This window comes from Deinococcus sp. AB2017081 (assembly GCF_034440735.1).
Classification (GTDB): domain Bacteria; phylum Deinococcota; class Deinococci; order Deinococcales; family Deinococcaceae; genus Deinococcus; species Deinococcus rufus.
In genome coordinates this window covers 3267501-3324510 of the sequence record NZ_CP140098.1, presented here as the reverse complement: position 1 = coordinate 3324510, position 57010 = coordinate 3267501, and the positions used below count along the sequence as shown (strand labels likewise).

At 69.3% G+C, this 57010-nt stretch carries 52 protein-coding genes, 1 tRNA gene and 1 pseudogene (2 of these 54 only partly in view); 39 read left to right on the top strand and 15 right to left on the bottom strand.

Features of this window, described 5'->3' with window-relative positions; genetic code table 11:
- Positions 1–145, top strand: the 3' end of a protein-coding gene (locus U2P90_RS16250; protein ID WP_322472939.1) for a beta strand repeat-containing protein. It extends 1751 nt beyond the left edge of the window; the window shows 145 of its 1896 coding nt (coding positions 1752–1896); its start codon lies beyond the left edge, outside the window; the stop codon is at positions 143–145.
- 145 nt (positions 146–290) lie between these two features.
- Positions 291–1565, top strand: a complete 1275-nt coding sequence (locus U2P90_RS16245) for a hypothetical protein (RefSeq protein ID WP_322472938.1) — start codon at positions 291–293, stop codon at positions 1563–1565.
- Positions 1566–1583: 18 nt separating this feature from the next.
- Here U2P90_RS16245 and U2P90_RS16240 read toward each other — a convergent pair whose 3' ends face one another.
- Entirely contained in the window at positions 1584–2540 is a 957-nt protein-coding gene (locus tag U2P90_RS16240) for an ABC transporter substrate-binding protein (RefSeq protein ID WP_322472937.1), read from the bottom strand.
- Positions 2541–2686: 146 nt separating this feature from the next.
- On the opposite strand from U2P90_RS16240, the gene U2P90_RS16235 reads away from it, so the two are divergent.
- Complete coding sequence (locus U2P90_RS16235) at positions 2687–3544, top strand: hypothetical protein (protein ID WP_322472936.1); 858 nt, start codon at positions 2687–2689, stop codon at positions 3542–3544.
- An 833-nt stretch (positions 3545–4377) separates the two neighbouring features.
- Here U2P90_RS16235 and U2P90_RS16230 read toward each other — a convergent pair.
- Together U2P90_RS16230 and U2P90_RS16225 are read right to left on the bottom strand one after the other, a co-directional pair.
- The gene (locus tag U2P90_RS16230; protein ID WP_322472935.1) at positions 4378–6414 is read right to left on the bottom strand and encodes a bifunctional diguanylate cyclase/phosphodiesterase; all 2037 of its coding nucleotides are present in this window, start codon (positions 6412–6414) and stop codon (positions 4378–4380) included.
- A gap of 55 nt (positions 6415–6469) precedes the next feature.
- Positions 6470–8440 (bottom strand): S9 family peptidase, encoded by a 1971-nt coding sequence (locus U2P90_RS16225; protein WP_322472934.1) that lies wholly within the window; start codon positions 8438–8440, stop codon positions 6470–6472.
- Between the two features lie 293 nt (positions 8441–8733).
- Between U2P90_RS16225 and U2P90_RS16220 the strand changes: the two genes are divergently transcribed.
- Positions 8734–8925, top strand: coding sequence for a hypothetical protein (locus U2P90_RS16220; protein WP_295818582.1), 192 nt, complete (start codon positions 8734–8736; stop codon positions 8923–8925).
- A 106-nt stretch (positions 8926–9031) separates the two neighbouring features.
- Positions 9032–10150 carry a M20 family metallopeptidase gene (locus tag U2P90_RS16215; protein ID WP_380102382.1) on the top strand — a complete coding sequence of 373 codons (1119 nt, stop codon included), beginning with the start codon at positions 9032–9034 and terminating at the stop codon, positions 10148–10150.
- Between the two features lie 13 nt (positions 10151–10163).
- Here the strand turns inward: U2P90_RS16215 and U2P90_RS16210 are convergent, their stop codons facing one another.
- The 4 genes from U2P90_RS16210 to U2P90_RS16195 all read right to left on the bottom strand — a co-directional run bounded on the left by U2P90_RS16210 (position 10164) and on the right by U2P90_RS16195 (position 14050).
- Complete coding sequence (locus U2P90_RS16210; RefSeq protein ID WP_322472932.1) at positions 10164–10655, bottom strand: DUF4385 domain-containing protein; 492 nt, start codon at positions 10653–10655, stop codon at positions 10164–10166.
- Between the two features lie 183 nt (positions 10656–10838).
- Positions 10839–11471 (bottom strand): Dps family protein, encoded by a 633-nt coding sequence (locus tag U2P90_RS16205; RefSeq protein WP_322472931.1) that lies wholly within the window; start codon positions 11469–11471, stop codon positions 10839–10841.
- A 48-nt stretch (positions 11472–11519) separates the two neighbouring features.
- On the bottom strand, positions 11520–12422 hold the full coding sequence (locus tag U2P90_RS16200) for an MBL fold metallo-hydrolase (protein WP_322472930.1): 903 nt from the start codon (positions 12420–12422) through the stop codon (positions 11520–11522).
- 89 nt (positions 12423–12511) lie between these two features.
- Positions 12512–14050 (bottom strand): M20/M25/M40 family metallo-hydrolase, encoded by a 1539-nt coding sequence (locus U2P90_RS16195; RefSeq protein ID WP_322472929.1) that lies wholly within the window; start codon positions 14048–14050, stop codon positions 12512–12514.
- 474 nt (positions 14051–14524) lie between these two features.
- On the opposite strand from U2P90_RS16195, the gene U2P90_RS16190 reads away from it, so the two are divergent.
- Both U2P90_RS16190 and U2P90_RS16185 read left to right on the top strand, forming a co-directional pair.
- Complete coding sequence (locus U2P90_RS16190) at positions 14525–16714, top strand: APC family permease (protein WP_322472928.1); 2190 nt, start codon at positions 14525–14527, stop codon at positions 16712–16714.
- A 64-nt stretch (positions 16715–16778) separates the two neighbouring features.
- Complete coding sequence (locus U2P90_RS16185; protein ID WP_322472927.1) at positions 16779–18005, top strand: MFS transporter; 1227 nt, start codon at positions 16779–16781, stop codon at positions 18003–18005.
- 55 nt (positions 18006–18060) lie between these two features.
- On the opposite strand, the gene U2P90_RS16180 is transcribed toward U2P90_RS16185, so the two are convergent.
- From U2P90_RS16180 to U2P90_RS16170, 3 genes are all read right to left on the bottom strand, one after another.
- Positions 18061–19440, bottom strand: coding sequence for a S41 family peptidase (locus tag U2P90_RS16180; RefSeq protein WP_322472926.1), 1380 nt, complete (start codon positions 19438–19440; stop codon positions 18061–18063).
- Positions 19441–19540: 100 nt separating this feature from the next.
- Complete coding sequence (locus U2P90_RS16175) at positions 19541–20626, bottom strand: M20/M25/M40 family metallo-hydrolase (RefSeq protein WP_295818599.1); 1086 nt, start codon at positions 20624–20626, stop codon at positions 19541–19543.
- 131 nt (positions 20627–20757) lie between these two features.
- Positions 20758–21189: a hypothetical protein gene (locus U2P90_RS16170; RefSeq protein WP_322472925.1), complete on the bottom strand. Its 432-nt coding sequence runs from the start codon at positions 21187–21189 to the stop codon at positions 20758–20760.
- A gap of 206 nt (positions 21190–21395) precedes the next feature.
- Here U2P90_RS16170 and U2P90_RS16165 point away from each other — a divergent pair.
- From U2P90_RS16165 to purL, 7 genes and pseudogenes are all read left to right on the top strand, one after another.
- A pseudogene (locus tag U2P90_RS16165) lies at positions 21396–22811 on the top strand (DR2241 family protein); the annotation flags it as partial.
- Positions 22812–23129: 318 nt separating this feature from the next.
- Positions 23130–23888, top strand: coding sequence for a phosphoribosylaminoimidazolesuccinocarboxamide synthase (gene purC, locus U2P90_RS16160; protein ID WP_322472924.1), 759 nt, complete (start codon positions 23130–23132; stop codon positions 23886–23888).
- Positions 23889–23945: 57 nt separating this feature from the next.
- Positions 23946–24197, top strand: coding sequence for a phosphoribosylformylglycinamidine synthase subunit PurS (gene purS / locus U2P90_RS16155; RefSeq protein ID WP_322472923.1), 252 nt, complete (start codon positions 23946–23948; stop codon positions 24195–24197).
- A complete protein-coding gene (locus U2P90_RS16150) occupies positions 24194–24565 on the top strand; it encodes a cupin domain-containing protein (RefSeq protein WP_322472922.1) in 372 nt (123 codons plus the stop codon). Before purS ends, U2P90_RS16150 begins: the two co-directional genes overlap by 4 nt.
- On the top strand, positions 24562–25233 hold the full coding sequence (purQ, locus tag U2P90_RS16145) for a phosphoribosylformylglycinamidine synthase subunit PurQ (RefSeq protein ID WP_322472921.1): 672 nt from the start codon (positions 24562–24564) through the stop codon (positions 25231–25233). Before U2P90_RS16150 ends, purQ begins: the two co-directional genes overlap by 4 nt.
- The gene (locus tag U2P90_RS16140; protein WP_322472920.1) at positions 25230–25706 is read left to right on the top strand and encodes a DinB family protein; all 477 of its coding nucleotides are present in this window, start codon (positions 25230–25232) and stop codon (positions 25704–25706) included. The genes purQ and U2P90_RS16140 overlap by 4 nt, the downstream gene beginning before the upstream one ends.
- Before the next feature lie 55 nt (positions 25707–25761).
- Positions 25762–28002: a phosphoribosylformylglycinamidine synthase subunit PurL gene (purL, locus tag U2P90_RS16135; RefSeq protein ID WP_322472919.1), complete on the top strand. Its 2241-nt coding sequence runs from the start codon at positions 25762–25764 to the stop codon at positions 28000–28002.
- 103 nt (positions 28003–28105) lie between these two features.
- Here purL and U2P90_RS16130 read toward each other — a convergent pair whose 3' ends face one another.
- Positions 28106–28447: an endonuclease domain-containing protein gene (locus U2P90_RS16130; protein WP_322472918.1), complete on the bottom strand. Its 342-nt coding sequence runs from the start codon at positions 28445–28447 to the stop codon at positions 28106–28108.
- 88 nt (positions 28448–28535) lie between these two features.
- Between U2P90_RS16130 and purF the strand changes: the two genes are divergently transcribed.
- From purF to U2P90_RS16090, 8 genes are all read left to right on the top strand, one after another.
- Positions 28536–29954 (top strand): amidophosphoribosyltransferase, encoded by a 1419-nt coding sequence (purF, locus tag U2P90_RS16125; protein ID WP_322472917.1) that lies wholly within the window; start codon positions 28536–28538, stop codon positions 29952–29954.
- A gap of 146 nt (positions 29955–30100) precedes the next feature.
- Positions 30101–30643: a hypothetical protein gene (locus tag U2P90_RS16120; protein WP_322472916.1), complete on the top strand. Its 543-nt coding sequence runs from the start codon at positions 30101–30103 to the stop codon at positions 30641–30643.
- Between the two features lie 336 nt (positions 30644–30979).
- Positions 30980–31138 carry a YwbE family protein gene (locus tag U2P90_RS16115; RefSeq protein WP_322472915.1) on the top strand — a complete coding sequence of 53 codons (159 nt, stop codon included), beginning with the start codon at positions 30980–30982 and terminating at the stop codon, positions 31136–31138.
- A gap of 201 nt (positions 31139–31339) precedes the next feature.
- Positions 31340–31807 carry a YbjN domain-containing protein gene (locus tag U2P90_RS16110; protein ID WP_322472914.1) on the top strand — a complete coding sequence of 156 codons (468 nt, stop codon included), beginning with the start codon at positions 31340–31342 and terminating at the stop codon, positions 31805–31807.
- Positions 31808–32004: 197 nt separating this feature from the next.
- Entirely contained in the window at positions 32005–32196 is a 192-nt protein-coding gene (locus U2P90_RS16105) for a hypothetical protein (protein ID WP_295822307.1), read from the top strand.
- 554 nt (positions 32197–32750) lie between these two features.
- Positions 32751–34307, top strand: a complete 1557-nt coding sequence (locus tag U2P90_RS16100) for an HD-GYP domain-containing protein (protein ID WP_295822305.1) — start codon at positions 32751–32753, stop codon at positions 34305–34307.
- A 196-nt stretch (positions 34308–34503) separates the two neighbouring features.
- The gene (locus U2P90_RS16095) at positions 34504–35286 is read left to right on the top strand and encodes a hypothetical protein (RefSeq protein WP_322472913.1); all 783 of its coding nucleotides are present in this window, start codon (positions 34504–34506) and stop codon (positions 35284–35286) included.
- 104 nt (positions 35287–35390) lie between these two features.
- The gene (locus tag U2P90_RS16090) at positions 35391–35735 is read left to right on the top strand and encodes a hypothetical protein (protein WP_322472912.1); all 345 of its coding nucleotides are present in this window, start codon (positions 35391–35393) and stop codon (positions 35733–35735) included.
- 16 nt (positions 35736–35751) lie between these two features.
- Here U2P90_RS16090 and U2P90_RS16085 read toward each other — a convergent pair whose 3' ends face one another.
- Both U2P90_RS16085 and U2P90_RS16080 read right to left on the bottom strand, forming a co-directional pair.
- A complete protein-coding gene (locus U2P90_RS16085) occupies positions 35752–35991 on the bottom strand; it encodes a hypothetical protein (protein ID WP_322472911.1) in 240 nt (79 codons plus the stop codon).
- A gap of 153 nt (positions 35992–36144) precedes the next feature.
- The gene (locus U2P90_RS16080; RefSeq protein ID WP_322472910.1) at positions 36145–37026 is read right to left on the bottom strand and encodes an SMP-30/gluconolactonase/LRE family protein; all 882 of its coding nucleotides are present in this window, start codon (positions 37024–37026) and stop codon (positions 36145–36147) included.
- Positions 37027–37180: 154 nt separating this feature from the next.
- On the opposite strand from U2P90_RS16080, the gene U2P90_RS16075 reads away from it, so the two are divergent.
- The 4 genes from U2P90_RS16075 (at position 37181) to U2P90_RS16060 (ending at position 42944) form a co-directional block, all read left to right on the top strand.
- Positions 37181–40033 (top strand): 2-oxoglutarate dehydrogenase E1 component, encoded by a 2853-nt coding sequence (locus U2P90_RS16075; protein WP_322472909.1) that lies wholly within the window; start codon positions 37181–37183, stop codon positions 40031–40033.
- Positions 40034–40113: 80 nt separating this feature from the next.
- Positions 40114–41007: a ribokinase gene (locus U2P90_RS16070; protein ID WP_322472908.1), complete on the top strand. Its 894-nt coding sequence runs from the start codon at positions 40114–40116 to the stop codon at positions 41005–41007.
- Positions 41008–41097: 90 nt separating this feature from the next.
- Positions 41098–42351: a 2-oxoglutarate dehydrogenase complex dihydrolipoyllysine-residue succinyltransferase gene (gene odhB / locus U2P90_RS16065; protein WP_295822007.1), complete on the top strand. Its 1254-nt coding sequence runs from the start codon at positions 41098–41100 to the stop codon at positions 42349–42351.
- 107 nt (positions 42352–42458) lie between these two features.
- Positions 42459–42944, top strand: a complete 486-nt coding sequence (locus tag U2P90_RS16060) for a hypothetical protein (protein WP_295822005.1) — start codon at positions 42459–42461, stop codon at positions 42942–42944.
- Positions 42945–43054: 110 nt separating this feature from the next.
- Here U2P90_RS16060 and U2P90_RS16055 read toward each other — a convergent pair.
- Positions 43055–43144, bottom strand: a tRNA-Ser gene (locus U2P90_RS16055).
- A 331-nt stretch (positions 43145–43475) separates the two neighbouring features.
- On the opposite strand from U2P90_RS16055, the gene rpsL reads away from it, so the two are divergent.
- The 4 genes from rpsL (at position 43476) to U2P90_RS16035 (ending at position 47423) form a co-directional block, all read left to right on the top strand.
- Positions 43476–43880: a 30S ribosomal protein S12 gene (gene rpsL, locus U2P90_RS16050; RefSeq protein WP_103312519.1), complete on the top strand. Its 405-nt coding sequence runs from the start codon at positions 43476–43478 to the stop codon at positions 43878–43880.
- Between the two features lie 134 nt (positions 43881–44014).
- On the top strand, positions 44015–44485 hold the full coding sequence (gene rpsG / locus U2P90_RS16045) for a 30S ribosomal protein S7 (RefSeq protein ID WP_295822003.1): 471 nt from the start codon (positions 44015–44017) through the stop codon (positions 44483–44485).
- A gap of 219 nt (positions 44486–44704) precedes the next feature.
- Positions 44705–46798 carry an elongation factor G gene (gene fusA, locus U2P90_RS16040; RefSeq protein WP_322472907.1) on the top strand — a complete coding sequence of 698 codons (2094 nt, stop codon included), beginning with the start codon at positions 44705–44707 and terminating at the stop codon, positions 46796–46798.
- 181 nt (positions 46799–46979) lie between these two features.
- Positions 46980–47423, top strand: a complete 444-nt coding sequence (locus U2P90_RS16035; RefSeq protein WP_322472906.1) for a hypothetical protein — start codon at positions 46980–46982, stop codon at positions 47421–47423.
- 70 nt (positions 47424–47493) lie between these two features.
- On the opposite strand, the gene glmS is transcribed toward U2P90_RS16035, so the two are convergent.
- Positions 47494–49314, bottom strand: coding sequence for a glutamine--fructose-6-phosphate transaminase (isomerizing) (gene glmS / locus U2P90_RS16030; RefSeq protein WP_322472905.1), 1821 nt, complete (start codon positions 49312–49314; stop codon positions 47494–47496).
- 454 nt (positions 49315–49768) lie between these two features.
- On the opposite strand from glmS, the gene U2P90_RS16025 reads away from it, so the two are divergent.
- From U2P90_RS16025 to U2P90_RS15985, 9 genes are all read left to right on the top strand, one after another.
- Entirely contained in the window at positions 49769–50011 is a 243-nt protein-coding gene (locus tag U2P90_RS16025) for an FmdB family zinc ribbon protein (RefSeq protein WP_322472904.1), read from the top strand.
- Complete coding sequence (locus U2P90_RS16020; RefSeq protein WP_322472903.1) at positions 50008–51108, top strand: S1C family serine protease; 1101 nt, start codon at positions 50008–50010, stop codon at positions 51106–51108. Before U2P90_RS16025 ends, U2P90_RS16020 begins: the two co-directional genes overlap by 4 nt.
- A 415-nt stretch (positions 51109–51523) precedes the next feature.
- A complete protein-coding gene (locus U2P90_RS16015; protein WP_322472902.1) occupies positions 51524–52438 on the top strand; it encodes an SPFH domain-containing protein in 915 nt (304 codons plus the stop codon).
- Positions 52439–52445: 7 nt separating this feature from the next.
- Positions 52446–52649, top strand: a complete 204-nt coding sequence (locus tag U2P90_RS16010) for a hypothetical protein (protein WP_322472901.1) — start codon at positions 52446–52448, stop codon at positions 52647–52649.
- A gap of 131 nt (positions 52650–52780) precedes the next feature.
- Complete coding sequence (locus tag U2P90_RS16005; RefSeq protein WP_322472900.1) at positions 52781–53392, top strand: deoxynucleoside kinase; 612 nt, start codon at positions 52781–52783, stop codon at positions 53390–53392.
- Positions 53393–53444: 52 nt separating this feature from the next.
- Positions 53445–54068 (top strand): deoxynucleoside kinase, encoded by a 624-nt coding sequence (locus U2P90_RS16000; protein WP_322472899.1) that lies wholly within the window; start codon positions 53445–53447, stop codon positions 54066–54068.
- Between the two features lie 207 nt (positions 54069–54275).
- On the top strand, positions 54276–55055 hold the full coding sequence (locus U2P90_RS15995) for a hypothetical protein (protein ID WP_322472898.1): 780 nt from the start codon (positions 54276–54278) through the stop codon (positions 55053–55055).
- A 7-nt stretch (positions 55056–55062) separates the two neighbouring features.
- Positions 55063–56034 carry a glycosyltransferase family A protein gene (locus U2P90_RS15990; protein ID WP_322472897.1) on the top strand — a complete coding sequence of 324 codons (972 nt, stop codon included), beginning with the start codon at positions 55063–55065 and terminating at the stop codon, positions 56032–56034.
- Positions 56035–56086: 52 nt separating this feature from the next.
- Positions 56087–57010: the 5' portion of a UDP-N-acetylmuramoyl-L-alanyl-D-glutamate--2,6-diaminopimelate ligase gene (locus tag U2P90_RS15985; RefSeq protein ID WP_322472896.1), read on the top strand. The gene runs 543 nt beyond the window's last position; only the first 924 of its 1467 coding nucleotides appear in the window; its start codon is at positions 56087–56089; its stop codon lies off the right edge, out of view.

Here is a 57010-nt window from a genome sequence, read left to right as displayed (position 1 = left end):
GCTGACCATCCAGAGCGGGAGCGTGACCGGCAACACGACGACCCGCAACGGGGGTGGCGTGTTCAACACCACCAAGGCCGCCTACGCCCAGCCCGGCGGCAGCGTGAGCGGCAACACCCCGGACAACGTGTTCACCTCGCAGTAAGGCCAGCCAGGGTGGCCGGGTTCCGGGGCTCACGCTCTGGCCCGGCCGCCCGCGTGGGCAGATGCGGTATGCCGGCGGCGCGATGTCGCGTAGAAAAGAAGGGAAGTGGCGGGCCGGAACGTCCGGTCACGCCAGGGAGGGATGCATGGCACAGCGGCGGTTCGGCGGGCGGCACATGGCAGCAGGATGGGCACTGGCCCTGAGCGGGGGGCTCTCGGGGTGCGGGGTGGTGGAGAACCTGACGACCACGCCCGTGACTGTGGCCGCCGTGTCCGCGCAGCATCTTGCGCCGGGCGCGTCCGTGAGTGTGCCGATCGACGTGACGCTGGCCGGGCGGGCCGGGGGGCAGGACGTACAGCTCAGCGTGCAGAGCGCGGACGCGGCGCTCGTCACGGCGACGCTGGAGGGCCGCACGCTGACGCTGCGGGCGGCGGCGGGGGCACTGCCGCAGGGCCTCGTGCCGGTCACGGTGACGGCGCAGGTGGGTGAGGACACGGCCACGCGGCGCATCGGCGTCGAGATCGGGTCGCGGATCTCGGCGGAGTTCGCGCGGTTCAACGCAGTGCGGGCCCAGGCGGGCCTGAGGGCGGTGGTCTTCGACGACGAGGCCAGCATGAACTGCTGGCTGCACGGCCGCTACAGCGTGCTCAACGGCGCGGCCGGGCACAACGAGGACGCCTCCCTGCCGTACGCGACACCGCAGGGCCTCAACTGCGCGGCGAACAGCAACCTGTCGTGGAATACGCTGCCCGTCGCGAAGCTGGCCGGCAGCACCTCCGCGACCGACACGCTGTTCAGCGTGCCCTTCCACGCCGCGGGCATGCTGCACTCCGGGCAGACGCATGTGGGGATCGGGTCATATGCGCGGCCCTATCCGAATGACGCGCGGTACGTGCAGACCGGCAGCGGCATCACGTCCATCCGGCCGGAGGGCGCCGGGGCCGGTGCTCCCGTCACCTTCCCCGGCAACGGGCAGGAGACGGACATGGCGCAGTATCCGGGCGGCGAGTGGCCGAATCCGCTGACGTCCTGCGCCGGTTTCGATCCGCGCAGCACGGGCCTGCCGCTGGTGGTGGCGTCGCGGATCTTTGGAGACACGACCGCGACCGACGCGACCCTGAGCGTCGAGGGCGGCGGTTCCGTGGAGGTGTGCGCGTACGGCAGCACCCAGTATGTGAACACCACGGACGCCCCGGGGAACTATGTGGGGGGGCCGCGCAGCGCCCAGGACATCGGGCGCAGCATCCTCAAGGGATACGGCGCGGTGTTCGTGATTCCGCGTGCGCCGCTTGTGGCCGGCAAGACCTACCGCGTCAGCGTGACCGTGAATGGCACGCCGGTGACATGGTCGTTCCGGACGGCAGCCACGCTGCGCCCACAGACTCTGGCCCGGCCCGGTGTGCCGCTGCGCGTGCAGTGACGGCCGGCGCGGTGAGGCCTACTTCAGCGTCTTGCTGATGTAGGCGTTCGTGTAGAAGTCCGTGGCCCTGACGCCTGCCTTCAGGCTGCCCTGCGTGACCAGGGCCGCCACGGCCTTCGTCCACGCGGCCGGATTGCTGGAGCCCAGCCCGCTCTGCTGCGTCCACGCGCTGGTCATCAGGGGGGTGCTGGCCTTCAGGATCTCCAGCGTGCCGCCCTGGGCGCCAAACACCGGCCTGGCCACGGTGAAGGCGCGGGCGGGATCGGCCACCGTGAACTTCAGGCCGCGCTGCGAGGCCCGCACGACCTTTCCCGGCAGGTCGCCCGCGAGGCTCCGGGCGCTGCCGATCAGGCCGGCGCCGACCATGGGATACGCGCTGCTGATGTCCAGCGTGTAGACCTTCTTGCCGCTGACCCGGGCCAGGTTCAGGACGTCGTTGTTCACGTAGCCCACGGCGGCGTCCACGCGCCCGGCCTGCACGGCCTCGACCTGCGTGAAGCCGACCGTGGCGAGTTTCAGGTCGCGGCCGTCGTTCAGGCCGGCGTCGTCCAGCAGCGCCCGCACGGCGTTGTACGAGCTGCCGAAGGGGCCGGGAATGCCGATGGTCTTGCCCTTCAGGGCGGCGGCGCTGGCCAGCGGGCTCAGGCTGAAGACCGTGACCGGGCTTTTCTGGTACATGGTCATCACGTACTTCACGTCCGCGCCCTGGGTCTTGGCGAAGATCGCGTCCTCGGGATCGCCCACCACGAAGTCCAGCTTGCCCTGCAGGAGCAGCGGCATGAGTTCGTTGACGAAGCCGTGCTGGAACTTCACGTTCAGGCCCTCGGCCCGGAAGTAGCCCAGCGTATCGGCCACGTAGAAGGGCGTGAACTGCACGTTCGGGAAGTACCCCAGGCCGATGGTGACGGTGCGGTTCTGGGCCGACGCGCCGCTCACGGCGGCGAGCAGCAGGGTCACGAGGGCGGCGCGTGTCATACCGGCGAGTATACGGGCGGTGCATGACGCGTCCTTGACCGGCCGGCCGGAACAGACGCCCAAAACGCCGGGATGATAGACTCGGGGGCACGCCCGCGTGCCGTGGCCCTGCGGGGCCGGCCGAGCGGAGCAAAGGAGTACACCAGATGACCCAGAACGACGACACGCGCCAGACCGAGCAGACGCCGGAAGAACTGCGCGAGATCATTCCCCAGCTTCAGGGCGAGCCCGACGAGGACGCCGTGCTGGATGCACAGGAAGCCCAGGACGAGGGCGAGATGGCGGCTGCCGCACCGGCCGGCGCAGACGACGAAGAGGGCGAGGACGAGTACATCGACGCCGACGACCTGCTGGGTCTGCTGGGTGAACTCAAGGAGATGCTGGAGGCCCAGGGCAAGGAAATCCGTGGCCTGCGCCGCGAGATGCGCGAACTGCGCGAGTCGCAGGGCCAGGCCGGTGCCCGTCCCCGCGAGGATCGTGGCGGCCAGGGTGGCGGCTTCCGTCCCCGTGAAGACCGTGGCGGCTACCAGGGCGGCGGCGACCGTGGCGGTCAGGGTGGCGGCTTCCGTCCCCGCGAAGACCGTGGCGGCTACCAGGGCGGCGGCGACCGTGGCGGTCAGGGCGGCGGCTTCCGTCCCCGTGAAGACCGGGGCGGCTACCAGGGCGGCGGTGACCGTGGCGGTCAGGGTGGCGGCTTCCGTCCCCGCGAAGACCGTGGCGGCTACCAGGGCGGCGGCGACCGTGGCGGTCAGGGCGGCGGCTTCCGTCCCCGTGAAGACCGGGGCGGCTACCAGGGTGGCGGCGACCGTGGCGGTCAGGGCGGCGGCTTCCGTCCCCGCGAAGACCGTGGCGGCCAGGGCGGCGGCTTCCGCCCCCGCGAGGACCGGGGCAGCTTCGGTGACCGCGAGTTCCGTCCGCGTGACGCCACGCCGGACGCCGCCGAGCGTCCCCGCGCCCGCGCGGATCGGGGCTGGAGCAATACCCCCCGTCGCGACGACGAGTAAGCCCCGACCGGCCTGAGGCCGGCAGCCCCCCACCGCAGTGGCATGCTCCACGCGGTGGGGGGTTCGCTGTTGCGACGGGCCCACTGGACGCAGGGGGACATCCCGCCGGGTCTCCAGCGCGGTGACGGCGGTTCGGGAGTCCTCAGGTCGGTCAGATCATGGCGCTGCTCCGGCTCCTCCGCGACCCCAGCCCCCGGGATGGCGACGTGGCGAGGGTCTGCTGCGCAGCGCCCGTCCGGGCATCACCGGGAGGCACTGTCATCGGGATCCCGGGTGCCCTGACCGGGTGGCCCGCACCGGCCCGTGCATAGACTCCGTCCTGTTCGGCCTGCCCCGCGGCAGGAGGGAGCCTCGTCCCGGATCCCTGGAGACAGACCGCGATGTCTGTCCCGTACTCCTGGGGGTTCGGGGTGTGCGGCACGCTCCTGCCGCCGGCTCGGTCGTTACGCCGGTGATGGTCAGGTCACGGCGCAGCGCTTCCTGGAGCACCACCGGGCAGGCCGCGCCCGTCTGATCGCAGGGGCCGCGACGGGCCCACAGCTCTCCAGCAGGCTGGTCGCCTTCGTGGTGCACGAGGACGCTGGGGGCGGGAAGCTTGGAGTGCAGTGCCCTGGTGTCGTGCCTCAGTGCCGGCAGGACCTCGGGAACCACCCCGTGCTGTGGCGGCTGGAACCGGGTGCGGATGATCAGGGTCGGTCGATCCGGCACCTGTTCGGTGCGGACGGCCGTGCGGTTCTCCTGCAGAGAGCGGTACAGGCGGGTGGGAGCGTGCCCACGGTGTTCGACCTCGGCCTTCACGCGGTGTACGTGATGGCGCGGGCGTCCGGATCCGTTCACGGATGCAGGCTGTGCTGCGGCGCTCCGCCCTCCGGGGTGCTGTGGCCGGTTCCGGTCACCAGGCCGCTCAGGGGGGTGACCTCGAAGCCGGGAGCGGGGCGGCCCAGCAGGTATCCCTGCGCGAAGCGGGCGCCGAGATGCCACGCGTGCTGGAGGACCCGCGTGGTCTCCAGGCCCTCCACGATGACCTTGACGCCGGTCGTGCGGGCATAGGCCATGATGGCGGACAGGACGGCATTGGCCGTCACGTCGTCGGGAGCGGCGGCCACCACGCTGCGGTCGATCTTCACGAAGTCCACGGGCAGGCAGCGCAGCATCTCCAGGCCGGCGTTCCCGGCCCCCAGGTCGTCCAGCGCGATCTGGAAGCCGGCGGCGCGCAGGCTGCCCACCTGTTGCAGTACGGCCGCCATGTTGCCGGTGCTGCGCTCGGTGATCTCGATGACCACGCGCTGCGGCGCCAGACCGACCGCACCGACCTCGTCCAGCAGCAGGGTCGCCAGTGAGATGTCCTGATCCAGCGTCTGGGGCGAGACGTTCAGGAACAGCAGGGCGCCGTCGGGCAGGCCATGGGCGCGTGCCAGCGCAGTGCGGATACACAGGTGATCCAGGGCGGCGCTGCGGTTCACGCGGGCGGCGACATCGAACAGTTCCTGGGTGTCGCGGAAGCCCGCCTCGGCCGCCGGGCGGGCGAGCGCCTCGAAGGCCAGGGGGATGCTGGTGTGACCCGGCACGCACAGCTGCCAGATGGGCTGAAAGGCCACGTTCATGTGGCCCCCCTGAATCAGGTGGCGCAGCGCGTCGACCTGTTCCAGTCCCAGCACACTGCTGCGGCCCGCGACCTGCTGGAAACTCACCTGCCGGTTGCGGCCCCGGCGCTTGGCCTCGCGCAGCGCCTGGTCGGCCTGCTGGTGCAGGTCGTCCGTGGCGATGGCGGTCGTGCCGGGGATGGTCGTGGTCAGTCCGGCACTGATCGTGGGCAGGTTCGCGGCGGCCAGCTGCCCACGCAGGTCGTCGATGACGCGGGCCGCGTGCTCAGAGGTTACGGGCAGCAGCAGGGCGAACTCGTCGCCCCCCACGCGGTACGCCCGGCCCTGGAAGGCCATGCCCAGCAGGTGGCCGACACTGGACAGCACCTGATCGCCGTGCAGATGTCCGCCCCGGTCGTTGACGACCTTGAATTCGTCGAGATCCAGGCGCGCCAGGGTCAGCGGGGTGCCGTCGAGGGCTCCCAGGCGCAGGGCGGCTCCGAGTCCTTCCTGGAACGCGCGGTGGTTGCCGAGCCGGGTCAGGGGATCCGTGATCGACTCGGCCCGCAGCCGGTTCAGGGCCGTCTCGTGCGCATCGTCCAGCACCCGCTGCTTGCGCAGCAGCACGCGCCACAGGACGACCAGGATGCCCAGTCCGGCCACGAACACCACCGGGGCCAGCACCGCCAGGGCGTCCAGCAGGCGGTTGAGGTGGGCCAGCTGGGCGCTGGCCTGCTGGCGATGGGCACGGGCCTCGGCATCGATCCGCTGTTCGAGCTGGGCGAAGACCGGCAGCACCATCACACGGTCAATGTTGCTGACGTGCTGCTGGTCACGGGTCCTGACCGCCGGGAACAGGGAGGACCGGATGGCCGTCATGTACTGCTCGTGCAGCTCCATGAGGGCCGTCACGCGCGTCTGCTCGGCGGGGGCGCTGTTGTCGTGGGCGGCCCGCAGCACCATCGTGACGTTGCTGGCGGCCTTGGCGTGCTGCGCCTCGGTCGCGGCCGAGGGTTGCAGGCGGTAGCGGCGTTCCAGGGATTTCTCGGTGCCGACCCAGTAGCGGACTTTCTGGTACAGGTCGCTCTGGCGCACGGTGCGGGTGGCATCGTGGGTCAGGAAGCGGGTCTGCACCACCGCCAGCACGGCGAACAGGGCCAGCGCCAGGAAGGTGAGCATCAGGGCGGCAATAACCGTCGTCCGGCCCTGCGTCCAGCGACCATCCCACGTCCAGCCGACAGGATGACCGCACGGCAAGGAGGGTGCGGTGCCGGCCCGGAACTGCATGATGCCGAGCGTACCAGGCCAGCTCTTACCCGATCCTCACGGGTGCCGTCCGGGATCAGCTGGCGTCGGGGACGGGGCCCAGCCAGCGGCCCAGCCATTCGAGCGTTTCCTGCAGGCGGCGCACCCGCCGGTCCGGCCGGCCCGAGCGGGACAGCTCGTGATCCTCGCCGGGGAAGCGCACGAAGCGCGTGGGAACCCCGAGCTGGATGAGCGCCGCATACCACTGCTCGGCCTGCTCGACCGGGCAGCGGTGATCCAGGGCCGAGTGAACGATCAGGGTGGGCGTGCGGACGTTCTCGACGTACTGCAGCGGGCTCATGTCCCACAGCGCCGCCGTGTCGGCGCGGCGCGTGACGCTCAGACCCAGCTCGTCCTCCCAGAAGCGCAGCCCGATGTCCGAGGTACCGGCAAAGCTGATCAGGTTGCAGATGCTCCGGTCGGTGATGGCGGCCTGGAATCGTGGCGTGTGCGCCGTGATCCAGTTGGTCATGAACCCGCCGTAACTGCCGCCCATGACCGCAGTACGCGCCGGGTCAAGGGCGGCGTGCTGCGCCAGGCAGGTGTCGAAGAAGGCCAGCAGGTCGTCCATGTCCACACTGCCCCAGCGGCCGTGGATGGCATCGACCCAGGCCTGTCCGTAGCCGATCGAGCCACGCGGATTGCTGTAGCACACGCCGTAGCCCTGTGCGGCCAGCAGCTGGAACTCGTGCGTGAAGGCGTGGCCGTAGTCGGTGTGTGGCCCCCCGTGGATGGTCAGCACGGCGGGCACCGGGCCGTCGCCGTCCGGCAGCAGCACCCAGCCCTCGCCGTCGCCCAGGGGGGTGGAGAAGGTCACGGGCAGGGGGCGGCGGGCCGCGAAGGGCAGCCGGGCGTTCAGGTCGGTCACGGGGACACCGTTCAGCTCGACCTCCGGGAACACGTGCGCCTGCTCGCGCAGCAGCGCCACGCCCCCGCCGGGCACCGCGGTGAACGCGGCGATCACACCGTCCGGGCGATGGTCGTGCGCAGTGACGGTTCCCTCGGCGCTGTTCGGAGCCAGGGACGCGAGGAACAGGCCGCAGCTGCCGCGCACCGTCGAACTGAACAGCAGCGTGCGGTCGTCGAGCCACACCGGACGGTCCGGCATGGCCCCCACGTGGCAGTCGCCGCCCACTGCGTTGCCGACCGGGTGGTCGTGGCCACCGTCCAGACGGATCACGCGGTCATCCGCGCCGAGGACGTACACGTGGGTGTGCTCGGTGTTGCCCTGGCCCTCGGGCCGTCCCACCACGGCGAAGCGCTCGCCGTCGGGGTGGGGTACCACGGCCGTGATCGCGGAGTTCCAGCGCGTGAGCTGCGTCGGCGCTCCCTGCAGCGGCAGCCCGAAGACCTCCTGCTCCCAGTGGGCGGCGTTCAGATCGGTCACGGCACTCACGAAGAGCACCCCCGAACTGTCGGGACGCCACGCATACGCGGTCACGGCCACAGCCGGCACGTGCCACTCGTCCAGATGATCCTCCAGCACGTCGTACCGCCACAGCCGCGCCGGCCGCTCGGGCAGCCAGTCCTGGCCGTTGAACCGGTACCGCGGCGTGGTGATCACGCGGGGCTCACCGCGCTCGTCCCGGCGATCCTGGTCGTCGCCGCTGCTCAGGAAGCTCAGGTACCGCCCGTCCGGACTCCACTGCACGTCCTGCACGGGGTGCTGCAGGTGGGTCAGCCGACGCGCCTCGCCGCCGCTCACGGGCAGCAGGTGCAGCTGTCCCCGGAAACCGCCGCTGTCGCGCACGAAGGCCAGCTGCGTGCCGTCCGGTGACCAGCGCGGCGCACTGTCACGCCCCTCGCCCGCCGTGAAGGGCCGCGCCATCTGGCCGTGTTCCGCCACCCAGATGTGCGACTTGTAGCGGGGGCGCGCGAACTGCTCGTCGGGGGCCCGCACGTCCTCCTCCTCGATCCGCGACAGCACGAAGGCCACACGGCGACCATCCGGGCTGAGGCGGGGATCCGAGGGAAAGGCCAGGGCCAGCAGGCTGTGCGGCGTGGGCATGACGCCATCAGGCGCGGACGCCGCAGGGTGGAGGGTGGGCACGTGGGCAGTCAAGCATGACGCGGTTCTGACTTCATGATGTCTGTCTCAAGGTCAGGTGACAGTCGGCCCATCCCCCGACCAGACCACGGCCAGTACCATGACTGTACCTGTACTGGTTGCCCCGCGTGGGGTGGATGTCCTTCGTTCCGGCGGAGGGCATGTCCGTCTCTCTCCACCGTGTGCCGGGAGCCGGTTCGGTGCTCCATCCATCCTGCCCCCCACATCTTTTCGCCGACACTGGAGGTCCGCGTATGCACGAACTGTCCTGCACCTGGGTTCCCGGTACCACCAACGTCGTCCGCCTGCGGTTCAACGGACGCACCATCGAGATGACCAGCACCCGCCTGAGCCGGATCTTCGGGCCCAAGGTGCTGGGTGACCTGTACCTGCGTGGCCGCGCCGTCCTGCGTGCCGACGCCGTCCAGCTGGCCCAGCTGACCTGACCTCCCCGAGACCGGACGGCCGGGGGCCGGAACGTGCGTCGTTCCGGCCCCCGGCCGTTGCCATATGTCGCCGCTCCGCAGGGGGCCGGACAGACGGCGCAGTAGCATGTCGCGCATGTCGTCTGATCTGCCCGACCTGAGCGCCATGCTGGCCGACCTGCACACGCTGGTCAGTCTGGAATCCCCGTCCAGCGATCCGGTCGCCGTGAACCGCGTGATGGATGTGGTCGAGGGCTGGGCGCGTGACCTGGGGGCGGTGACCCGCGCCCTGCCCGGCGGCACGCGCTCCATGACGCTGGGGGTGGACGGCAGCGGCGTGGCCCGGCCCCTGCTGATCCTGATGCACGCCGATACCGTGTGGCCCACCGGCACGCTGGAGCGCATGCCCTGGCGTCAGGATGGCGACCGGCTGTATGGCCCCGGCACCTATGACATGAAGGGCGGCATCGTGGGCACCGTCCATGCCCTGCGGGCGCTGCGCGGGCAGTGGCCCGACGGCGGGATCCACCTCCTGCTGTCCCCGGACGAGGAGATCGGCAGCGACAGCAGCCGTCCGCACATCGAGGCCGCGGCCCGTGCCGCCCGTGCGTGCCTGGTCGTGGAGCCCCCGGTCGCGGACTCACACGCCCTGAAGACCGGGCGCAAGGGCACCGGCGGGTACTGGCTGACCCTGCGGGGCATCGCCAGTCACGCCGGGAACCGTCCCGCCGATGGAGCCAGCGCCATCACGGCCGCCGCCGAGGCGGTGCTGGCGGTGCAGGCGCTGGCCCGTCCGGATATCGGCACCACCGTCAGCGCCGGGGTCATCCACGGGGGCAGTGCCATGAATGTGATCCCCGAGACCTGCACGGTGGAATTCGACCTCCGGGTCTCCACCCTGGCCGAGGGGCAGCGCGTGGACGCCGCCGTACAGGCGTGGCGGCCCGCCGACCCCCGCGTGACCGTGGACGTGCGCGGCGGTATGAACCGTCCGCCCTTCGAGCAGGGGGCCGACACGCTGGCGCTGTACGCCCGTGCCCGCGAACTCGCCGGCACCCTGGGCTTCGACGTGGGCCACGAGAGCGTGGGGGGCGGCAGCGACGGCAATTTCACCGCGCCCATCACCCCCACCCTGGACGGCCTGGGTGCTCCCGGCGACGGGGCCCACGCCCAGCACGAGCACATCCGCCTGGATCGCTGGCCCGCGCACGTGCAACTCCTGACCCGCCTGATCCAGACGATCTGACGTCGGCGGCCTATCAGCCGTACGTCTTCTTGTGTTCCTTCTTCATCCGGGCATACTCCGCGTTCGCCTCGGCCTCCTCCCACTTCGCCTTGAAGATGCGGGCGGACTCGGCCTTGACCGGGTCTTCGGGTTGGCGGGGCAACTCGGCGCGGCCGTGGGCGCCGCTCTGGCCCTTCCTGTCGTCGGGCACCGGGCCATCGTATTTCCTGCCGCCCCTGTGGTTGGCATAGCGCCGCGAGCGCGTGAAGCCCATCTGGAGGAACTTGCGGGCCATGTCCGCGCCCACGAAGTCGCCATCCTTCAGGTACGCCAGGAACATGGCAAAGATGGTGTCGCTGCTTTCCCGCGCTGCATCCGGCGTCGCAAAGCGCCAGTGCGGCAGGAGTTCACCCTTGTACGGCTGCACCAGCAACACGCCCTGCTCGCCCACGCCGACCCGATACAGCTCGGGATGTGCCCGCAGGTCAAGGTCGGCGTAGTTCAGGGAGTAGTCGAATTTCGGCATGGTTTACGCCTCGGTTCAGGGCGGGCACCGGGACGGCCCGGCGGCCCTGCGCCTTCTCGCTTCGATCGGCCCTGACGGGCAGGGTCGCAGCGCTCCATTCCGGGATGGGCAGGACAGCGCTGCCCGTCCCTCCATTCCGGCCGCTCCCACTATCGGTACTCGCTCCGCTCGCAGGCCGATTTCTCAGTTCATCCGGTCGTCGTCCATCATCGCCTGGAGCATCCAGCGGATCTTGTCGACGGTGGCGGCGTAACCGTTGTACATATCGGCGGTGGCGGGGTCGTTCGCGTCGTCCACCGTCTGGGAATCGTCGCGGTAGCCCTTGCCCACGCGGGTCAGATCCTGTACGAGATCGGCCACCTGCACGCGGGCGTCGCGCACGGTCTCGGTGGGCACCTCCACGACCGAATAACGGGCAATGTCCACGGGCGCGGCCATCGGGCTGCCGCCCAGGGCCACCAGCCGCTCGGCCTGTTCGTCGATCGAGGGGAAGATCTCCTCGATGAACTCGTCGTAGGCGAGGTGCAGGTCGCGGAAGAAGCGGCCCCGGATGTCCCAGTGGTACTTCTTGAATTTCAGGTACAGGCTGATGCTGGTGGCGAGGTTGCGCTGCAGGGTCTCGGCCACCGTGCCGAACTCGGATTCCGACAGGTAGTTGTGGTCGACCAGAGCGTTGTTGGTGGTACTCAGGTGCGCGGCGTCGGCGTGGGCGGTGCCGCTCGCCTTGCCACTGGCCTTCTTGCCGTCACTGGTGCCGGTGGTGCGGGTGGCCTTCGCCGGAGCCTGGGTGGGGGTAGCCTTGCTCTTCTTCGTCATGGCTGGAGGGTACGCTGCCCCCACCGGGGAACCCCAGAGGGAGTTTCTTTACGCTTGGCTCCCGAAGACGAGCCGGTTCGCGCTCACCTGCATCTGGACGGCCCCCGCCTCCAGCAACTCGGTCAGGTGGGCGCTGACCACGGCGCGGTTCAGGACGACGGCGCCTGCACTGGTCATCGTCACGCCCAGGGTGTCGCACACCCGTGGCAGCAGGTCGTCCACCGTGGCCGGCTGCTGCCGCACGGCATCCAGGACGGCCTGGGTTGTCCGGGCGTGGGTCGCCAGATTCGCCGCCACCAGATCCGCCAGCTCCTCCGTCGGCCCGCCGTGCCCCGGCAGCGTCACGCGCACGCCCTCCAGCCCGCCCAGCCGTGCCGCCGCCGCCTTCTGCAGGCCGGAATCCTGACAGAACACCAGGGGGTGCTTCGCCAGCGCGTCCGGGCCGAACAGCGCGTCCGCGGCGTACAGCACCTCGCCCACCCGCACCGCGTACATCATGCTCGCGTGGCCCGCCACCTCGATGAGCTCCACGGTCACCCCGCCGAGCCGGCACAGTCCCGGCTCGGGTGCCAGCCGCGCCAGACTGGGCGGTGCCAGCAGGAATTTGGTCTGCAACTCGTGTGGGGGCCGGGCGCCGAACAGCCCGATAGGCTCCAGGATCGGGTGCGTGATGATCGCGGCCTCCAGTGGCGGTGCGAACACCTTCATCTCCGGAAAGCGCCGCAGGATGAAGGTGTTGCCCCCGTGATGATCCGCGTGGCTGTGCGTGTTCAGGATGCCGGTGGGAGTCAGGCCCGCGCTGTCCAGCGCGCGCAGCAGCTTGCGGGCGTGCGAGTCGTCCAGGCCGGTATCGACCAGCAGCGCCCCGCCGTGGCCGTCCTCCAGCACGACACTGTTCACCGCGCCGGGAAGGTAGGAGACGCCGGGAGCCAGCGGAATCAGGGCCGACATGCCGACATGCTAGGGCCTGCGCCGGATCGCAGGAGGCTGGCCCCGACCGGCACCGCCGGGGCCGGCCTCCGTGTCCGGATCATCCGTGCTCAGCGGACCGCGTTGTTCCCCCGGAAGCTCATGTTGGCCGCCGCCGTGCCCGAGGCCTGACCCGTGCCGTTGACCGCTGAGGTCGTCTGGGCAAAGGTCAGCACCGCGTGGGCTGCCGCGTCGCCCATCTCGTCCAGCGCCTGGGCGTTCACGTTCGCCAGGGTGTCGCAGGCCTCGTGGTAGCACGGGTCGTAGGCGACGCCGGCCGTGCCGCCGAAGACCTGGGCCTCGGCCGCCGACTTGATGCCCTCGGCCCCGGTGAACAGGCCGCCGGCCGGAATGCCCGCCTCGATGAACGGGCCGTAATCCGAGCGCCCGCTGAAGGCCGTCGGCAGGGATGCCAGGCCCTGGGCCGCGAAATAGCTGGTCAAGACATTCTCGATCGTGCCCGACCCGTTCGGCCCGGCCCCCTCGGGCGTGGCGTTGCCGTCGCCGTCGTACACGAAGCGGGCGTAGTTGGGCGAGCCGACCATGTCGAAGTTCAGGTTCAGCGCGATGTCCTTCTTCTGGCGCGTGCTCAGGCTGGCCACGTAGCGCTCGGAACCGATCAGGCCCAGCTCCTCGGCCCCCCAGAACGCGAAGCGCACCTGATTGCGCGGCTGGATGCCCAGGTTGGCCATCTGAAGGGCGATCTCCAGGATCGCGGCGCTGCCGCTGCCGTTGTCGTTGATCCCTGGGCCGCCGTCGACCGAGTCGAGGTGGGCACCGACGACCACCACACGGTCGCTGCGCCCGGTTCTGGTCTGCGCGATGACATTCTGCGAGGTGCGTGTCTGTTCCTCGGTATCCACGTTCACCGTCACGGTCGCCCCGTTCAGGGTGCTGCCGGCGGCGAAACTGGTGAACACGGCCGGAATGGTCAGCGCGTTGACCTCGCCCACGACCGGGGTCAGGTCGATGTCGGTGCGTCCCGGCTGACCCTCGTTGAAGATGATGACTGCCGACGCGCCTGCTGCCTGGGCATTGAGAATCTTGATCTCGAAGGTACAGGTGCCGCGCTGGATCAGGGCGATCTGGCCCGGCACGAAGCCGGCGAAGTCGGCCGCCTCGCAGCCGCTGCTCGACGTCGGGGTGGGGGAGGGCGGCAGCACCAGATCCACGCCCTGCACCGCAGCGGTCGCGCTGCCCTCGGGGCTGTACTGAATGGAGACGAATTCGCTCCCCGGCGTGAAGGTTCTGGCAATCGGTGCCGTCTGCGCCAGCGTGGAGAGGTCGACGAACACGGGATACGTGAAGGTCTGGAGGCTCACCTGATACCCGGCGGCCGTCAGCTTCTGCTGGACATACGCCACCGAGGCGTCGTAGCCCGGCGTGCTGGCCGCCCGCGTGCCACCGTTGGCCGACGCGATGCCCTGGAACGCCGCGAGGTGCTGCTGGATACCCGGGGCATTGACCGCGCTCCGCAGCACACTGGTGTCGGCACCGACGGCCTGTGCACTGAGCGAGTCCCCGGACGTCGCCTGGGTGCCCGGCGCATCGGACGCGCTGCAGGCGGCGAGCAGGAGCGTGAGGACGGCCACGATCGGAAACCTGGACATACGTTCACCTCGGCAGGACGTGGGGCGGTGAGACGGGGCGACCGGGAGAGCCTGTTCCGGACGCTGTCCACACGCGACTGATGTCCGCCGAGACCCGCTGAATTGTGAGTTGCACCCCCAGCGTATCCAGAAGTGACCTGAAGAGTATTTATGCTCTCTTCATTTGAAACGTCCCCGACGCTGTGATCAGAACTGACGCCACAGAGCAGAAGTGCGCCAGTATTGCCAGGGAGGGCTAGGAGCGGCCACCTCGGCAGAACCTGACCTGGAGTGTGCTGTTACCTGTGATGTCGTCGCCAGGGGCCGGTTCGGTGCCCCCTGACTGCGGATGGGCCTTGGAAGCGCTGTGCATGCTGGCGTCGCATCCACTCTGGTCGCTGCACTGAACGGGTTTCTGCTGTCCAGAACCAGCGGCCGCTCCCGCTCAGCACACGGCCCGGAGATCTCCCCGCAATCCCGCTCTACACTGCCGCAATGCCCTCAGCGCAACCGGCCCGCAGCCGTTTCATGTCCTGGTTTCTGGAATCGAACCAGCCCGAACCCGAGGGCTTCTATGAGCCGGAGCGCGTGGCCGAGCAGCAACACCACACCCAGCCGTGGTGGAAGGTGATGTGCCTGACCGGCGTGGACTACTTCTCCACGCTGGGCTACCAGCCGGGGATCGCGGCGCTGGCGGCGGGGGCGCTGTCGCCGGTGGCCACGCTGGTTCTGGTGCTCGTCACGCTCTTCGGGGCGCTGCCCATGTACCGCCGCGTGGCCCAGGAAAGCCCCCACGGCGACGGCAGCCTGTCCATGCTCGAGCGCCTGCTGAACTACTGGCCCAGCAAGGTGCTGGTGCTGGCCCTGATCGGATTCGTCGCCACGGGCTTCGTCATCACGATCACGCTCTCGGCCGCCGACGCCACGGCGCATCTGGTCGAGAATCCCCTGCTGCGCACGGCGCTGGAAGGACACGAGGTACCGATCACCCTGGGCCTGATCGCGCTGCTGGCGGCGGTGTTTCTCAAGGGCTTCAAGGAGGCGGTGGGCATCGCGGTGGGCATCGTGGTGCTGTACCTCACGCTCAGTCTCGTGGTGGTCGGCCACGGCGTGCTGGAGGTCGCCGCCAACCCCGCCCTGCTGAGCAACTGGTGGTCGGCGCTGGGCAGTGCATACGCCTCGCCGCTGGCGACCTTCGGTGCGGCCCTCCTGGTGTTCCCGGCGCTGGCGCTGGGGCTGTCAGGCTTCGAGACGGGCGTGGTCGTCATGCCGCTCGTGAAGGGCGATCCCGGCGACACGCCACAGCAACCCGCTGGCCGCATCCGCAATACCCGCACACTGCTCACCACCGCCGCGCTGATCATGAGCGTCATGCTGATCGGCTCGGCGCTGGTCACCACGCTGCTGATCCCCCGCCACGAGTTCTGGGGCGTGACCAGCGTGACCCGCACCCTGAACGGCGCCGATCTGCGGGCGGGCCGGGCCATGATCGACGTGCCGCTGGACAGCACCACCCGCCCGCGTGAGGTCTACTCGCTGACCGTGCCGGCCGAGCGCACCGGGACGTATACCGTCCAGGCCGACACCGTGGGCGGCCTGGTGCCGATCACGGTCAGTGTGCTGGGCAACACGGCCGACCGTACCGTGCCCGTCACGGTGACCACCCCGGCGGGCGCGGCGAACGGGCGGGCGCTGGCCTTCCTGGCGCACAGCCGTTTCGGCGAGACCTTCGGCACGCTCTACGACGTGGCGACCATCCTGATCCTGTGGTTCGCGGGGGCGTCGGCCATGGCCGGCCTGCTGAACATCGTGCCCAGATACCTGCCGCGCTACGGCATGGCCCCGGACTGGGCCCGCGCCACCCGGCCCCTGGTGATCCTCTTCACGCTGATCAGTGCGCTGGTCACGATCCTGTTCCAGGCGAGCGTGGACGCGCAGGCGGGGGCCTACGCGACCGGCGTGCTGGCCCTGATGACCTCGGCGGCCATCGCCGTGTTCCTGACCGAGCTCCGGCGCGGCCACCGTGGCCCGGCGGCGGCCTTCGCGGTGGTCAGCGCCATCTTCATCTACACCAGTGCCGTCACGGTGACTGAACGCCCGGAGGGTCTGTGGATCGCCCTGACCTTCATCCTGGGCATCCTGGTGATCAGCGTGGCCTCGCGGATCTCACGTTCGACCGAGCTGCGGGTACAGCGCGTCATCCTGGACGACACGGCGCGGCGCATGCTGGAGGACGTGGTGGCCCGTGGCCTCCCGGTGCGCTTCATCGCCAACCGGCTGAACGAGGGCGACGACGTCGAGTACCGCCAGAAGGCCCTGGACGTCCGTCTGGACAACCACCTGACCCCCGGCGAGGCCGCCCTGTTCCTGGAGGTCGCCATCGTGGATGCCAGCGACTTTACCTCCACGGTCAGCGTGACCGGCGTGCGCGTGGGATCGCACGCCATCCTGCGGGCCACCGGCAGCGCCGTGGCGAATACCCTGGCGGCCGTGCTGCTGCATGTCCGCGACGTGACCGGCGTGCCCCCGCACGTGTACTTCGAGTGGAGCGAGAAGGGGCCGGCCCAGAACGCCCTGCGCTTCCTGCTGGCCGGCGAGGGCGACGTGCCGCCGCTGACCCACGAGATCCTGCGGGTGGCCGAGCGTGACGCCGCGCGCCGCCCCATGGTGCACGTGGGCGGATAACGGTGTCCAGCCGAGCGGAGCGCAGAGTCCCTGCCTACAGGCGGGCCGCGCTACGCTCGGCGGCGTGACTGTGCCCGCCTCCGCCCTGCCCCTGCGCCCGGACGCCGCACAGCTGGGCCTGATCGCCGCGAACTTCCTGATGTGGGGCGGATTTTTTGCCGTGATCCCGCTGGTGACGGTGCATTTCAGCGGCAGCACGGCGCAGGGCGGGCTGGGCTGGCCCGCCGCGACGGTCGGCGTGGTGCTCGGCCTGCGCCAGCTCACGCAGCAGGGGCTGACCGTGTTCGGCGGCGCGTGGGCTGACCGGGTGGGGCCAAAACCGCTGATCCTGGCGGGTTGCGTGCTGCGCTGCGCGGGCTTCGCGTGGATGGGGTACGCCACCACGCCCGGCGTGCTGCTGGCCGCAGCCCTGCTGGCCGGAGTGGGCGGGGGGCTGTTCGATGCGCCGAAGAATGCGGCCATCACGGCGGTGACCCGACCCGAGCAGCGGCCGCAGATGTTCAGCCTGACCAGCATCGCCGGCAATCTGGGCATGGTGGGCGGCCCGCTGATCGGCGCGGCGCTGCTGGGCCTGGGCTTCCGGACGGCAGCCCTGTCGGCGGCCGGCGTGTACCTGCTCGCCGCCGTCGTCATGGGCGTGACCCTGCCGCACGCGCGTCCTGAGCGAACCCCCGGCCGCAGCCTGGCCGGGCTGGCGGTCGCGGCCCGCAACGTGCCGTTCCGGCGCTTCACGCTGGTTCTGATCGGCTATTTCATCCTGAGTACGCAGATCAACGTGGCGGTGACCCTCAAGGCCATTGCGCTGGCCGGGCCGCACGCCACCGGGCCGCTGTACGGCCTGTCGGCGGGGCTGGCCGTGCTGCTGCAGTACCCCCTGATTCGCCTCACGCAGCGTCACATCCCGCTGCGGGCTGCGCTGGTGGGGGCTGTCGCCCTGGTCGCCACCAGCCTGGGCCTCATGGCCCTGGCCCAGAGCTTTCCCGCCCTGCTGGCGTGCGTGGCGCTGTACTCGCTGGGCACCATGCTGGTCTTTCCCAGCCAGCAGACCCTGACCGCGCAGTTCGCGCCGCCCGCGCTGGTGGGCAGTTATTTCGGCTTCAGCGCCATCAGCCTGGGCGTGGGTGGCGCGCTGGGCAGCGTGCTGGGCGGCTCCCTGGTCGATCTGGGGGCCAGCGTGGGCCTGCCGGCGCTGCCGTGGCTCACGCTGGCGGCGATCGGAGCGGTCACGGCCCTGGGTCTGCGCTGGGCGCTGCGCGGCCTGCAGCACCCACACCCCGGTGCGGCTCCGTGAACAGGACGGACCGCCGGAACGCGCCCGGGTGCCCGTGTCCCCGGCCCACTCCGGATCAGGGCTGCTGGCTGTAGGGATCGCTGCTCAGGACGGGCGCGGTGCGCAGGGCCTGAAGGCCGGCGTCGAGCAGCTCGTCCCGCCCCAGGGTGAGATTGCGCAGCTGCGCCTCGCCCTGGGTGAACGTCTGGTTCGGCGTGACATTCTGCGGGTACGGCGTTCCGTCGGGTTTGGCGTAGTTCAGGATGGTCAGCTGCAGACCGCCCTGACCGGCCTCGAACACGCGGGTGGCGGTGTTGCCCACCCCGGCCGTGTTCTCCCCGATGATCGGGCCGCGCCCGGCGTACTGCACCTCGAAGGCGAAGAATTCACTGCACGACGCGCTGCCCCGGTCGACCAGCACGGCCAGCGGCCCCGTCCACAGACGCGGGCGGCGCACCCCGCCGCTGGGCATGCCGTCGTCCAGGCGGGTTCCGCGGCTGACCACGGTGCGGCTGTTGCCGCCCGCCGAGCGGGCCAGGCGGATCACCGTGGGCACGAAGGCGCTGACCGAGCTGTCGCACTCGCTCAGGCTGCCGCCCGGATCGCCGCGCAGATCCACGATCATGCCGGCCGCGCCGCGCGCCTGCGCCTCGCCGACCAGATCATGGACGCGCTGCGCGACGCCCCCCCCGGTCAGGAACGTCGGAATCCGCAGGACTGCCACCTCGGCCTGCGGGCTGGTGGGCGTGGGCGCGGGCACGTACTGCACCTGCGGCAGTTCCTGGGTGCTGCTCTCGGTCGAGGCCAGGGTCAGCGTGAGCGGCTGGCCCAGACGCGTCAGGCCCAGGGTGATCCCGGCCCCGGAGTCGCGGGCCGCCCGCAGCGCGGCGTAGGTATACGGCTTGCCGTCCAGCGTCAGCAGCAGGTCACCGCGCTTCAGGCCTGCCGTGTCGGCGGCGCTGCCGGGCACGACCTCGGTCACCACGCGGTTCTCACCGTCCAGTGTGGCCAGCCGGACGCCGAACTGCCGCCTAGTGCCGCCGGTCGCACGCGCCACGAAGTCCTTCAGGTCGTCCGGCGTCATGAAGAAGCTGTGCTCGTCGCCCAGGGCCGTCAGCTGGGCGGTGACCACCGGGTAGGCCCGGCTCTCGGGACAGTCCGGGCCGTCGGCGGCGCACACGGCGTCCAGCCGCGCCTGGTACTCGCGGGCCAGCGCTGCGCGGTCGACCGTGGACAGGCCGCCGTACTGCTGCTGGATCAGGGTGTTGACGCGTGTGAACAGCGCCTGCGCCGGCGACGACGCGCGGTCACCTGCCCCCTGGGCGTGCACGGCCGGAACGGCGGCCAGCGCCAGCAGTCCGCTGACGCCCACGAGCCGCAGACCGCGCCGGAGGAGCCCGGTGCGGGCGTTCAGGGAAGAACGGGCAGGAGCCACCGACGTCGGCTGGAGTGTCATACGTACTCCGTATTGTGCGCCGGCTTGGTGGGAACTGTGTGGGTCGGGATTGCTATTCAGGTCACGAAAAACCCGCCCCCAGCGGGGGATTCCGTGGGCCTCAGCGCACGGGGCGGCGCTGGTACAGATCCACCATGCGCCGCAGGAATTTCAGGCCCGAGCCCAGGCTGGCCACCTGCACCCACTCGTCGGTGCGGTGGGCGTTGCCGCCCCGGTACACCCCCACCGCCACGGCGCTCAGGCCGTGCGGCGCGGCCGCGTTGGCGTCGGTGCTGCTCGACGCGGTGCGCACCTCGACCCGGATGTCGCGGGCGGCCTCGCGGATGAGCGGCAGCAGCGGTTCGCTGTTCAGGTGCCCGCCGGGGCGGTCGCCGACGCGCTCGATGCGCACCGTCACGCCCGTGTCCCGGCCCGCCGCGTGCAGCGCCGCGACGGCCCGGCTGTCCAGGTCGGCCAGCACGTCGGCGTCCAGTGAGCGCAGGTCCAGCAGCAGCTGGGCGGTGCCGGCGATCGAGTTCACGCTGGTGCCGCCGCCCGCCACTCCCACGTTCAGGGTGGTGCGCGGCGACAGCGGTAGGTGCAGGGCGTAGAGCGCACTGATCGCGCGGCCCATGGCGTGCAGGGCGCTCGGCCCCTGGTCGCCCCACGAGTGTCCGCCCGGCCCGGTGAAGGTCGCGCGGTAGCGGCGCACTCCCACTCCGCGCGTGACGGCCACACCCAGGTACCCGTCCACCGCCACGAAGGCCCCCAGGTGGGCCCGGTGCTGTTCGATCAGCTGTTTGCTGCCGCGCAGGTCACCCAGGCCTTCCTCGCCGACGTTGGCGGCCACCCACAGCGGGCGGGTCAGGGCCGGGGCCGTGCCGCGCAGGTCACGCAGCAGCGCCGTGACGACCGCCAGGCTGGCACTGTTGTCGCCCACGCCCGGGCCGACCAGCCGACCGGCGTCCTCACGCACCGTTACGTCGGTGCCGGCATCGAAGACGGTGTCCAGGTGCGCGGCCAGCAGCAGCGCGGGCCGCCCCTCGGTGCCGGGCGGGGTGATCCGGGTCAGCACATTGCCCACGCTGTCGCGCTCGGTGGTGTAGCCCAGTTCCTCCCACAGGGACGCCATGAGATCCGCGCGGCGTTCCTCGTGGAACGTCGGGGCGGGCGTCTGCGCGATGCGCGTGAGGTAGGACAGAGGCATTGGGCGCAATTCTAGCGGCTCATGGGGGCAGGACGTCCCAGCCGCAGCTTCACCTTCTGAAGGCTACACGCAGCCAGAAGGCCACATGAAGTGGGGCCACCCCGGTACCCGGAGTGGCCCATCCGCGACGCTCAGCGACCGCGCTTGAGGACGCTGCTGCCGATCATGGCGGCCAGACCGACCAGTCCGGCCTTGACCATGGGGTTACTCAGCATCCCGCCGGACGCGAAGGCGGCCTCCAGCGGGCTCCTGCCGTCCTGGGCGGGAGCCTGCGCGGTCTGGGCGTAGGCGTTGGCGAGATCATCCGGATCCTGAGGATTGACACGCTGCACGGGGTTCGCCGGGCTCTGTACGATCGCGTCGCCCATCTGCTGGCGCTGATCCGGGCTCATGCCGCCGATGTAGTCGCGCAGGATCTGCTGACGCTCTTCGGGGGTGGCGTTCGCCATGTACTCCTGAATGTACGCGGCGGCTTCCTGCGGGCTGACCACGCCGTCCTGGTTGGTGTCGCGGGGGTCAAGGCGGGCCATCTTCTCGTGCCGGTCGTTCTGCTGGAAGAACATGTGAAACCTCCTGTGCGGGCAGGCGCCAGCCGGGAGCGAGTCCCCCGGTCACATGGCGCGGCACCGTCCACGATAAGCGGGGACACCTCCGGGACTCGTGAACCGGCACTTCACGCTCGCTTAGCTGGAGGCCGGCGCGGTTCACGCGGGCCCCGCATCCTGCAAGCGTCGGGACAGTTCCCCCGACCGGTGGGAGCTACAGTGCGCGGCATATGCGTTCCCTGATCCTGATCGGGCACGGTTCCCACCTGAACGGCGAATCGGCCACCGCCGTGTACCGCTATGCCGACCTGATCCGCGAGCGTGGCCTGTACGACGAGGTCATCGAGGGCTACTGGAAGGAGGAACCCTCGCTGCGGCAGGTGCTGCGCACCACGGCCAGCACCGACGTGACCGTCATTCCCATGTTCATCTCCGAGGGCTACTTCACCGAGGTCGTGATCCCGCGCGAACTGGGGCTGGGCCACCAGGGGCCGGTGCCGCCCGGCGGCGTGGCGCGCGTGATCGGCGGGCGCACCGTGCGCTACACCCTGCCCTACGGCGTGCACCCCAGCATGACGGACGTGATCCTCGCCCGCGCCCGCGAGGCCCTGCCGGACTTCGGCGCGCACGACGCCCTGATCGTGCTCGGGCACGGCACGACCCGCAACGAGAACTCCAACAAGGTCGTGTACCACAACGCCGAGCTCATCCGGCAGGCCGGGCACTTCGCGCAGGTCGAGGCCCTGTTCCTCGATGAGGATCCGAAGGTCGGCACGTGGCCTGACGTGATCACCGCGCCGCGCGTGGTCGTGGTGCCCTTCTTCGCCAGCGAGGGCTGGCACACGCTGGAGACCATCCCCGAGGACATGGGTCTGACCGGCGACGTGACGGTGTTCGGAGACCACGCGGGCGGCCCACAGACCGTGTACTACGCCAGGCCCGTGGGCACCCACCCGGCTGTGGCCGACGTGATCCTCCACCTGGCCGAGGAAGCCAGCGGATCGCTCGCGCAGGACGGCGACCTCGAGCGCGGGCACGAACACGCGTGGCTGGCGGTGCTGGAGCGCGCGCGCCGGGGGCTTCGGCTGGGTGAACTGCTGATCACCCCCGACAGCGGCGTGTACGAGATCCGCCACATGCTCGACGAGGGCCGCCCCGGCGGCGACCTGCGCACCCTGGTCACGCCCGAGGGGGTACGCGACACCGTCCGCCGCGATGATGGCGGCGACCACCGCCCGGTACACACGCTGCGGAACCTTCCGCGCGGGTGGCGGGCCGTGCTGAGCGAGGCCGACCTGCGCCGCGCCCTGCACTACGTCTACCCGGCGGTCGTGGAGGAGACGTACGCCCACACGTGCCACGCCCTGCGCGCCACCCCGTGGCCCACCACCGCCCGCCGTCAGACTGGCATCTACGCCAAGGTGCAGAAGGCCACGCCCGAGCAGGTGGAGCACGTGGCCGGCGAGGTCTGCAAGTCGTGCCTGCGCACCCGCCTGTGGGCCGGCGAGAAGCTCGCGCTCACCTTCTTCGACGGCGTGCCCGGCGGCATTCCCTGCGCCGAGGCGTGCACGGTGCTCGTCGCGGAGGTGCGTGAGGAGGTCAGCGGCAAGCGCGGACAGGCGGGCGGCCACAGCCACTGAGGCAGCGACCACGTCCGAGTCACCTGAACACCCCCGGTGCGTCCGCGCATGGGGGTGTTACCCTGACGTAAGGCAGCCCCGTGCGTGGGCTGCACTCCCATTTCTTCCACCCGCGTCCCGTGAGACGCCCCGCCCGGCCCCTGGCCCCTGGCGGTAAGTCCGTCCGAGAGACGGCGATGGAGCCCACATGACCAGCACCGCGACAGTCCAGCGTCGCCCCGGAACGGCTCGGGGGACGCTCCTTCTACATTCCCCGGGCGGCCACACACTTTGTAGATACACACTGCGCAGACTCACACTGTGCAGGACGGAGGGCGTATGACGGCGAGCACCCCACAGCGCGGCGAGATGCGGTACGAGGGCAAGGCCAAACGCGTCTACGCCACCCCCGAGCCCGGCGAGTACATCGTGGAGTACAAGGACGAGGCGACCGCCTTCAACGCCCAGAAACGCGGCGGCTGGCAGGGCAAGGGAGCCACCAACAACGCCATCACCGCGCACCTGTACCCGGTGCTGGAGGCCGCGGGCGTTCCCACCCACTTCGTGCGCAAGCTCAGCGACACCGAGCAGCTCGTGAAGGCCGTGACCATCGTGCCGGTGGAAGTCATCGTACGGAACGTCGCGGCGGGCAGCTTCAGCAAGCGCCTGGGCATCGAGGAAGGCACGCCGCTTGACCACCCCATCGTCGAGTACTGCTACAAGTCCGACGCCCTGGGCGATCCGCTGATCAACACCGACACCGCCCTGAGCCTGGGCTGGGCCACCGAGCCGCAGCTCCTGCGCATCCGCGAACTCGCCCTGAAGATCCGGGGGGTGCTGGTGCCGTACTTCCTCGCCCGTGGTGTGAAACTCATCGACTTCAAGCTGGAATTCGGCACCCTGCCCGACGGCACCGTGGTGCTCGCCGACGAGATCAGCCCCGACACCTGCCGCTTCTGGGATGCCGAGACGAACGAGAAGATGGACAAAGACCGCTTCAGGCGCGACCTGGGCGGCATCGAGGACGCGTACGCGGAGATGCTCAGGCGGGTGACTGCGCCCGCCGCAGAGGGCAGAGACCCGAGAGCCGAGAGCTAAGAATCTGTTGCCCTCTGCTGTCTGCCCTCAGCCCTCTGCCCCTCCGAAGGAGTAACCATGTCCACCTTCAAAGCCAAAGTGTTCGTGACCCTCAAGCCCAGCATCCTCGACCCGCAGGGGCGCACCGTGGAGCGGGCGCTGTCGCACCTCGACCACGCGAACGTGAACGGCGTGCGCGTCGGGAAATACATCGAACTGACCCTCAGCGGCAGCCGCGACGACGTGGAGGCGCAGCTGAAAGACATCACGGAGAACGTCCTGAGCAACCCCGTGATGGAGGACGCCCGCTGGGAGCTGAGCGAGGCATGACCGTCCCCGAGGTCATCCGCCTGCAGGAGAAGTTCGAGTCGTTCACCGGGCACTGGCAGCCGAAGGTGATCGGCGAGCTGAACGGCCAGCACGTCAAGATCGCGAAGATCAGCGGCGAGTTCGTGTGGCACGCGCACGAGCACGAGGACGAGCTGTTCCTCGTGACGAAGGGCACGCTGCTCATGCGCTTCCGGGACGGCGAGCGCCGGATCGGGGTGGGGGAGATCGTCATCGTGCCGCGCAGCGTGGAGCACCTGCCGGTGGCGGAAGGCGGGGAGGTCTGGATCATGATGTTCGAGCCCGTGGGCACCCTGAACACCGGAAACGTCGTGAACGAGCGCACCGTGGCGCAGCCGGAGCAGATATGAAGACGGCCGTCATCCAGTTCCCCGGCAGCAACTGCGACGGCGACGCCCTGCACGCCGCCCGCCTGCTCCTCGACGAGTCCGCGCAGTTCGTGTGGCACACCGAGCCCGGCCTGCCCGCCGGCACCGATCTGGTGTTCCTGCCCGGTGGCTTCAGTTACGGCGACCACCTCCGCAGCGGTGCGATCGCGGCCCGCAGCCCGATCATGCAGGCGGTCAAGGCGCACGCGGAGCGTGGCGGGTACGTGCTGGGCGTGTGTAACGGCTTCCAGGTGCTCACCGAGAGCGGCCTGCTGCCCGGCGCGCTCTCGCGCAACCGCGAACTGCACTTCATGTGCAAACCCGTGCACCTGCGCGTGGAGACCACGCAGACCGCGTTCACCGGGGCGTATGCCCAGGGGCAGGTCATCGAGATCCCCATCGCGCACGGCGAGGGCAACTACTACGCCGATCCCGAAACCATCGCCGCGCTGGAAGGGAACGGACAGGTCGTGTTCCGCTACGTGGACAACCCCAACGGCAGCCTGAACGACATCGCCGGCATCGTGAATCAGCGGGGGAACGTGCTGGGCATGATGCCCCACCCCGAGCGGGCCGTGGAGGCCCTGCTGGGCAGCGAGGACGGCCAGGGCGTGTTCCGCAGCCTCGCGGCCGTCACGGTCGGCGCATGACCGCCACCAGCGCACAGGCCTTCCTGGCCGACGCCTTCGAGATGGAACTCGGCATGTTCCGCTCCGGGCTGGACGCCGTGCCCGAAGGGGCTTTTGCCACGCCGCTGCTGGGGCACAGCCCCGCGTGGCACGCGCTGCACATCGCGGAGTGGCTGCGCTTCTTCGCGCTGCAGGACTTCAGCAGCACGTACGCCCACCTGGGCTGGGAGGACGCCCCGTGGATGCCTGAGCTGCGCGGCCCGCCCCCCGTGACTGGGCAGACCGGCAAGGCCACCGTGCTGGCTGAACTCGACCGCGTGGGCGCGCAGATCGTGGCGCACACCCGCGCCCTGACCGACGAGCAGCTGGGCGACCTGCTCCGCGCGCCCGCCGCGCCCACCGGCCAGCGGGAACGCCTGACCGGCCTGGGCATGCAGCTCCGGCATGTGGCGTACCACCGCGGGCAGCTCCAGATGGGCAAAAAGCACGGCTGAGCGCGCAGCGACACGGGCCGTTCATCTCACCACCAGACCAACCAGAGGCATTGCCATGACCCAGATTCCAGCCACCACTCCGTCCCTCCGCGACCGCGCGGGTACGTTCGGCCTGACCCTTGAGGAATTCGATCTCGCCGCCCAGAGCATCGGCCGGGAGCCGAACGCGCTGGAGGCCGCGATCATCGGCGCGATGTGGAGCGAGCACTGCGGGTACAAGAACTCCCGCCCGCTGTTCCGCCACTTCCCCACGACCGGCCCGCAGGTGTTGCAGGGCCCCGGCGAGAACGCCGGCGTGGTGGACATCGGTGACGGGTGGGGCGTGGCGTTCAAGATGGAGAGCCACAACCACCCGTCGGCCGTGGAGCCCGTGCAGGGCGCGGCGACGGGCGTGGGCGGCATCCTGCGCGACATCTTCGCCATGGGCGCGCGGCCCTTCGCGGTGCTGGACTCGCTGCGCTTCGGGAACCCCGACAGCCCCCGCACGCGCTTCCTGCTGAACGGCGTGGTCGAGGGCATCGCGCACTACGGCAACGCGATCGGCGTGCCCACGGTGGGCGGCGAGGTGACGTTCCATCCCAGCTACCAGGAGAACCCGCTGGTGAACGTGATGGCCCTGGGCCTGTTGCGCCACGAGGATCTCGCCAAAGGGACGATGGGCGAGGTCGGAAACACCATCGTATACGTCGGTTCCAAGACCGGCCGCGACGGACTGGGCGGCGCGGTGTTCGCCTCCGCCGACCTGTCCAATGCCTCGCAGGCCGACCGGCCCGCCGTACAGGTGGGCGACCCGTTCATGGAGAAACTGCTGCTGGAGGCCACGCTGGAGGCCATCCAGGCGGGCGTCGTGGCGGGCGTGCAGGATATGGGCGCGGCCGGACTGGTGTCCAGCACGTGCGAGATGGCGTACCGCGCGGAACTCGGCATCACGATGGATCTCGACCTCGTGCCCACCCGCGAGGACGGCATGGTGCCCATGGAACTGTGCCTGAGCGAGTCGCAGGAGCGCATGATCCTCGTGCCGGTGCCCGGCCGCGAGCAGGAGCTGCTGGATCTGCTCGCCAAGTGGGAGCTGGATGTGGTGACCATCGGGCAGGTGGAATCGCACACCAACTACCGCCTGACGTGGCGGGGCGAGGTCGTCTGCGACCTGCCGGTCGCCCTGCTGAACGAGGCCCCCAAGTACACCCGCGAGGGCATCGAATCCGACGAGATCAGGGCCAAGCGCGAGCGCGACCTGAGCGGCGTGCCCGTGCCCGGTGACCTGGGCGCGGTGCTGACCGACCTGCTGTCGCACCCCACCATTGCCAGCAAGCGCGCCATCTACGAGCGTTTCGACCACCAGGTCATGACGAACACGGTGGTCGTGCCCGGCGCGGCCGACGCTGCCGTCATGCGCGTGAAGGGCAGCGGCATGGGCGTGGCCGCCACCAGCGACTGCAACCCGCGCTTCGTGTACCTCGACCCGTACACGGGGGCCGCCGCCGCTGTGGCCGAGGCTGCCCGCAACCTCGCGTGCGTGGGCGCGACCCCGCTGGCGATCACCGACAACCTGAATTTTGGCAACCCCCACCGGCCCGAGGTCTACTACCAGTTGGAACGCGCCGTACACGGCATCGCGGACGCCTGCCGCGCCCTGAACACCCCGGTCACGGGCGGCAACGTCAGCCTCTACAACCAGTACACCGAGGGCGACGAGCGCGTGGCGATCCATCCCACCCCCACGATCGGCATGGTCGGCGTGCTGCCCGACGTGACGAAACGCGCCACCATGAACCTGAAGGGGGAGGGCCACACCCTTTACCTGATCGGCGAGCACGCCACGGACATCGGCGCGAGTCAGTACCTGGAGACGGTGCACGGTCTGGAAGCCGGACACGTCCCGCCCCTCGACCTGACCCGCGAGCAGGCCGTCATCAACGCCACGCTGCACCTGATCCGCGCCGGTCTGGTGGGTACCGCCCACGACTGCGCCGAGGGTGGCCTGGCCGTCGCCCTGGCCGAAATGGCGATCGCCGGGAACACCGGCGTGAATGTCAGCATTGACGCCCCCGCTGGCACCCGCGCCGACGCCCTGCTGTATGGCGAGGCGCACGGCCGCATCGTGATCGCCACCGCCGACCCCGCGGGCACCGAGGCCGCCCTGACGGAACGCGGCGTGCCCTTCGCCCGCCTGGGCGTCAGCGGCGGCACCAGCGTCACGATTGCCCTGCCCGCCCAGCACGTACACTTGAGCGTGAACCTCCAGACCCTGACCGACGCCTTCACGACTCCGCTCGCGGGGATTCTGGGATGACGTTAGAGACCCCTCACCCCCAGCCCCTCTCCCCGTGGGAGAGGGGAGCATGACATGCCCCTTCGTTCTCCCTCTCCCGTGGGGAGAGGGCCGGGGTGAGGGGTCAGTCCGCCAGCGCAATTTGAATGACTTGCACGACACCGTCCAGGTTGGTCATCACCTCGTTGTTCCAGAAGCGCACGACCCGGAATCCAGCCGCGTTCAGGTAGCGGGTACGTTCGGCGTCGTAGGCGAGACCGTCATCCGTGCCGTGCTGAGACCCGTCCAGTTCAATCACCAGACCGCACTCGGTACACGCGAAATCCGTGATGTAAGGGCCGACGGGATACTGCCGGCGGAACTTCACGCCGAGTCCGTGGTTCCGCAACACGCGCCACAACACGGCCTCCGCCGCCGTCTGATCGCGTCGCAGCCGCCGCGCCTTCTCCGTTCTGCCCGCCCCCACACATCGAATCCTAAACTGCCCACCAGTCTCCCCTCTCCCCAGGGGAGAGGGGCCGGGGGTGAGGGGTCATTCACCTCTGGAGCTGCCCATGATCTTTGATCTCACCTCTGATAAGCCGCAGGACGAGTGCGGGGTGTTCGGCATGTACTCGCCGGAACCCAACGATCTTGCGTGGTTCACGTACCTGGGCATGTTCGCGTTGCAGCACCGGGGGCAGGAGGCGGCGGGCATGTGCGTGTCCGACGGTGAGAAGTTCCATGTGGAGAAGGATCTGGGGCTGGTCACGCAGGTGTTCGACGAGCGGCGGCTGGACAGCGTGCGGCTGGCGAATGCGCGGGTGAGTATCGGGCACGTGCGGTACAGCACGACGGGCAGCAACCTGCGCTTCAACGCGCAGCCGCTGACCACGCGCACCAACAAGGGCATCCTGGGCCTCGCGCACAACGGGAACTTCGTGAATGCGCGCGAGGTGCGCAAAAGCATGCTGATGGAGGGCGCGCTGTTCCAGACCACGAACGACTCCGAGGTCATGCTGAACCTGATCGCGCGGGAGGCCGACCTCGACCTGATCGAGGCGACGGCCGCCGCCATGAAGGAACTCAAGGGCGGGTACGCGTGCGTGCTGATGAGCCGCACGCAGCTGCTGGGCTTCCGCGACCCGAACGGCGTGCGGCCCCTGGTGATCGGGCAGCGCGACGACGGCGCGTACGTGATCGCGTCCGAGCCGTGCGCCCTGTTCACGGTCGGCGCAAAGCTGCTGCGCGACGTGCAGCCGGGCGAACTCGTGTGGGTGGATCGCACCGGCCTGCACTCGCTGATGGTCGAGCCGAAGAAACCCACGCCCTGCGCGTTCGAGTGGATCTACTTCGCCCGCAGCGACAGCCGCCTGGACGGCGTGGACGCCCACGAGAGCCGCATCCGCATGGGCCACCAGCTCGCCCGCGAGCACCCCGTGGACGCCGACATCGTCGTGCCCGTCCCGGACAGCGGCATCGGCGCGGCCATCGGGTACGCCCGTGAGAGCGGCATTCCCTTCGACTACGGCCTGTACAAGAACCCGTACGCGGGCCGCACCTTTATTGCGCCCACGCAGGAAGCGCGGGAGCTGAAGGTCAAGATGAAACTCTCGCCCACCAGCGCTGTGGCGGGCAAACGCGTGATCCTCGTGGACGACTCCATCGTGCGGGGCACCACCAGCCGCCAGATCGTGAACCTGCTGCGCGAGGCCGGCGCGCTGGAAGTGCACTTCCGCGTGAGCAGCCCCCCCATCAAGCACCCGTGCTTCTACGGCATCGACACGGCCGCCCGCAAGGAACTGGTCGCCAGCACGCACAGCACCGAGGAGATCCGCGCGCTGATCGGCGCGGACACGCTGAGTTTCATCAGCGAGCAGGGCATCCGCGAGGCGGTGGGCGGCCCCGGCCTGTGCCTCGCGTGCTTTAACGGCGAGTACCCAGCCGGAACGCCGCTGTTAAATGATGTGGATAAGCTGGCGCTGGAGGTTTGAGGCGTAGGAGCAACGGCTGACCACGCGAGCCGCCCTGCTGGTGTGGGGCGGTTCGTCGTGAAGGGCCGGAGCAGATGGGGAACCGGTACGCGAGGACATCCGCCGTGCCCACAGACACGACCGCCCCGCTCCGTCACACTGCCCGCATGAAACTCCCGGCCTGCACGCTGGCCGCGCTGCTCGCCCCGGCGGCGCTGGCCCACCAGCCCCAGTACAACTCCGGCTCCGGCACGCGCGCCGCCGCGTACGTGATCGCGCAGCCCCGCGTGTCGAAGGTCATCACGGCGCAGGGCCGGGCAGGCACGCAGGACTGGTACGCCCTGACCACCCCCGCCGCGTTTCCGCTGGACGCCACCGTCTTCGTCGGGGCCCGCTGCGACCGCGCGTACCAGCCGCAGCTGTGGCTGGTCGGCCCCGGCCTGGGCAGCCCCGTGCCGCGCCCCACGTTCCTCCCGGACGGTCTGGGCGCAGTCCGCGTGACCGGCCCGTTCACGCCGTACAGCGGGCACGGCGTCACCGCCCGCAAGGGGCCGACGCTGGCGCGCACGCTGGGGGCCGGGACACACTATCTAGTCGTCGATCACGGCGCGTCGGGCGGGTGGTACTTCGTCTCGCTGGGTGGCAGTGAGGAGAGGGGAGGAACGGCAGAGGGGAGAACTGCGCTGGGGAGGTTCGGGGCGTGTGGGTAGGTAATCAAGCCCCCGCCATGTGACGAGGGCTGTTCCTATTGGTGGAGGAGACGGGACTCGAACCCGCATGAATGGCGCTGGAGCTTTCAGGAAACGCGCTTCCCTTGCTGCTTTGTCCCACCCCTTGCGGGGCCGCTATAGGTGCTTCCGCAACCCGCTCCGACCTTTCGGCCTGCGCCCAAGGCTTCCGCCTTTCCGGCTGATATCCAATCGTTTTTTCCGGTGCCCTGCCTATTGAGACCACTCCCCCAGGACAAGGGTACGGTAGCGGGCTGGGCGGCGGTGTGGCATGTGGGGAATGGCTTACAAGGCCATTGTCAGCGTTACCCTCTCCCCATGCCTCCCACCCGTTCCCAGATCCAGCCCGGCGTGACCGTGGACATCGTGCAGAAGCAGGATCAGCCGACCGGCACCCTCACACGCGGTGTCGTGGCGGCGCTGCTCACGCGGTCGCCGTCGCATCCGCATGGGATCAAGGTGCAAACCCTTCGGTGAGGCAAAGCCGAACCCGAGCGGAGCGAGAAGAAGAGAGGAGCGGCCTGCGGAGGTGGAAGAACATCCCGGCGCTTCAGCAGGGATGTTCTGTAAGCGGAGCAGATCGCGACAGCTGACCTCGGGGCAGGTGGGGCGGGTGCAGGCGGTGGTGGGGCTGGCAGGGGAGTAGGCGGGAGTCAGGCGGCGGGCGTACCGTGGGGCATGACCCGCCTGTTCGCGTCGGCTCTGACCCTGTCGCTCCTCTCGTCCGGCGTGGCCGCCACCGGCGAGGTGCTGGACGGGAAACCCGAGACGATCGTGCAGGTGCTGAAGCAGGCGGGGTACGCGACGACCTACAGGCCGGGCGATCTCAAGGACGGGCCGACGATCACGCTGAAGGTGAATGGCGAGGACGTCTATCTGTACCTGTACGGCTGCAAGCCCGAGGGCTGCACGCGCCTGACCGCCAGCAACGGCTACGAGACCGACGTCACCAGCGCCGCCGTGCTCTCGTACATCGGGAACTGGAATTACGACAACTACACGCAGGCCTACATTGACCCCGAGGACAAGGCCGCCTACCTCGATTCCTCGTACCTGCTGACCGGTGGCTATACGCGGGCGAATCTGGTGGCGTGGCTCAGGGAATACCTGGACGACCTCCCGGATTTCGAGACTGACCTGCCCTGAACGATCTGGCCGAGTAGGTATGAGGACAGGATCAGACCGGCCATTGTGGCTGTGGAGGCGTTCTAGCGCAAGCAGCCACCATCGGTGAAGGCGCAGCTCACAGGGTACCGGAGCGTACCGTTGCGCGCCGGGGGCCGGAGTGTCATGGAGGCAGACGTGCCCGTCCCACTGTGGGCGCGGCGCGGAAAGGAGTCACCATGAAGATTCACAACGTGCTGTACCTGCTCGGCGTCGGTTCAATCATCCTCAGTGCCAGCCAGTACTTCCAGAGCGATTCCAGTGACAAGGAACGCGACGGCCTGTTCGTGGGCCACTGGGCTCCCACCTTCTTCATCCTGGGCAAGATCATGGAGGACAAGGAGACCGCCAAACGCGGCCTGCTGGAGTGATCCGGCACGGTGACGGGGGCGTGGGCCGCGTGGCCTGCGCCCCGTCATCGTGGTGCCAGCTGAAGGTTCACACCCTGCCGTGCCCGCCGGTGGATCGGCTCGGCTGAGTTCTGGACAGGGCCAGTAGCGGGGAGTACGCAACCGCGACGGCCGGCGCCATGAACCGCACGTCTGGCACCCGGCAGAGCAGCACGGAATCTCCCGCAGGTGGGCCGATGCACCGACGACCCCAGGGCACCGCGAACACGGATGCTGCCCTGGGACACTGCGCGCGCGAGGAGCGGTGCCGCCGTGCCCCGCCACGGAGCGTGACGGGCCATCGCCGCGCCACGGAGGCGCAGGGGCGGCCGTGCTGAGAGGCCCCGTCGACAGATCCAGGCCTGCCCCCGATGGGGGGGCTCCCGGCGGCGACCGGGTGTGCCCCCGGCAGCTGGTGGCCCTGCCTGACGTCTGTTTTCGGTGTTCTGGCCGGCGGGTGGCGCAGCGGCATCGTCAGAGGCATGTCAGAAGGCGTTCACTAGCGTGCCGGCATGCCGTTGAGACCGAATTCGTCCATGCGGGCCGATCTGACGCTGGCCCCTGTCCGGGACGTGGCCGTCCAGCGGGCACGGTGGCCCCTGGTCGCCGGGATCGGTGGCCCGGCGCTGTTGCTGGCATTGCTGCTCGCCGTGCCCGTGCTCAATGCCCGGCTGGAACTGCTGAGCGTTCACATGCTGCTGGTGCTGGCGGCTGCGGCCTTCACCGCGGTCGTGACCGTCTGGATGGGGCTGGTGGGGGTACGCCAGCGCAACGCCGAGGTCATCTTGCTGTCGCTGGCCTTCGGATCACTGGGTCTGGTCTATGGCGTCCATGGTCTGGCCACGCCCGAGGTCGGTGTCATGGGGCATGTCGGCCACAGCGGCATGGACATGACCGGAGCGGCCGCCACCTCTGCGCTGGACGCCGAATACGGCACGGCGACCCTGCCGGCGGCGGCGCAGCTGGGGGCCATGCTCGCGGCGGCGTGGCTGCTGCTGTCCAGCGTGCCGGCCACGAACAGCGTGGTGCGGGCGGTGCTGACACTCCGGGGCTGGCTGCCGGGCGTGTGGGTGGCGGCGCTGATCGGTCTGGGCACCATGATCTTCATGCCAGAGGTGGCCGGCGTGCTGGCACCCACCGGCGTTCCGGAGCGGCTCGTCATTCTGGCTGTGACCGTCGGTCTGGGGCTGTGGGCCGCCGCCCGGTACTGGAGGTCGTGGCGCTACACGCGCTTTCCCCTGCAGCTGTCGGTGGTCTACGCCGGAGGCTGGCTGGCGCTCGCGCAGCTGGTGATCGTGCTGAATCTCGCGTGGACGCTGTCGTGGTGGGTCTACCACGTCCTGCTGGTGGGCGTGAGCGCCGCGCTGCTGACCGGGCTGATCGCCCAGTACCGTGACCGCGACGTTCCCGTGGGCGCGGCCGTGCGGGGCCTGTGGAACAACGACCCCGACGAGGTGCTGGCTGCCGGGATCAGCGCTCCGGTGCGGGCCCTGATCGCCCAGGTCGAGGCGCACGATCCCTACACCGCCGGACACGCCCACCGGGTCACGCTGTATGCCCTGGACCTCGCCCGCGCCCTGGGCTGCTCCCCCGAGGCGCTGCGGGTCATCACGCAGGGCGGCATCCTGCACGATCTGGGCAAGCTGGATGTGCCCACCGGCGTCCTGAACCACCCTGGCCGACTGAGCGGCGCGGACTGGACCCTGGTGCGCCAGCACCCCTCCGCCGGCGTCGAACGGGCCCAGCACCTGGGGTTGCTGCCCGAGGAACTGGGCGTGGTGCGCTGGCACCACGAACGCTGGGACGGTGCCGGCTACCCGGATGGCCTGTACGGGGATCAGATTCCCCTGCTGGCCCGCATCCTGGCCGTGGCAGACGTCTATGATGCCCTGACCAGCGAACGCGCCTACCGCCAGCCGTGGCCGGCGACCCGAGCCAACGCCTACCTGCAGGACGAGGCGGGCCGGGCCTTCGATCCGCGTGTCGTGGCCGCGTGGCTTGCTCTGCACCGCACCGAGCCGGGCCTGGGAACGACTCCGGTGCTGGGGGAGTCCCGCCCGCCCCTCGGCGCCTCGGCTGCCTTCGGACACTGAGGCGCGGGCCACAGCACCGCCGCTGGCCGCCCGCCGACCTGCGTCTGCCCACACGCGTTCGGGCAGAACGTGAGCCGTGCCCGTGCTGTCCGCCGCATGACGCGGCAGGATAGACGCGCCGAGTGCCGGAGCAGGCACCACGGTGACCGGCCAGGACGGTGGTGCCTGGGCACACACGGTCAGCGGGAGGGGCAGCATGAGGGTTCGGGAAGTGGTTACAGCGACGGTCGCCTACGGTCTGGTGGCGCTGCTCAGTGCACTGGTGGTCAGTGGCGGTGACCTCGGCAGCCTGGTACAGGTGCTGTCGCCGGCCGCCGCACCGGAGCGTTCAGAGGTGGCCGCGCGCCCCACCGCCGTCGCGGGCGTCCGTGTCCCGGCGGTACCGGATGGATCGCGTCTCGCCACTCCGTCGGCCGCGTCTGGAACCCAGGAGCGGCCGGCCGCTCCCCTGGGCCTGCCGCCGACCATTCCGGCGATCCCCGGTGCGGACGCGCAGCGGCCGGACGCCGTCGGGTCAGCGGCGAGCCGCGCCGGAACGGCTCCCAGCGCCCCGGCCAGCACCCGCCCCACCGAGGCGTCCACCCGCCGGGCGCCGGCCGCTTCCGAGACCGGTTCCCCCGAGCTGGACGCCCGCCTGACCCTGGCCCGCTGGCTGACGCAGCAGTGGTACGACGGCACGCTGGAGCCCGTGTGGGCGTCGTTCTCCCCCACGGTCAGGGCCCAGTGGGGGTCGTATCGCCAGTTCCAGTCCTTCCGGACCGGCGGCCAGCGGGCCTACGGTGCCGAGACGGCGGTGCTCCGGGAGGCCCTGACGCCCAGCGGCGAGCTGACGTACTACACGCGCACCGCGTCCTTCGAGCGCGGGCCGAGGGACGGCTGGACCCTGATCATCGGGCTCGACGGCAGCGGGCAGGTGCGGGAATTCGGAGTGGTCGGTGCCGCCCTGCTGCCGGCCCGGATGCGGAACCTCATGCCGTGATGGATCCCGCGCCGCGCGCTGTCGGTCGGCTCATGAGGACCGAGGCGCCACGCCGGTCACCATGCCCTCACCCTGGCCTGGCGGCGGTGTGGAAAGCTGCTGGAATGTCGTTCCCTGTCCTGACCGGTTCGCTGCGCCGCGCTGCCGCTCCCCTGAGCATCGCCGTCTCCTCGTTCCTGGGCACAGTGGGGCTGGGCACGGCCGGTGCCGACGGCATGGCAGCGGCCAGCGTCACGTACGTCTGTCAGGGCGGCGTGCGCGTCCAGGTGCGGCCCATGGGCGACACGGCGGTGGTGACCTTTGCGGGCGCGACCACCACGCTGTCCCTGACCCCGGGCGGCAGCTTCCGGAACGCCCAGGTCACGTGGGCCACCCAGGGCGAGATGTCCACGCTGCGCGACAACGCCACAGGCCGGCTCCGCCTGACCGGGTGCCGGCCCCTGCGCTGAGTCGTGGACGCGGCGCTTACGGCCGGGTGCGCCCCTTGGGCATGCTCACCCCGAGTCCGGTCAGGAACGCCCCGGCGACGGACAGGGCGTAGGTGATCAGGACATTGTTCAGCGGGCTGGGGAAATTGGTGCTGCGGTTGGCGTTGGCCACCGCGTGCAGCTGATTGATATCGATCACGTCCTTGCCCAGCAGCACGCCCGACACGATCAGCACGATGACGCCCACCACAACCAGCAGCCGGGACAGGATACGCATGGCCGCATCTTAACCTGAGACCGGAGACACCAACTTCCCCTCGAGGCCGATATGTGCATGGCCAAGAGGGGAACGGTGTATTTACTGTGCTCTTCGCTCCGGTCGGTCTCCAGCCCATCCCGGTTTGGGGCGAGGATCGTCAGTGTCCGGCGTTCAGTGCCACGACAGGGCGCGGGTGCAGGTGGGAATCCGCCAGAAGCCGCTGGTGGCCGTCACGTACAGCGTGGTGCCGTCCGGGCCGCCGAAGCACACGTTGGACACGACCTCCGGGAACGCGATCCGGCCCAGTTCCTCGCCGTCCGGGGTCAGGACATGCACGCCGTCCCCGGCGCTGCTCCAGATCCGTCCGGCCTCGTCCACGCGCAGGCCGTCGGTCTTGCCTGGGCTCACGCGGAAGTGCTCGCCCTCCAGGGTGGCCGCGCCGTCCGGGGTCACGCGGTAGCGGTACGTGGCTCCATTCTTGCCAGTATCGGCCAGCAGCAGCGTATCAGCCGACGCGAAGACCAGCCCGTTCGGCATGTCGCGGTCGCGGATCGGCGCACTCAGGGTGCCGTCCGGGCTCAAGCGGTACACCCAGCAGCCGGGCACCTCCATCGGCTCGCCGCGTCCGCCCTCCTCGGGCTTGGTCAGGCCGTAGGTCGGATCGGTGAACCACAGGCTGCCGTCCGGGTGCAGGGCCACGTCGTTGGGAGAACTCAGGCGCTGGCCCTCGAAGGTGCTCGCCAGGGTCGTCCACGTGCCGTCCAGTTCCTGGCGCAGCAGCGCCCGCTCGCCATGGGAGCACGCGATCAGGCGGCCCTGCGCGTCGACCGTGTGGCCGTTCTGGTAATTGCTCGGGCTCATCTCCTCGACCAGCTCGCCGGCATCGGTGTAGGCCCAGGTCCGGTTCTGGCGCACGTCGCTGAAGACCACCCGGGCCCGCGCCGGCACGTAGGTCGGCCCCTCGGCCCAGGTGTAGCCGCTGCCCAGCTGCTCGGGGGCGGCCCCGGCGGGGAACAGGTCGAGGAATTCAGGGCGGGTCGCGTGCAGGGTCATGTGGCCCATGCTGCGCGTCCGGACACACGGGCGGGTGGGGGCCGTCTAAAGGAGACGGATGGGGCCATGTGGTTACAGGGGCGGGAACACAACCTACATAAAGCGGCTCCCCCCGCCATTCCGGTCAGGGTGCAGAGGTATGCTGGGGGGCGTTATGACGGGACCTTTGACCATGATGTCCGGGGCGAACGCGGCCTTTCTCGAGGGGCTGTACGAGGCGTACCTGACAGACCCCGCAAGCGTGGATCCGGCGTGGCGCACCTACTTCGACGAGGTGCGCGGCGGCACGCAGGAGACGCCTCACTCGCCGGTGCAGCAGGCCTTCTACGACCTGGGGCAGTCGCGCCGGGGAGCCGCGCCCGCGCCGGCGGCCAGCGCCAGCGGCGCGCAGCAGGCGGCCGGCGCCCTGATGACCGCGTACCGCGTGTACGGCCACATCAGCGCCCGCAGCAACCCCCTGCGGATGCGTGGCCTGCCGGTCGTGCCGGAACTCACGCCGGAGTTCTACGGCCTGACCGAGGCCGACCTCAACGAGCACGTGTCCGATGGCGCCTTCGAGGGAGCGCTCCGCGACGTGATCGAGCAGCTGAAGGAGACGTACTGCGGCTCGATCGGCTTTGAGTACAACTACCTGCCGGCCAATGAGCGCCACTGGTTCCAGTCGCACATTGAGAAGGGGCGCGGTCAGGCCCGCCACGACCTGAGCCCCGAGGAACGCCGCCGCCTGATGTACAAGCTGACGGCGGCCGAGGGACTGGAGCTGTACCTGCGCAACAAGTATCCGGGCGTCAAGCGCTTCGGTCTGGAGGGTGGCGAGAGCTTCATTCCGCTGGTCGACCGGATCATCCAGCAGGCAGGCCGTGTGGGCGTCAAGGAGGTCGTGCTGGGCATGGCGCACCGTGGCCGCCTGAACACGCTGGTGAACATCTTCGGCAAGCAGCCCAGTGACCTGTTCGCCGAGTTCGATGGCAAGAAGCGCCTGAGCGACGACCCGGACGTGGCCGGCGACGTGAAGTACCACATGGGCTTTTCCAGCGATGTGCGCACGCCCGGCGGCCCCATGCACCTGGCCATGGCCTTCAACCCCAGCCACCTGGAGATCGTGTCGCCGGTGGTGCACGGCTCGGTGCGGGCCCGCCAGGATCGCCGGGGCGACAGCGAGCGCCGCAGCGTGCTCCCGATCACGGTGCACGGAGACGCGGCCGTCAGCGGTCAGGGCGTCGTCATGGAGACCCTGAACCTGTCGCGGCTGCGCGGCTTTGCCACCGGCGGCGCGGTGCGGATCGTCATCAACAACCAGATCGGCTTCACGATCAGCGACCCGCGCGACACCCGCAGCAGCCGCTACTGCACCGACATCGCCAAGGTCGCCAATGCGCCGGTCATGCACGTGAACGGTGACGATCCCGAGGCCGTGGCGTTCTGCGGTGACCTGGCCGTGGCGTACCGCCAGGAGTTCGGCAAGGACGTGTTCATCGACCTGATCGGCTTCCGCCGCAACGGCCACAACGAGGGCGACGAGCCGCGCATGACCCAGCCGATCATGTACCGCGAGATCGACCAGCATCCCGGGGCCCGCGCCCTGTACGCGCAGCAGCTGGAGGCGGCGGGCATCCTGGCCGCCGGCGAGGGTGACGTCCTGGTCGGGAAGTTCCGCGACAAGCTCGACGCCGGCGCATCGGTCGTCGAGGAGATGGAGAACCTCGCGCAGAGCAAGCTCGCCGTGGACTGGAAGACGTACACCGATACCCACTGGGACCGCGATCAGGTGTCCACGGCCGTGTCCCGCGAGAAACTCGAGGAACTGGGCGAGAAGCTGACCACCGTGCCCGACGGGTTCAAGGTGCACCGCACCATCGAGCGCACGGTCATGGGGCCGCGCCGCGCCATGACGCGCGGCGAGCAGAACCTCGACTGGGGCATGGGCGAGATGCTCGCGTACGCCTCGCTGCTGGACGAGGGCTACGGCGTGCGGCTGGTCGGCCAGGACAGCGGACGCGGCACCTTCGTGCACCGCCATGCCGTCCTGCACGATCAGGAGGCCGCCGATCCGCTGAACGAGGAATACATGGCGCTGGCCCACCTGTCGCCCGAGCAGGGCCGGGTCGAGGTCATCGACTCCACCCTCTCGGAGGAGGCCGTCCTGGCCTTCGAGTACGGTTACTCGACCAGTGAACCCAACGGGCTGGTCGCGTGGGAAGCGCAGTTCGGGGACTTCGCGAACGGCGCACAGGCGGTCGTGGATCAGTTCCTGTCGGCCGGCGAGAGCAAGTGGCAGCGCCTGTCGGGTCTGGTCATGCTCCTTCCGCACGGCTACGAGGGTGCCGGCCCCGAGCACTCCAGCGCCCGTCTGGAGCGCTACCTGCAGCTGTGTGCGCAGAAGAACATGCAGGTCGTGGTGCCGAGCAGCGCTGCGCAGATCTTCCACCTGCTGCGCCGTCAGGTGCTGCGGCCCTACCGCAAGCCGCTGATCGTCATGACCCCCAAGAGCCTGCTGCGCAACAAGCAGGCCATGAGCCCCCTGTCCGACCTCACCGACGGCCGGTTCCAGGAAGTCATCGGCGACGCGGAGGTCACGGCGGCCCGGCGCGTGGTGGTCAGCAGCGGCAAGCTGCACTGGGAACTCACCGAGGCCCGCGATGCCGACCGCGACGGCTACGAGGGCACCGCGCTGATCCGTCTGGAGCAGCTGTATCCCTTCCCCGTCGAGGCCCTGGGCACCGAACTGGCCAAGCATCCCGGGGCCCAGGTCGTGTGGGCGCAGGAAGAACCCGAGAACCAGGGCGCGTGGCTCATGATCTGGGAGGATCTGGAGCGCGTTCTCGCGCCAGGGCAGACGCTCTCGCACGCCAGCCGCCACCGCAGCGCCAGCACCGCGACCGGCTACGCCAGCGTGCATGCCCGTGAGCAGGCCGCCGTGATCGCCGCCGCCCTGGGCGAGCGCGTCCAGCGGCAGGTCGTCGAGGAACAGAAGGAACTCGCCGAGGTCGCCAAGCAGCAGGGCTGAGACTGGCGCAGACTGGAGGGCAGGGGCACACGCTCCTGCCCTCTCGACGTTCCGTGCCCGTGTCCGTCACACTCGGAACCATGACCCCACGTGCCGTTCTCGTCCTGGGTAGCCTGAACCTCGACATCCTGCTGCGTGTGCCGCACCTGCCGCTGCCCGGCGAGACCATGCACTCTCAGGGGCTGGAGCGGATGCCGGGGGGCAAGGGGGCAAACCAGGCGGCGGCGTGCGCGGCGCTGGGGGTGCCCACACGGATGATCGGCGCGGTCGGCACCGATGACGCCGGAATGCTCCTGCAAGGTGCGCTGCGCGACAGGGGCGTGGACGTCTCGGCGGTGCGCCGCGTGCCGGACGTCGCCTCGGGGCAGGCGTACATCCACATCGCGCCCGACGGCGAGAACACCATCACCCTGCACGGCGGCGCGAACCAGCAGCTCGGTGCGCCGGAACTGGACGCGCTGGATGCGGCGCTGCCGGGTGCCACGGCCCTGCTGCTGCAACTGGAGGTGCCGCTGGCCGTGACCATCGAGGCTTCCCGGCGCGCACGCGCGGCGGGTGTGACCGTGATCCTCGACCCGTCCCCCGCCACGCCCGAATTGCCGGGCGAGCTGCTGGAGGACGTGGACATCCTGACCCCCAACGAGCACGAGGCGCGGACGCTCAGCGGGGAAGACGACGTGACAACGGCGGCCCGAGTGCTGCTTGGCCGGGGCGTGCGCCACGTGATCGTCAAGCGCGGGGCACGCGGGGCGCTGCTGCTCAGCGCAGACGGCGAGCAGGACTTCGCCGCGCCCAACGTGCAGGCCGTCTCCACTGTCGCGGCAGGCGACACGTGGGGAGGGGCCCTGGCGGCGGCACTGGCCCGCGGCCAGTCCGTACCGGACGCCGTGTCCTACGCCGTCCGGGTGGCCAGCCTGCGCGTCACGCGGCCCGCCGGGTATGGGCACCTGCCGACCGGGGCAGAACTCGGCTGACCGCGGCCGTGCTTGCGTGCACTGCGTTCACGCTCCCCGCGCCGTTCCCGCGTCAGTCACACGTGGTGGCGGAGTAGAATCCGGGGCGTTATGGCGGATATCAAAGTACCGGTGTTCAGCGAGTCAGTCAGCGAGGGCACCCTGCTCGCGTGGCATAAGCAACCTGGCGAGGCGGTCAAGCGCGGTGACCTGCTGGCCGAGATCGAGACCGACAAGGTCGTGCTGGAGATCCAGGCGCAGCAGGACGGCGTAATGGGCACGCCGGTCAAGAACGAGGGCGACACGGTGCTCAGCGAGGAGGTGCTGGGGACGCTGGGCGACGCAGGCAGCGCACCGGCCGCGGCGGCCCAGGCGCCAGCAGCGCAGACACCAGCAGCGCAGGCCCCGGCCGCCCCGGCAAGCGCTCCTGCCTCGGCCGCGAATGAGGCGACCCGCCGCGACGATCTGTCCCCGGCGGTGCGCAAGGTCGTGAGCGAGTCGAACCTCGATCCGGCCACCATCCCGGCCACCGGCCCGAAGGGCAACATCACCAAGGCGGACGCCGTGCAGGCTGCGCAGGGCGGCGGCACCAGCCAGGGGCCGCAGGCCGCCGCCGCGCCGGCCAGTGCACCGGCTGCCCCGGCCGCGACCGTGCCCGCCGGCCCCCGCACCGAGCAGCGCGTGCCCATGACCCGCATCCGTGCGCGCATTGCGGAGCGCCTCAAGGAGGTGCAGAACACGGCGGCCCTGCTGACCACCTTCAACGAGGTCAACATGAAGCCGGCCATGGATCTGCGCAAGAAGTACCAGGATCCGTTTGTGGCCAAGCACGGCGTGAAACTGGGCTTCATGAGCCTGTTCGTGCGCGCCGCGACCGAGGCCCTCAAGGCCTTCCCGATGGTCAACGCCAGTGTGGACGGCAAGGACATCATCTACCACGGGTACTACGACATCGGGATCGCGGTCGCCAGTGAGCGCGGACTCGTCGTCCCGATCCTGCGCGACACCGAGCAGCTCAGCCTGGCGGGCATCGAGAAGGGCATCGCCGACTACGCGGTGAAGGCCAAGGCCGGCAAGCTGACCATGGAGGACATGTCGGGCGGCACCTTCAGCATCACCAACGGCGGCACCTTCGGCAGCATGATGAGCACGCCGATCATCAACGCGCCGCAGAGCGCCATCCTGGGGATGCACAACATCATCGAGCGGCCGATCGCGCAGAACGGTCAGGTCGTGATCGCGCCCATGATGTACCTCGCGCTGTCGTACGACCACCGCATCATCGACGGCAAGGAAGCCGTGCAGTTCCTGGTGATGATCAAGAATCTGCTGGAAGACCCGGCCCGGATGCTGCTGGAGCTGTAACAGCGCGTGACCCGATGGCGGCACCCGTTCTCCCCGTCTGGGGTGGCGGGTGCCGATTTCTGCACATGGTCAGGGTTCTGCCAGAATGTCCTCCCTACAGTGCAGAGATGAGCGCATTGCAGGGTCGCCTGGGCGGATTCACCGCCGGACTGGATCTGAGCGGGGAGTGGGACGGTCACCAGCTGCGTGGCCGCATCGGGACATTCACCGAGGGCGTGAATATCGTCGTGGGGCTGGGGCAGGGGGCGCTGGAGGGCCGCGTGGGGTCGTTCACCGACGGCTTCGACCTGCGGGCCGAGGTGGCGGGCGGCCAGCTGCTGCTGCGTCTGGGCAGCTTCACCGACGGCCTGGACGTCGTCCTGACCTTCACCCCCGAGGGCGCGTCCGGCCGCTACGGCACGTTCACTGAGGGGGCCGACATCACCCTGATCCGGGAGGGGAGCATGGTGCGGGGCCGCATCGGGTCGTTCACCCAGGGCGTGGATCTCCGTGTGGATCCCGGCGACGTGCCGCTCCCACTGGCGGCGATCCTGGCCGTCAGCGCCTACCGCGTATGGGTACAGCGGGCACAGCCGGCCAGTGCCCGCCGCTGACAGAACGCCACAGGACACAGGGCGTAGAGCAGAAGGAACGTAGAGAAGAATACAGAAGAGAGCACCGTGCATGAAGAACAGCCCCGGTCGTGGTGACCGGGGCTGTCTGCTGGCGAAGAGGGTGGGATTCGAACCCACGGTACAGTTGCCCATACTTCAGTTTTCGAGACTGACCCATTCAACCACTCTGGCACCTCTCCGCGCGGGTAAGTGATGGGCGAGAGGGAGTGTAGCACAGCTCCGGGGGCGTGCAACAGCCGCGCAGGCTTGCGCCCCGGAGTGGCGGCAGGTATCATGGGAAGGTTGAAAACGGCCCGGACTCTGGGTTGCGTCACGGCGTTTTTCTTCACTCCACCCCTGCGGGCTGATGCTGACAGCCCGGCCATGCGGTGCGTGATCATCTCCCGGCCCGCGCTCCGGCGTGTGGCCACCCCTGAAGCCAACCCAAGCCTCGCCCCGTACGCGTGGGCGGCTTCCCCACCCGCCATCTCGGCCCGGATCAACGCCGGGCAAGCTGAGGAGTGATTCACCCTGCCTACCACCCAGCAACTGCTCCGCAAGGGGCGCCTGACCCTCCAGAAGAAGAGCAAGGTTCCCGCCCTGAAGGGCAGCCCCTTCCGCCGCGGCGTGTGCACGGTCGTGAAGACCACCACCCCGAAAAAGCCCAACTCCGCGCTGCGCAAGATTGCCCGTGTGCGTTTGTCCAGCGGCTTCGAGGTCACCGCGTACATCCCCGGTGAAGGCCATAACCTGCAGGAACACAGCGTCGTGTTGATCCGCGGCGGCCGTGTCAAGGATCTTCCGGGTGTGCGCTACCACATCGTGCGTGGCAGCCTGGACACCCAGGGCGTGAAGGATCGCAACAAGAGCCGCTCCAAGTACGGCACCAAGAAGCCCAAGGCCGGCGCAGCCGCCGCGGGTGCCAAGAAGAAGTAACCCCGGCCACGGCGCGCGGGGTGAACGCTCCGCCGCCTGTCCGTATGGTGAGCGGCCTCAGCCCATAGGGGTGATGCCAGTGAAGCAGTCAGACCGCGCCTGAATACCGGGCGCCAAGAACCAAGGAGAGAACCATGGCACGTCGTCGCCAAGCTGAAGTGCGCCCCATCCTGCCCGACCTGGTCTACCAGGACGTGCTCGTGAGCGCCACCATCAACCGCATCATGCAGGACGGGAAGAAGAACCTCGCCAGCCGCATCTTCTACGGCGCGATGAAGCTGGTGCAGGACCGCACCGGTCAGGAGCCGCTGAAGATCTTCAAGCAGGCCTACGACAACGTCAAGCCGCGTGTGGAAGTCCGCAGCCGCCGCGTGGGTGGCAGCACCTACCAGGTGCCCGTGGAAGTCGGCGTGCGCCGCCAGCAGAGCCTGACGCTGCGCTGGATGATGAGCGCCGTCGAGGGCCGTCCCGAGCGCACTGCCATCGAGCGCCTCGCGGGCGAGATCATGGACGCCGCGCAGGGCCGTGGTGGCGCGATCAAGAAGAAAGATGACGTGGAGCGCATGGCGGAAGCCAACCGCGCCTACGCGCACTACCGCTGGTAATCCCCGGCCGTCAGGCCCGAGCGAAGCGAGCAGGGAAAGGAGGTCATCTCACGAAGCGGAGCAGCGCACGGCGATTTTCCGTGTGCTGCAGAGTGGAGTGAGATGACCTCGCGAAGGGAAATCGCCGAGCTGGGAATGCCCGATTCCCCTTCCCCCCTCGCCAAAGCCAGCATCCGTGACGGTGTTCAGCGCCGGCACGGTTCACCATCAGGGAGTCCTATGACCACCAAAGCCCAGAGCTATCTGACCCACTTCCGCAATATCGGGATTGCCGCGCACATCGACGCCGGCAAGACCACCACCACCGAGCGCATCCTGTACTACACCGGCCGCACCCACAACATCGGTGAAGTGCACGACGGCGCCGCCACCATGGACTGGATGGAGCAGGAGCGCGAGCGCGGCATCACGATCACCGCCGCCGCCACCACCGCCAAGTGGAAGCACTCCGGCAGCGGTGAAGAGTACACCGTGAACATCATCGACACGCCCGGCCACGTGGACTTCACGATCGAGGTCGAGCGTTCCATGCGCGTGCTCGACGGCGCGGTCGCCGTGTTCGACTCCAGCCAGGGCGTCGAGCCGCAGTCCGAGACCGTGTGGCGTCAGGCCGACCGCTACGGCGTGCCCCGCATCGCGTTCTCGAACAAGATGGACAAGACCGGCGCGAGCTTCGAACTCGTGCTGAACGACATCAAGGAGCGCCTCGGCGCGATCCCGGCTCCGATCCAGTACCCCATGGGCCAGGAGAACGACTTCAAGGGCATCATCGACATCGTGCGTATGCAGGCCCACACGTACACCAACGACCTGGGTACCGATATCGAGGTCGGCGAGATTCCCGCGCAGTACGCGGACAAGGTCGCCGAGATGCGCGCCCAGCTGATCGAGGCCGCCGCCGAGGTCGACGAGGACGTCATGATGAAGTTCCTCGAAGGCGAGGAGCCCTCGGTCGAGGAACTGATCACTGCGATCCGCAAGGGCACCATCGAGAAGCGCATCTTCCCGGTGCTGTGTGGCAGCGCCCTGAAGAACAAGGGTGTGCAGCTGCTGCTCGACGCCGTCATCGACTACCTGCCCAGCCCGCTGGAAGTGCCGGCGATCAAGGGCAAGATCGAGGACAGCGAGGACACCCGCGACTTCCCCGCTGACCCCGAGGGCAAGCTGGCCGCGCTGGCGTTCAAGATCATGGCCGACCCCTACGTGGGCCGCCTGACCTTCGTGCGCATCTACTCGGGCACCCTGCAGTCGGGCAGCTACGTGTACAACGCGACCAAGGAAAAGCGCGAGCGCGTGGGCCGTCTGCTGAAGATGCACGCCAACAGCCGCGAGGAAGTCACCGAACTGCGTGCCGGGGAACTGGGCGCAGTCATCGGCCTCAAGGATGCCGGTACCGGCAACACGCTGATCGGCGACGGTGACGACAAGGTGCTGCTGGAAAGCATCGACGTGCCCGAGCCCGTCATCAAGCTCGCCATCGAGCCCAAGACCAAGGCCGACCAGGAAAAGATGGGCGTGGGCCTGCAGAAGCTCGCCGAGGAAGACCCCACCTTCCGCGTCGAGACCGACCAGGAAAGCGGCCAGACCACCATCGCCGGCATGGGCGAACTCCACCTGGAAATCCTGGTGGATCGTCTGAAGCGCGAGTACAAGGTCGACGCGAACGTCGGTGCGCCCCAGGTGGCGTTCCGTGAGACGATCACCCGCGCGGTGGACGTGGAAGGCAAGTTCGTGCGCCAGTCCGGTGGCCGTGGCCAGTTCGGTCACGTCAAGATCAAGGCCGAGCCGCTGGAACCCGGCGCGGGCTTCGTCTTCGAGAACGCCATCGTCGGCGGCACCGTGCCCCGTGAATACGTCGGTCCGGCCCAGAAGGGCATCGAGGAAGCGATGCAGAGCGGCCCCATGCTGGGCTTCCCGGTCGTGGACATGAAGGTCACCATCTACGACGGCAGCTACCACGAAGTGGACTCCTCGGAAATGGCCTTCAAGATCGCCGGCTCCATGGCCCTCAAGGAAGCCGTCCAGAAGGGCGCTCCTGCGCTGCTCGAACCCATCATGCGCGTCGAGGTCACGGTGCCCGACGACTTCATGGGCGACATCATCGGTGACCTGAACAGCCGCCGTGGTCAGATCCAGGGCATGGAAGCCCGTGGCAACGCGCAGATCGTGAAGGCCTTCGTGCCCCTCTCCGAGATGTTCGGCTACGCGACCGACATGCGCTCCATGACGCAGGGCCGCGCCAGCTACAGCATGTTCTTCGACCACTACAGCCAGGTGCCGAACAACATCGCCCAGCAGCTGATGAAGAAGTAAGCGATCCTGAACGGAAAGACCCGCCCTCGTGGCGGGTTTTTTCGGTTTGATGCGGAGGAGTCCGCGGCGAGGGATACGCGCGCCGCGTCACCGACTCCATTTCCCCTGTGACTGTGCGATCACCCTGCGGATTTGATTCACGTCCTGTGGCGAACGTCGGCGCGTCCGCTAATGTGTGGGTGTGAGCTGGCCTGAAGACAAGTCCTCCCCCCGCCCTCCTGCCGAACCCCAGACGCGCCCGCCCCGGCTGGCGTTCCTGACCGTGCCGCTGCTGGTGGGGGTGTTCTACAATGCGATTTCCCTGCTGACCCTGCCGTTCTCGGGCAACACGTTGAACACCATGCTGGCGGAGCTGAACACCGCCTCCGGGCTGCCGCCGATCCAGCTCACGCCACAGCAGATCCAGCTGACGCTGTGGATCTCGTTCGCCCTGACTGCCGTGCTGATCCTGTGGCTGTACTACACGCGCCGGGCGGTGCTGGATGGCCGCAGCTGGGGCCGCGTGTCGAGCATCGTGATCGGCGTCCTGAGCCTGCTGGTCTTCCCGATCGGCACGGTGCTGGGCATCGTCATGCTGATCGGGGCGTTCGACCGTGGGGTCGTCGCCTACACCAGCCAGCGCTGAGCCGGGCCGTAAGCAGGAAGGGCACCCGCACGAGATCGTGACGGGTGCCCTTCCATGGGTCGTGCCGGGGTTACTCCACCGTGACACTCTTGGCAAGGTTCCTGGGCTTGTCCACGTCCTTGCCCAGCGCCGTGGCGGTGAAGTATGCCAGCAGCTGCATGGCGACCGCGTTCACGACAGGGGAGACCATCTCGTGGGCGTGTGGCAGGTAGATCACGTCGTCGCCGTGGCGGGCGTTCTCGGTGTCGCCGTCGCTGAGGAACAGGATGACCTTGCCGGCGCGGGCCCGCACCTCCTGCACGTTGCTGATGGTCTTCTCCAGCAGGCGGCTCTCGGTGGCGATCACGGCGACCGGCAGGTTCGCGTCGATCAGTGCGATCGGGCCGTGCTTCATCTCGCCGGCCGCGTAGGCCTCGGCGTGGATGTACGAGATCTCCTTGAGCTTCAGCGCGCCCTCGTAGGCGGTCGGGCTGTTCACGCCGCGTCCCAGGAACAGGTAGTCGCGGGCGTGCGCGTACTTCTCCGCGACCTCCTTGATGCGCTGCACGCGCTCGGGCGCGAGGGCCTCCTCGACCAGACGGGGCAGTTCGCGGGCGGCGTGCAGGAGTTCCGTGCCCTGCTCCGGGCTCAGGGTGCCCCGGGCGCGGCCCAGCCACAGCGCCAGCATGACGAAGGCGCTGACCATGCTGGTGTACGCCTTGGTGCTCGCCACGCCAATTTCCGGGCCGGCGTGGATGTACAGCGTGTCGTCCAGCTCGCGCGTCATGGAGCTGCCCTTGGCGTTGATGACCCCCAGGGTCTTCGCGCCGAACTTCTTGGCCTCGCGCAGCGCCTCCAGGGTGTCGATGGTCTCGCCGGACTGGCTGACCACGATCGCCAGGGTGTGCTCGCTGACCAGCGGATCGCGGTAGCGGTACTCGCTCGCCACGTCGACCTCGACCGGGATGCGGGCGAGCTGCTCGATCAGATATTCCCCGACCAGCCCGGCATAGAACGCGGTGCCGCACGCGATGATCGAGATCCGCTTGAAGGAACTCGGATCAAGGTTGATGTCGAGGTTCACCTCGCCGGTGTCGTCGTGGAGGCGGCCGATCAGGGTGTTGGTCAGCGCCTGGGGCTGCTCGTAGATCTCCTTGAGCATGTAGGTGTCATACCCGCCCTTCTCGGCCGCCTCGGCGTCCCACTCGATGCGCTCGATGGTGCGCTGCTGCGGGTTCCCGGCCAGGTCGGTCACGCGGAAGCCGTCGTCGTGCAGCACGACCATGTCGCCGTCGTGCAGGAACACCATGTTGCGGGTGTAGGCCAGCAGCGCGGGCACGTCCGATGCCAGGAACATCTCGCCCTCGCCCACGCCCATGACCAGCGGGCTGACCGTGCGGGCCGCCACGATCTCGCGGTGATCCACGTGCGTGACCACGATCCCGTACGCGCCGCGCACCTGCGCCAGGGCCTCGCGCACCGCCTGCTCCAGATCGCCGGCGTAGGCCTCCTCGATCAGGTGGGCCAGCACCTCGCTGTCGGTCTCGGACTTGAAGGTGTGGCCGCGCGACTGCAGCTCCTCCTTGAGCTTCAGGTAGTTCTCGATGATGCCGTTGTGAATGATGACGATGCGCCCGTCCTCGGTGGCGTGCGGGTGGGCGTTGGTGTCGTTCGGCAGGCCGTGCGTGGCCCAGCGCGTGTGCCCGATGCCCAGCGTGCCCGCCAGCGGCCGGCTGTCCAGCTCACCGCTCAGGTTGGCGAGCTTGCCGGCCTTCTTCATGACCGTGATCTGTCCGGCGTCGCGCACCGCGACCCCGGCCGAGTCATAGCCCCGGTACTCCAGCTTCGCGAGTCCCGAGATCAGGACGTCCTGTGCCTGCCTGCTGCCGATGTATCCGACGATTCCGCACATGTGTACTCCAGCCCGCGCCGCCACACGGCAGGGCAGACCGGCCTCCGGGGCTGGCCGCGCCGTCCGTGGAGCACGTCACGGGGGTGTCGGTGGATTTGGGGACGTCCTGCCCGGCCTTATCTCCACGTTGCCGTGGGGGTTATCGCCGGGCTTCTCCTTCCGCAGAAGGACGGGTAGGCGCGGACGCGTGCACCTGGAGGCATCCGCAGAATATTCGCTGACCTCCACCTCGTATCCCCGGAGAGCACCGGGGCCTTGCGCTGCCCTGTTTGTGTGAACCGGACACCAACGGTTCACCGCCAGCATAGCATCCCTGATGTACTCACGTGAGTACACCTGGGGGTGGGGTTCACACTCCCTTGTCCACCGGCCACGGCGTACTGTTGTCCCTGCCGTCCCTTGCTAGGATGTGCGCCGGACGCGTCCCGGACGCACTGTCCACAAGGATTACACCATGCCCACGTACCTGTACAAGAACCTCGACAGCGGCGAAATCTACGAACTCGTGCAGAGCATGCGCGACGAGGCCTACACCACGCACCCCCAGACCGGTGTGCCCATCAAGCGCGTGCTGGCGCGACCCGGCATCGCGTTCAAGGGCAGCGGTTTTTACGCCAACGATTCCCGCAAGTCCGGCGGCGAGGGCGGTGCAGGCGCGTCCAGCACCGGCGGCTCAGGATCCAAAGGCGGCGAATGAACCCCCGCCGCGCCCTGGGAGCCGCCCTGCTGGTCGTCGGCGTGGGCGCGGGCGCATATGTCACGGGCCGTGTGAGTGCCCAGCGTGCCCTGGTGACCCCGGATGAGATCAATACCGTCGAGGTCTCGCAGAGTGCGGTGCAGGCGGTCGTCCGCATCGACAACCGCATCCGGAAGGACGTCCTCCAGACCGGTGACGATCCGATCGACACGGGCAGCGGCTTCTTCTACAAGAAAGACCTGATCGTGACGAACTATCACGTCATCAAGGATGCCGAGTCCTTGACGGTCACGCTCTTCAACGGCCGCAAGGTGCCGGCCAAGATCGAGGGGGTCGATCCCGGCATCGACATCGCGATCCTGCGCGTGGTCGGCGTCACGGCCCCCCGGACGCTGGCTTTCGGGCAGAGTGCCCGCCTCATCCCGGGCCAGAAGCTGATGACCATCGGCACGCCGCTGCGGTTCCAGAACTTTGTCGCGACCGGCGTGTTCTCGGTGCTCGCCAGTGCGCAGGACGTGCCGCGCAACGACAACCTGGGTCAGGAGATCGGGCGTTACCTGATGACCACCGCGACCATCCAGCAGGGGAACAGCGGCGGCCCGGTGCTCGACTCGCGCGGCAATGTGGTCGGGGTCGCCGACGCGACCGCTGGGGCCAACCTGTTCGTTCCGGGACTCCTCGGGATTGCCATTCCCGGCGATCTGGTCAGCCAGAGTCTGGACGACCTGGAGAAGATCGGTGTGCCCCAGCGCGGCACCCTGGGGGCGAGCCTGCGCGATCTGGACGCCCTGGAACCGGCCCTGCGCCAGCTCGCCGGTCTCACGAGTTCCGAGGGCGCGCTGGTGCTGGATGTCGCGGCGGGCGGTGCGGCGGCCCGTGCGGGCGTGCGCGGCTCTATCCGCAACAACAACGACCAGCTGGTCGCCCCGCTGGGCGACGTGATCGTGGCGGTGGACGGTGTGCGGGTGCAGAACGCCTTCGACGTGACCCGCTTGGTCGCGGCCAAGCGGCCGGGGCAGACCGTGACGCTGCGCATGTGGCGCAACAAGAAGAGTGTGGACGTGAAGGTCACGCTGCTCAAGCGCACGTTGCAGTAGGGAGCACAGCGCTGAGGGCAGAGCGCAGATAGCAGAGGGGGAGCCAGGGACACATGATTCTGGCTCCCTTCACGTTGGTGTTGGCTCTCTCCATACCGGGTAATGCCGGACTCAGTTGAGTTCGCGGCATTCAAGACCCCTCACCCTTCCGCCCTCGGCGCTCCTCCCGCCCTCTCCCCAGGGGAGGCTCGCAGAGCTGCGAAGCAGAGGGCTGGGGAGAGGGGTCTCCGGCTCACGACGCTGCCATGCTCGGCAATCAACTCAATCCCGTATGACGGGCTCGCTCTCCCGGCAGATCGCTCCCTGTGGCACATCTGCCACCCGCACGCGACCGGGAACTCCATGCCCCCTCTGTCCGTATTGCCATCAGAGTGATATCATTCTGATAGGTATCGCTTCGACAGGAGAGTGACGTATGAGTGGACTCGATCAGGTTCCCCCCTCCACCGGCCCCCAGGGCGGCATCTCGACCCGTAGCGGCGTGGCCAGCAGCGAACGTGCCGCCTTCGGGCTGCCGGGCGTGCCGATCTTCCTCGCGTGGCTGGCGCTGTGCGTGCTGACCGTGTGGGCCTTCGTGCAGGTGCAGGTGCTCCTCAGCGGGGTGCTGCTGCTGGCCGTGATCTTCGTCGTGATCGGCTTCTACATCGTGCAGCCCAACCAGAGCAAGGTGCTCACTCTGTTCGGGCGCTACGTGGGCACTGAGCGGCGCAACGGCGTGTACTGGACGAACCCGCTCACCGTCCGCAAGACCGTCAGCCTGCGGATCCGGAACTTCAACAGTGAACGCCTCAAGGTGAACGACGCCTCGGGCAACCCCATCGAGATCGCGGCCGTGATCGTGTGGCGCGTCGTGGACACCGCCCGCGCCGTGTTCGATGTCGAGGACTACACCGGCTTCGTCGCCATTCAGGCCGAGACGGCCCTGCGCCACCTCGCCAGCCAGTACCCGTACGACGAGTACCAGGAGGGCGGCATGAGCCTGCGCGGCAACGCCGACGAGGTCAGCGAGGCCCTGCGCCGCGAGCTCGGCGTGCGGCTCCAGCACGCGGGCGTGGAGGTGCTGGAAGCGCGGCTGTCGCATCTGGCGTACTCGCCGGAAATCGCCGGGGCGATGCTCCAGCGCCAGCAGGCCAGCGCGATCATCGCGGCGCGCAGCCAGATCGTGCAGGGCGCGGTCGGCATGGTCGAGATGGCCTTGCGCGAGCTGTCGGATCAGAACATCGTGCAGCTCGACGAGGAACGCAAGGCGCAGATGGTCAGCAACCTGCTCGTCGTCCTGACCAGCGAGCGCGGCACGCAGCCCATCGTGAACGCCGGCAGCCTGTACTGAGACCCCGATGGCTCCCCGCAAGAATTTCCCCCTGCGGATCAGTCCCGAGCTGTACGCGGCGCTGGAACGCTGGGCGGCCGACGACCTGCGCAGCGTGAACGCCCAGATCGAGTTCGTGCTGACGCAGGCCGCGCGGCACGCGGGCCGCCTGAAGCCCACCGGCTCCGGGCCGCCGCATCCACCGGACGGGGACGAACCCCCGCAGACCTGAACCTGCCGCCCGGGCCAGAGCCAGCCACGCCGCTGCTCTGGCCTGGCGCGTTCTGGAGGCGCCGTCGCCGCGCCGTCAAGCCCTTCATCTCTCGTTCACGTCCGCCCGGACGCGCTACACTCCGGCCCGTCATGTACATCGTGGTCGAAGGCCCTATCGGGGTGGGAAAAACGAGCCTCGCGGGCCGTCTCAGCGCCCGTTATTCCGCCGAGCTGAATCTGGAGATCGTCGAGGAGAATCCGTTCCTGGCGCGGTTCTACGAGCAGCCGGACACCTACGCCTTTCAGGTACAGGTGTTCTTCCTGCTGTCGCGCTTCAAGCAGCTCTCGGCGCTGGCCCAGCCGGGTCTGTTTGCCGGGAACGTCGTCAGCGACTACCTGTTCGACAAGGACTTCATCTTCGCGGCCATGAACCTCAAGGATGCCGAGTTCGCGCTGTACGAGGATCTCTACGCGCACCTGTCGCCCCGGCTGCCGACTCCGGATCTGGTCGTGTACCTGCGGGCCGATCCAGACGAACTGCTGCGGCGTGTCGGCAAACGCGGCCGCCCCTTCGAGCGCGATATGCAGGCGGCGTACTTGGCCGAACTCACGCGCCGCTACGACGAATACTTCCGCACGTACCCCCACCCGCTGCTGACCATCCACGCCGGCGATCTGGACTTCGTGGGCCGTCCCGAGGACGAGCAGCTCATCCTCGACCGTGTCCACCAGACCCTGACCGCCGGCCAGGCCGCCGACTGATGCCTGGGCTCCGCCGTCCGCCATCCGCCATCTGCCATCAGCGGTTCTGCTGATGTACCTCGCGGTCTCGGGCAACATCGGCAGCGGCAAGAGCACCCTGACGCGCATGCTTGCCGACCGCTACGGCCTGCGTCCCGTGTACGAGCCGTACGCCGACAATCCGTACCTGGAGGACTTCTACGGCGACATGCACCGGTATTCCTTTCATTCGCAGGTGTATTTCCTGTCGCGGCGGCTGGAGCAGCACCTGAACTTGGTGACCGGGGCGCGGTACGTCATTCAGGACCGCACGGTCTTCGAGGACGCGAACATCTTCGCCCGCAACCTGTACCAGGGCGGGAACATGGAGCCGCGGGACTGGGAGACGTACTGGGGCCTGTACTCGGGCATCCTGCCGGCCCTGCGCGTGCCGGATCTGCTGATCCACATCGACGCCTCGTTGCCCACCCTGAAGTCGCGGATCGCCATGCGGGGCCGCGCCTACGAGCAGGACATTCCCGAGGCGTACCTGGGCGGCCTGAACGCCCTGTACGACGCCTGGATCTCGGGCTTCGACGCCTGCCCGGTGATCCGGGTCAGCGGGGATCGGCTGGACTTCGTTGCGGATCCGCAGGCCTTCGAGTGGGTCTGTGCGCGGGTGCAGGGCCACGGCTTCGGGTTGCCGCTGCTGCGCTGAGCCCAGGACGCGGAGACAGGCCCCGTGCCTGCACGGGCCACCCTGACTGCAGCTGTCCAGGTGGCTGATCACGCAGCGGTGACACGACAACGTGAGATTTACGAGCGGTCAGATGAGAGCTATGCTGTGCGTGCCAGCGGGCGTTCCCGGTGTGATGCGGCTGGTTGACCGGAGCCCTGCCGGCGCTCGGGGACAGGAGACGGACAGATGACGAGTGCAGGATCGACACAGCCCATCTCGACCGATGCTGCTCCGGAACCCGTTCAGAGCGGTCTTTCCATGACGGTGCGGGCGGGGCCGGTGAGGTGGGCGCTGCTGCTCGTCGCGGCTGTGCTGCTGCTGTGTTCGGTGGTCGGGCAACTGCTGTCGCGTGCCCATCCGGAGTCCGAGGTCTACGCCAGCGTCATGCGGGCCACCAACGCCGGACTGGAGGGCAACCTGCCCTCCCTGTACAGTGCCGCGCTGTTGCTGGCGTGTGCCCTGCTGCTGGGCCTGCTCGCCCGCACTGTCCGGCCGCGCAGGGGGATCGAGGCCCGTGGGTGGCGCACGCTGGCGTGGGTGTTCGCCTACCTGACCGCCGATGAATACCTGCACCTGCACGAACTGCTCACGGCGCCCCTCCGACACCTGTTGCGGGTGGACGGCGTGCTGCACTACGCCTGGGTCGTGCCATATGCGGTTCTGGGGGCAGGGCTGCTCGCAGCGCTGCTGCCCTTCCTGCGGTCGCTGCCGCCCCGGATCCTGACCCGCCTGCTGGCCGCCGCGGCCGTGTACGTGCTCGGGGCAGCGGGGCTCGAGATGCTCGGCGGGCTGCTCGACACGCGGCTCGGGGAGGCCGCGCCCGCCCTGCTGGCCGCCAGCACCCTGGAGGAGGGCCTGGAGATGACCGGCGCGATCCTGTTCATCGGCGTTCTGCTCGACAGCCTGGGGGCAGCGCGGCCCGGTGCGACGGTCACGCTGGCCTTCTCCGGAGCCGCGTCCAGCTGAGGCCGCTGTGACCGGTTCCGTTCCACACCGGCCGGTGCAGTCCGGCCACGCCAGACCGGAGGCCCCCGCCGGGCCGCCCATCTTCACGGTCTTCACGGCCACCTTCAACCGCGCCCACACGCTGCCCCGCGTGTACGACAGCCTGACCCGGCAGACCCTGCGCGCCTTCGAATGGGTGGTCGTGGACGACGGCAGCACCGACGGCACCCGCGAGCTGGTCGAGGGATGGGCCGCGCGCGCCGCGTTCCCGGTGCGGTATCTGTACCAGCCCAACGCCGGAAAACCTGCCGCCCTGAACCGGGGCGTGCAGGTCGCACGCGGCGAGCTGTTCCTGAACCTGGATTCCGACGATACCTGTGTGCCCACCGCCCTGGAGCGCCTGCTACACCACTGGCATGCCATCCCCGAAGCAGAGCGGTCGCAGTTCACGGGGGTCACGGGTCTGTGCCTGGACGAACGCGGGAAGCTGCACGGCCGGCCCTACCGCCGGGCCGTCATGGATTCGGACTCCCTGGAGATGCACTTCCGGTACCGCGACCGCTGGGAGCGCTGGGGCTTTCACCGCACCGACGTGCTGCGGGCCTTTCCGTTCCCGGTCGATCCCGACGCCCGCTTCGTCAGCGAGAGCGTCGTGTGGTTCCGGATCGCCCGGCGGTACCGCACCCGCTTCGTGAACGAGGCGCTGCGGTCGTACCACGTCGCCGAGCGTCGCCCGGATCAGCTGACTGCCCTGTCGCGGGGCGCCATGCGGGGCCGACTGCCGTACCACGTCATGGTGCTCACCGAACTGCGCGAATGGTGGCGGCCCGCGCCCCTGGAGTTCGTCCGCAGCGCCCTGGCCTACAGCCGCTACTCCTACACCCTGGGGGTGGGCCGAACCGAGCAGCTGCGGGCCGTGCACGGCCCCATGCGGGTGCTGGTGGCGCTGGCCCAGCCCGCCGGGTGGCTGGTCTCCCGCCTGGACCGCCGCCTGCCGTGAGCGCCGGAGGGGGGCCGGTCACGCTCCGGCGCGACTCTGCTAGCCTCCGCCCATGCGTCTGCCGGAGCTTGCCGCCGCCCTGAAGCTGCCCGTCACCGACCTGCCGGACATCCCGGTGGGCAACGTCACGCACAACGCGGCGTGGGTGCAGCCCGGCGACGTGTTCGTGGCGATCCGTGGGGCCCGCTTCGACGGCCATACCTTCCTGCCACAGGTCGCGGCGGCGGGCGCGGTCGCCGTGCTGGGCGAGGGCCTGACGCCGGATCAGGCGTCCCCGCTGCCGTACCTCACGGTGCCTTCGGCCCGCGCCGCCCTGGCCGACGCCGCCGCCGCGCTGTCCGGGCATCCCAGCCGTGCCCTGACGGTCGTGGGCGTGACCGGCACCGACGGCAAGACCACCACCAGCTGGCTGGCCCGGCATCTGCTGCGGGCGGCGGGCGTGTCCACGGGCCTGCTGAGCACGGTCGGCTACGAGCTGCCTGACGGTGTGCTGCGCCACTTCCCGGCCCACTTCACGACGCCCGAGGCCCCGCAGGTGCAGGCCACCCTGCGCGACATGGTCGCTGCCGGGGCGGGCGCGGCGGTGCTGGAGGCCAGTTCACACGCCCTGAGCCTCGACCGCGTGCGCGGCGTGGCGTGGGACATGGCGGTGTGGACGCACCTGAGCAGCGAGCACCTGGACTTCCACGGCAGCGTGGAGCACTACTTCGCGGCCAAGCGCCAGCTGATCGAGCGCAGCCCCCTGGCGATCCTGAACGCCGATGATCCGTGGATCACCCGCCTGCGCGGCGTGGCCTCCACCGAGATCGCCTACAGCGCCGAGGGGCAGCCCGCCGACTGGCAGGCCCACGGTATCGGGGAACGGGCGACCGGCCTGCATTTCCGGGTCACGTCGCCGCTGGGCGACTTCGACGCCACCCTGCCCATGATCGGGCGCTTCAACGTGGCGAACGCGCTGGCGGCCATGGCGGCGGCG

Coding starts and splice junctions, on each gene's coding strand:
- U2P90_RS16095 (WP_322472913.1), top strand. CDS start 34,504: ATGAGGGTTCGGGAAGTGGTTACAGCGACGGTCGCCTACGGTCTGGTG.
- U2P90_RS16105 (WP_295822307.1), top strand. CDS start 32,005: ATGAAGATTCACAACGTGCTGTACCTGCTCGGCGTCGGTTCAATCATC.
- U2P90_RS16235 (WP_322472936.1), top strand. CDS start 2,687: ATGACCCAGAACGACGACACGCGCCAGACCGAGCAGACGCCGGAAGAA.
- U2P90_RS16240 (WP_322472937.1), bottom strand. CDS start 2,540: ATGACACGCGCCGCCCTCGTGACCCTGCTGCTCGCCGCCGTGAGCGGC.
- U2P90_RS16075 (WP_322472909.1), top strand. CDS start 37,181: ATGACGGGACCTTTGACCATGATGTCCGGGGCGAACGCGGCCTTTCTC.
- U2P90_RS16225 (WP_322472934.1), bottom strand. CDS start 8,440: ATGCCCACGCCGCACAGCCTGCTGGCCCTGGCCTTTCCCTCGGATCCC.
- U2P90_RS15995 (WP_322472898.1), top strand. CDS start 54,276: ATGACGAGTGCAGGATCGACACAGCCCATCTCGACCGATGCTGCTCCG.
- U2P90_RS16015 (WP_322472902.1), top strand. CDS start 51,524: ATGAGTGGACTCGATCAGGTTCCCCCCTCCACCGGCCCCCAGGGCGGC.
- purL (WP_322472919.1), top strand. CDS start 25,762: ATGACCCAGATTCCAGCCACCACTCCGTCCCTCCGCGACCGCGCGGGT.
- U2P90_RS16005 (WP_322472900.1), top strand. CDS start 52,781: ATGTACATCGTGGTCGAAGGCCCTATCGGGGTGGGAAAAACGAGCCTC.
- U2P90_RS16215 (WP_380102382.1), top strand. CDS start 9,032: ATGTCGCGCATGTCGTCTGATCTGCCCGACCTGAGCGCCATGCTGGCC.
- U2P90_RS16100 (WP_295822305.1), top strand. CDS start 32,751: ATGCGGGCCGATCTGACGCTGGCCCCTGTCCGGGACGTGGCCGTCCAG.
- U2P90_RS16060 (WP_295822005.1), top strand. CDS start 42,459: ATGAGCGCATTGCAGGGTCGCCTGGGCGGATTCACCGCCGGACTGGAT.
- U2P90_RS16000 (WP_322472899.1), top strand. CDS start 53,445: ATGTACCTCGCGGTCTCGGGCAACATCGGCAGCGGCAAGAGCACCCTG.
- U2P90_RS16150 (WP_322472922.1), top strand. CDS start 24,194: ATGACCGTCCCCGAGGTCATCCGCCTGCAGGAGAAGTTCGAGTCGTTC.
- purS (WP_322472923.1), top strand. CDS start 23,946: ATGTCCACCTTCAAAGCCAAAGTGTTCGTGACCCTCAAGCCCAGCATC.
- fusA (WP_322472907.1), top strand. CDS start 44,705: ATGACCACCAAAGCCCAGAGCTATCTGACCCACTTCCGCAATATCGGG.
- purQ (WP_322472921.1), top strand. CDS start 24,562: ATGAAGACGGCCGTCATCCAGTTCCCCGGCAGCAACTGCGACGGCGAC.
- U2P90_RS16190 (WP_322472928.1), top strand. CDS start 14,525: ATGCCCTCAGCGCAACCGGCCCGCAGCCGTTTCATGTCCTGGTTTCTG.
- U2P90_RS16110 (WP_322472914.1), top strand. CDS start 31,340: ATGACCCGCCTGTTCGCGTCGGCTCTGACCCTGTCGCTCCTCTCGTCC.
- U2P90_RS16115 (WP_322472915.1), top strand. CDS start 30,980: ATGCCTCCCACCCGTTCCCAGATCCAGCCCGGCGTGACCGTGGACATC.
- U2P90_RS16120 (WP_322472916.1), top strand. CDS start 30,101: ATGAAACTCCCGGCCTGCACGCTGGCCGCGCTGCTCGCCCCGGCGGCG.
- U2P90_RS16140 (WP_322472920.1), top strand. CDS start 25,230: ATGACCGCCACCAGCGCACAGGCCTTCCTGGCCGACGCCTTCGAGATG.
- purC (WP_322472924.1), top strand. CDS start 23,130: ATGACGGCGAGCACCCCACAGCGCGGCGAGATGCGGTACGAGGGCAAG.
- U2P90_RS16085 (WP_322472911.1), bottom strand. CDS start 35,991: ATGCGTATCCTGTCCCGGCTGCTGGTTGTGGTGGGCGTCATCGTGCTG.
- rpsG (WP_295822003.1), top strand. CDS start 44,015: ATGGCACGTCGTCGCCAAGCTGAAGTGCGCCCCATCCTGCCCGACCTG.
- U2P90_RS16200 (WP_322472930.1), bottom strand. CDS start 12,422: ATGTCGGCCCTGATTCCGCTGGCTCCCGGCGTCTCCTACCTTCCCGGC.
- U2P90_RS16010 (WP_322472901.1), top strand. CDS start 52,446: ATGGCTCCCCGCAAGAATTTCCCCCTGCGGATCAGTCCCGAGCTGTAC.
- U2P90_RS16210 (WP_322472932.1), bottom strand. CDS start 10,655: ATGCCGAAATTCGACTACTCCCTGAACTACGCCGACCTTGACCTGCGG.
- odhB (WP_295822007.1), top strand. CDS start 41,098: ATGGCGGATATCAAAGTACCGGTGTTCAGCGAGTCAGTCAGCGAGGGC.
- purF (WP_322472917.1), top strand. CDS start 28,536: ATGATCTTTGATCTCACCTCTGATAAGCCGCAGGACGAGTGCGGGGTG.
- U2P90_RS16175 (WP_295818599.1), bottom strand. CDS start 20,626: ATGCCTCTGTCCTACCTCACGCGCATCGCGCAGACGCCCGCCCCGACG.
- glmS (WP_322472905.1), bottom strand. CDS start 49,314: ATGTGCGGAATCGTCGGATACATCGGCAGCAGGCAGGCACAGGACGTC.
- U2P90_RS16020 (WP_322472903.1), top strand. CDS start 50,008: ATGAACCCCCGCCGCGCCCTGGGAGCCGCCCTGCTGGTCGTCGGCGTG.
- U2P90_RS16220 (WP_295818582.1), top strand. CDS start 8,734: ATGCACGAACTGTCCTGCACCTGGGTTCCCGGTACCACCAACGTCGTC.
- U2P90_RS16025 (WP_322472904.1), top strand. CDS start 49,769: ATGCCCACGTACCTGTACAAGAACCTCGACAGCGGCGAAATCTACGAA.
- U2P90_RS16170 (WP_322472925.1), bottom strand. CDS start 21,189: ATGTTCTTCCAGCAGAACGACCGGCACGAGAAGATGGCCCGCCTTGAC.
- U2P90_RS16195 (WP_322472929.1), bottom strand. CDS start 14,050: ATGTCCAGGTTTCCGATCGTGGCCGTCCTCACGCTCCTGCTCGCCGCC.
- U2P90_RS16180 (WP_322472926.1), bottom strand. CDS start 19,440: ATGACACTCCAGCCGACGTCGGTGGCTCCTGCCCGTTCTTCCCTGAAC.
- U2P90_RS16205 (WP_322472931.1), bottom strand. CDS start 11,471: ATGACGAAGAAGAGCAAGGCTACCCCCACCCAGGCTCCGGCGAAGGCC.
- U2P90_RS16245 (WP_322472938.1), top strand. CDS start 291: ATGGCACAGCGGCGGTTCGGCGGGCGGCACATGGCAGCAGGATGGGCA.
- U2P90_RS16230 (WP_322472935.1), bottom strand. CDS start 6,414: ATGCAGTTCCGGGCCGGCACCGCACCCTCCTTGCCGTGCGGTCATCCT.
- U2P90_RS16080 (WP_322472910.1), bottom strand. CDS start 37,026: ATGACCCTGCACGCGACCCGCCCTGAATTCCTCGACCTGTTCCCCGCC.
- U2P90_RS16070 (WP_322472908.1), top strand. CDS start 40,114: ATGACCCCACGTGCCGTTCTCGTCCTGGGTAGCCTGAACCTCGACATC.
- U2P90_RS16090 (WP_322472912.1), top strand. CDS start 35,391: ATGTCGTTCCCTGTCCTGACCGGTTCGCTGCGCCGCGCTGCCGCTCCC.